Below are 54,843 nucleotides of genomic sequence, written 5' to 3'. Positions count from 1 at the left end.
TCCTGCAGGTGCTGATGTTCTCGGTGATCTTCGGCTTCGCCCTGCATCGCCTGGGTTCCTACGGCAAGCCGCTGCTGGAAATGATCGACCGCTTCGCCCATGTCATGTTCAACATCATCAACATGATCATGAAGCTGGCCCCGATCGGTGCGTTCGGTGCCATGGCCTTCACCATCGGCCAGTACGGCGTGGGTTCGCTGGTGCAGCTGGGCTACCTGATGGCCTGCTTCTACATCACCTGCGTGCTGTTCATCCTGGTCATCCTCGGCGGTATCGCGCGTGCCCACGGCTTCAGCGTGCTCAAGCTGATCCGCTACATCCGTGAAGAGCTGATGATCGTGCTGGGTACTTCCTCCTCGGAATCCGCCCTGCCACGCATGCTGACCAAGATGGAGCGCCTGGGTGCGAAGAAATCCGTGGTTGGCCTGGTGATCCCGACCGGCTACTCGTTCAACCTCGACGGTACCTCGATCTACCTGACCATGGCCGCGGTGTTCATCGCCCAGGCCACCGACACCACCATGGACATCACCCACCAGATCACCCTGCTGCTGGTGCTGCTGGTTGCCTCCAAAGGTGCTGCGGGCGTTACCGGTTCGGGCTTCATCGTCCTGGCGGCAACCCTGTCGGCCGTAGGTCACCTGCCGGTTGCCGGCCTGGCCCTGATCCTCGGTATCGACCGCTTCATGTCCGAAGCCCGTGCCCTGACCAACCTGATCGGCAACGCCGTAGCGACCGTGGTCGTGGCCAAGTGGGTCAAGGAACTGGACGAAGACAAGCTGCACAAGGAACTGGATTCCGGTGGTTCGCCGCTGGTTGAAAGCCGTCCGGTCGACGACCTGGGCGTAGCTGAAGGTCCTGCCGTTCGCTAAGCGAATCGTGTGATGCAAAAAAGCCCATCTTCGGATGGGCTTTTTCATGTCTGCCTGAAGGAACACCGCGGACCCTGTGGGAGCGGGTTCACCCGCGATTGCGGTAGTGGGTTCACCGCCGTAATCGCGGGTGAACCCGCTCCCACAGGGGATCTCATTCCACCCTCACTTCCCCGGTGAACACGAGCGTCTGCCGGCACCGCCGACACAGATACCGCCGTCCCTTGCGCACCAACCCATGGCGCTGCGCCGAAAACGGGAAATCACTCCCGGCACACGGACACCGGTAGATATACCGGGTCACCGTGCGCCGCTGCACTTCATAGTTGTGGCAACGATTCGGCGGCAGTTCATACACGCCGCGCATGATCAACTGCCATTCTTCGCCATGGGGCTGGATACGGTCACCGAACAATTGATGGGCAACCAGGTGCGCGACCTCGTGGGCCACGGTCTGGCGCAAAAAGTCCTCGGCATTCTCGCGGTACAGCTGCAGGTTGAAGCGCAGCAGGTTCTCGTGCAGGTGGGCGACACCGGCTTTCTGCCCGCGCAGCTTGAAGCTGACCTCGGGGCGCTGGAAGGGACGTTTGAAAAAGGCTTCTGCTTGCTTGTAGCAGTCTTCGACGCGGGTTTTGAGCAGCTCTGGCATGCGTGACGGTACTCCTGAGGCGGCCGATTATGCCGCAACCGCCGAAGCGCTGCCGAGACCGCCCGTCTGCACATGAAATCGGGCCGCCCGAAGGCGGCCCGTGGTGTTGCCCCTATGCTGGCATCTTTCTAATTGGTGTAGACCGGTCCCACGCCCAGTCCCCAGGTGATCACGGTAAAGGCCATGATGGCGACCAGCACCACCAGCCCCACCGCCAGCACCGAACTGGAGAACAGGAAGCCTTCGTCCGACGGAATGTTCATGAAGGTCGGCAACCCGACATACAGCAGGTACACCGTGTAGCAGATGGCCGCCGTGCCGACGATCATCCCCAGCCACAGGTGCGGATAGAGCGCCGCCAGGCCGCCGATGAACAGCGGGGTCGCGGTGTAGGTGGCGAACGCGATGCATTGCGCCAGGCTCGGGTTGGCATCGTAGGTGCGTGCCATCCAGTGGATGAACGCGCCCATGACCGCGACGCCGGCAAGCATGGCGACGTACGACATCAGGGTCATCCACAGGGCGCTGTCCATGGTCAGCATGACCGGTGCGCGCTCGCCGATGACCCAGCCGACCTGGGTGGTGCCGATGAACGCCGATACCGCAGGGATGGCTGCCAGTATCAGGGTGTGGGTGAGGTACATGTGGCTGATGGTTTCTTCTTCGCCACGGATTTCCCGCCATTCCTGGTCAGGATGGGTGAACAGCCCAACAACGTGATGGATCATGCCAATCACTCCTACGCCGTTTCCAATCGCCCCCCAGTGGAGCGCTTGCTAGCCCGCAAGGCACGGGCCGGACAGGACAGGCCGCTATCGTTGCGGTCTTATGTCGCAGTATAGGAAGGCGTTCGTCGCACAAATCCGCTTTTTTAGAGCAAATCGCGCTCTAAGCGCCGTGCTTGATTTCCTTGCAGTCTTTATCGGATGGGTCTGTGTCGCGCGGCGGTTTGTGCGTAAAATACGCGCCTTTTGTCACACCTCGCGGATTCAAGCGCCATGGGCACCCTTTCGGTCAATCAGAACAAGCTGCAGAAACGCCTGCGCCGTCTCGCCGGCGAAGCCATCACCGACTACAACATGATCGAGGATGGCGACAAGGTCATGGTCTGCCTGTCCGGCGGCAAGGACAGCTACACCATGCTCGACGTTCTGCTGCACCTGCAGAAAGTGGCGCCGATCAAGTTCGAGATCGTGGCGGTGAACATGGACCAGAAGCAGCCAGGCTTCCCCGAGGAAGTACTGCCGGCCTACCTGAAGACCCTGGGCATCGAGTACCACATCGTCGAAAAGGACACCTACTCGGTGGTAAAGGAGCTGGTCCCGGAAGGCAAGACCACCTGCTCGCTGTGCTCGCGCCTGCGCCGCGGCACGCTGTACACCTTCGCCGACGAGATCGGCGCGACCAAGATGGCCCTCGGTCACCACCGCGACGATATCGTCGAAACCTTTTTCCTCAACATGTTCTTCAACGGCACCATGAAGGCCATGCCGCCCAAGCTGCGGGCCGACGACGGCCGCAACGTGGTGATCCGCCCGCTGGCCTACTGCTCGGAGAAGGACATCCAGGCCTACTCGGACATGAAGGAATTCCCGATCATCCCGTGCAACCTCTGCGGCTCCCAGGAAAACCTGCAGCGCCAGGTGGTCAAGGAGATGCTGGTGGAGTGGGAGCGCAAGTCACCCGGGCGGACCGACAGCATCTTCCGCAGCCTGCAGAACGTGGTGCCGTCGCAACTGGCCGACCGCAACCTGTTCGACTTCACCAGCCTGCGCATCGACGAGACCGCGGCCCCGCGTTTCCTCGACGTGCTGAATATCTGACCCATGCGCGACTACCAATGGCTGCATGAGTATTGCCTGAACCGCTTCGGCTCCGCCGCCGCGCTGGAAGCGTACCTGCCGCAACCGAAGACTTCGGCGCAACTGCGCGCGATCAGTGACGACCGCTACCTCTCGACCCTGGCCCTGCGCGTATTCCGCGCCGGGCTCAAGCACAGCCTGGTGGACGCCAAATGGCCGGCGTTCGAGCAGGTGTTCTTCGGCTTCGACCCGGAGAAAGTGGTGCTGATGGGCGCCGAGCACCTGGAGCGGATGATGCAGGACACCCGCCTGATCCGCCATCTGGGCAAGCTCAAGAGCGTGCCGCGCAATGCGCAGATGGTGCTGGATGTGCAGAAGGAGAAGGGCAGCTTCGCGGCGCTGATCGCCGACTGGCCAGTGACCGATATCACCGGGTTGTGGAAGTACCTGGCCCGGCATGGCAACCAGTTGGGCGGGCTGTCGGCACCGCGGTTCCTGCGGATGATGGGCAAGGATACGTTTATCCCGACCGACGACATGTCGGCGGCGTTGATTGCCCAGGAGGTGATCGACAAGAAGCCGACCAGCTTGAAGGACCTGGCGCAGGTGCAGGCCGCTTTCAATCAGTGGCATGCCGAAAGTGGCAGGCCGCTGTGCCAGTTGTCGGTGATGCTGGCGCATACCGTCAACCATTGAGGGCCTCATCGCTGGCAAGCCAGCTCCCACAGGTACTGTGTTCACCGGACCTGTGGGAGCTGGCTTGCCAGCGATAGGGCCCTCAAATCAGACCGATCCTTCCCCTGCCATCCTGCGATCCAGCTGAAACCGCCAGCGGATATACAGCAGCGCACTGACGAACAACGTCAGGCTGATCACCACTTCCAGCCAGCCGAACAGCGCCCGCGCCGGGTCGAAGGCCGCTTCCACCCCGGTGATGAAGTACAGGTTGAGCACGAAGCACATCCACGCATGGGCCCGCGCGCTGCCGCCGATCATTCCCGGCGCCACCAGCGCCAACGGCAGCAGTTGCACGCCCAGGATCACCCAGCTGCGTGCACCGTGCAGGTCGGTGAAGAACAGCGTATTGACCACCAGCAACAGCACCAGGCTGGCGAAGGCCGCCAGGCTCAGGGCGCGGGTCAGGCGTACCCGCGGCTCCAGCCATTGCAGCGGCGGCAGGACCTTCGGCTTTTTAGCCACGCCCGTTCTCCAGCCGTTTCGCGGTGCTCGCCAGGCGCTGGCCGAGTGCACGGCACAGGGCGATTTCGTCGGCATCCAGGTCGCGCTTGCCATCGGCGCCGGCATGGTGACTGGCACCATAGGGCGTGCCGCCGCCTCGGGTCTCGATCAGCGCCGACTCGCTGTAGGGCAGGCCCATGATCAGCATGCCGTGGTGCATCAGCGGCAGCAGCATCGACAGCAGGGTCGATTCCTGGCCACCGTGCAGGCTGGCAGTGGAGGTGAACACCGCTGCCGGCTTGCCCACCAGGCCGCCGCTCAGCCACAGGCTGCTGGTGCCGTCGATGAAGTACTTGAGCGGCGCGGCCATGTTGCCGAAGCGGGTCGGGCTGCCCAGGGCCAGGCCAGCGCAATTGCGCAGATCGTCGAGGGTGGCGTAGAGCGCGCCGGTCTCCGGGATCGACGGCGCTACCGCTTCGCATTCGGTGGAGATCGCCGGCACCGTGCGCAACCGGGCCTCCAGGCCGGCCAGTTCCACACCGCGGGCGATCTGCCGGGCCATTTCGCTGGTGGAGCCGTGGCGGCTGTAATAGAGGATCAGGATGTAGGGCTGGCTCACGACAGGATCTCCAGCACTTTTTCCGGCGGACGACCGATCACCGCCTTGTCGCCAGCCACCAGGATCGGCCGTTCGATCAGCTTGGGATGCTCGACCATGGCGGCGATCAGTTGTGCATCGGTCAGGGCCGGGTTGGCCAGGCCGAGGCTGCTGTACTCGTCTTCACCGCTGCGCAGCAGCTGGCGCGCGCCGATGCCCAGCTTGCCGAGCAGGGCCTTGAGGGTTGCCGCATCCGGCGGGGTTTCCAGGTAGCGCACGACGGTGGGCGCGAGGCCCCGTGCTTCGAGCAGTTCCAGGGCACCGCGGGACTTGGAGCAGCGCGGGTTGTGGTAAAGCGTCAGGTCGGTCATGTCAGGGTCGCATCCGGCTGTGAGTGGCGGGTATTCTAACCGCAGCAAACCGGCATTTTGCCTGAATCTTGAAGAAGGATTGACCCATGACAAGGCGTTTGGCAGCAGCCCTGGCCATCAGCATGAGCCTGATGCTCGGTGGTTGCGGTGCGGACTACGGCCTGGACCAGAACGGCAACACGGTGAAAGCCGAGCAACTCGACGGGCGCTGGGTGGTGCTCAACTACTGGGCCGAATGGTGCGGCCCGTGCCGGGTGGAGATTCCCGAACTGAACCAGTTCGCCCAGGAATGGCAGGGCCAGGGTGTGACCGTGGTCGGGGTGAACTTCGACGGGTTGCAGGGCGAGGAACTGAAGAAATCCGTGGACACCATGGGCATCGGTTTCACCGTACTGGCCCAGGACCCGGCCGAGCGCTACGACCTGCCGCGCAGCGAAGGATTGCCGGTGACCTACATCATCGACGACAAGGGCAAGGTGCGTGAGCAGTTGATGGGCGAGCAGACGAAGGCGGGGCTGGTAGAGAAGATCAAGGCGCTCAAGGGCGCCTGAAGTCGGATTGTTCTCCCGGGCCTCATCGCCGGCAACGCCGGCTCCCACAATGTCCGCGTACATCGCAGACCTTGTGGGAGCCGGCGTTGCCGGCGATGAGGCCCGGGAGAACCCCCTCAGCCTTCTTCCGGCCAGAACCGCAGCGGCTTGCCGTCGGCCGGCCAGAACCTGACCTGCTCGATCGGCGAGATATCCCAGCGCTCCACCTTGGCCAGCGCTTCCAGGAAGCGCTTTTCCTGCTCCATCAGCGCCGGTACACAGAGCTTGCGGGTGCTGCCGATGGTGCCGAAGCTGAGATGGTGGCCCTGCAGGCTGTACTGGGCGAACCAGTGGTTGCAGCCGGCATTGCCATAGGCCCGGCCATCATCGGCGAGGGTCAGGGTCAGGTGGCTGTAGTCCATCAGCGGACGTTCGCCGATCCACTCCAGCACGTAGCTGCGTTCCTTTTGCAGCTTCACCGGCTCGGCCGCGCAGCCCGCCAGGGCCGCCAGCAACGCGCCGCTCATCAGCAGCTTGTTCACTGCGCCTGCTCCCGGCATTTCGGGCACAGGTGCTTGTCACCCTTGGTCGCCCAGCCCAGTTCGGCAATCCGCGCCACGGCCGCCGGTTGCTGGGCTTTCTTGCCCAGCTTGGCGTCTACCGCGAACTCGAATTCGAGCTCGGCATCGCAGCTATTGCACTCTACTTTCCATTGGTGAATGGCCAGCTCGCCGAAGGCCGGGCCATTGGCCGTGGCGACCCATTGGCCGCGTGGGTTGATCAGGTGGCGGACGTTGTCCACGGCCAGGCGCATCGACAGGTCCTTGCTGCCCTTGAGGGTGACCAGCAGGACGTCGCCTTTCTGGATCGAGCCGCCGTTGCCGGTAACCTGGTAACGGCCCGGCGCCAGCGCGCGGCATTCGATCAGGGTGTGTTGCGGGTTGAAGAGGGTGTAGCGGAAATCGTGTTCGACCATGGGGCCTCCAAATTTGCCGCGTATCCTACCCTATCCCTCCACCAGATTCTGCGGCGTACCGACCATCCATCGGGCGATGTTGTCCAGGGTGGTCGCGGCGATGGCGGCCAGCGCCTCGTGGGTCAGGAAGGCCTGGTGCGCGGTGACGATCACGTTGGGGAAGGTCAGAAGCCGCGCCAGCACGTCATCCTGCAGCGGCTGGTCGGAGCGGTCCTCGAAGAAGATCTGCGCTTCCTCCTCGTAGACGTCCAGGCCCAGGTAGCCCAGGTGGCCGCTTTTCAGCGCCTCGATCAGCGCCGGGGTGTCCACCAGGGCGCCGCGCCCGGTGTTGATCAGCATGGCGCCGGGCTGAAGTCCGGACAGGCTCTCGATATTGATCAGGTGCCGGGTCTGCGGGGTCAGCGGGCAATGCAGGCTGATGATATTGGACTGGCGCAGCAGCTGGTCCAGCGGCAGGTAGCGCGCGCCCAGGGCCTCGACCTGCGGGTTCGGATACGGATCATGGGCCAGCAACTGGCAGCCGAAACCGGCCATGATCCGCGCGAAGGCCAGGCCGATCTGCCCGGTGCCGACCACGCCCACGGTCTTGCCGTGCAGGTCGAAGCCGGTCAGCCCGTGCAGGCTGAAATCCCCTTCGCGGGTGCGGTTGTAGGCGCGGTGCAGGCGCCGGTTCAGGGCGAGGATCAGCGCCACCGCATGTTCGGCAATGGCATGCGGGGAATAGGCCGGGACCCGGGTCACGCTCAGGCCCAGGCGTCGCGCCGCCGCCAGGTCGACATGGTTGTAGCCGGCCGAGCGCAGGGCGATCAGGCGCGTGCCGGCCGCGGCCAGGCGTTCCAGCACTGGCGCCGAGAGGTCATCGTTGATGAAGGCGCAGATCACTTCATGACCGGCGGCGAGGGCGGCGGTGTCCTCGTTCAGGCGGGCGGGCTGGAAGTGCAGCTCCAGCCCGTCCACCGCCCGGGCGGCGGTGAAGCTGTTCTGGTCGTAGGACTGGCTGCTGAAAAACAGGACGCGCATCGTTCATGCTCCCTAACGGTCGAACCGCCAGTGTAGCCAAGTGGCGTCCTGGCGCCTTGCCCTGGGTCAGGCGCTCTGGCGTGCGACGTGCGTCAGCCGGTCGATGGCCCGCTCCAGGTCGTCGAGGGCCTGCTGGGCCTGCGGGTCGTCCTGCTTCAACAGCGTTTCGCTGCGCTGGCAGGCCGCACGCAATTGCGGCACGCCACAGTAGCGGGTGGCACCGTTGAGCCGGTGCACGCGCTCGATGGTCGCCGCGCGGTCGCCGGTATCGCGGGCGGCGCGGATGGCGTGGCGGTCCGACTCCAGCGAGGCCAGCAGCATCGCCAGCATGTCCGCCGCCAGGTCCGGCTTGCCGGCGGCCAGGCGCAGGCCTTCCTCCGGGTCCAGTACCTTCAGTTCGCTGCCGCCGTAAGCACTGGTGCTGCTGCGCTCGTCACGGGTCACGTGGACGGTCAGCCCGGTCCATTTCTGCACCACCTGGGCCAGTTGCCGGTCGCTGATCGGCTTGGTCAGGTAGTCGTCCATGCCGCTGTGCAGCAGGGCGCGCTTTTCATTGGCCATGGCGTGGGCGGTAAGGGCGACGATGGGCAGCGCCTGGCCGCCGTGACCGGCTTCCCAGCGGCGGATCTGCTCGGTGCATTCGCGACCGTCCATGCCCGGCATCTGCACGTCCATCAGCACCAGGTCGAAACTGTCCTGCTGCACCGCCTGGAGCGCCGCCTTGCCGCTGTCTACCGCCAGTACCTCGGCGCCCAGGTCTTCCAGCAGCGTCTGCACCAGCAGCAGGTTGGCCGGGTTGTCATCGACACACAGCACCTTTGGCAGGCGCTGGCCCGGTATTGCCTTGAGCTCGCCCTGGCTGCGCCGCGGCTGGACCAGTTCGAGCAGGGCGCGGCGCAGTTTGCGCGTGCACGCCGGCTTGGCGTGCAACTGGCCATGGGCATTGGGCAGGAACGGGTGATACAGGGTCTGTTCGGTGGTCGGGCAGAGCACCAGGGCCTGGCAGGCGAACCGCTCCAGGCGCTGGATCAACTGGCCGAGGCTTTCCGGAGCCATGTCGTGCAGGTTGACGCCAAGCACCGCCAGTTCGAACGGCTGCCCGGCCAGATGGGCGGCCTCGACCGCGCCAAGCAGTTGCTCGGGAGTGCCGAAGGTGCTGACCGCCAGGCCGCAATCTTCCAGTTGGTGCTCCAGCGCCTGGCGCGCCAGTTCGTGGTTGTCGGTGATCGCCGTGCGCCGTTGGTGCAGGGCTGGCAGTGGCTGGTCCTCGGTGGTGTCGCGGGCCCGTGGCAGGCTCAGGCTGATCCAGAACTGCGAGCCTTCTCCCGGCGTGCTGTCGACACCGATCTCGCCACCCATCTGCTCGATCAGGCGCTTGGAGATCACCAGGCCCAGCCCGGTACCGCCGGCCTGGCGCGACAGCGAGTTGTCGGCCTGGCTGAACGCCTGGAACAGGGCTCGCACATCCTGGGCCGAGAGGCCGATCCCGGTGTCCTGGATGCAGATGCGCAACTGCACCGAGTCTTCGCGCTCGTCCTCGAGCATGGCGCGGGCGACGATGGTGCCCTCGCGGGTGAACTTGATCGCGTTGCTGACCAGGTTGGTAAGGATCTGCTTCAGGCGCAGCGGGTCGCCGATCAGCGACAGCGGCGTGTCCCGATAGACCAGGCTGACCAGCTCCAGCTGCTTGGCATGCGCCTGGGGCGCCAGGATGGTCAGCGTGTCCTGGATCAGGTCGCGCAGGTTGAACGGAATGCTCTCCAGCACCAGCTTGCCGGCCTCGATCTTGGAAAAGTCGAGGATCTCGTTGATGATCCCCAGCAGGCTGTCGGCGGACTTCTCGATGGTGCCGAGGTAGTCGTGCTGGCGCGGGGTCAGCTCGCTTTTCTGCAGTAGATGGGTAAAGCCCAGGATACCGTTGAGCGGCGTGCGGATCTCGTGGCTCATGTTGGCGAGGAACTCGGATTTGATCCGGCTCGCCTCGATCGCTTCCTTGCGCGCCATGTCGAGTTCGATGTTCTGGATCTCGATGGTTTCCAGGTTCTGCCGTACGTCCTCGGTGGCCTGGTCGATGCTGTGCTGCAACTCTTCGTGGGCGCTGTGCAGGGTCTCGGCCATGCGGTTGATGCCGGCGGCCAGCTCGTCCAGTTCATAGCTGCCCATGCTCGGCAGGCGCTCTTCAAGGTTGCCGTCCTTGAGCTGGCTGACCGCGTGCTTGATTTGCCCGATCGGGCCATTGATCGCCCGGCTCATGCGCAGGGCGATCAGGGTGGTCGCCATCAGCCCGAGCAGGATCAGCAGCAGGCTGGCGAACAGCGCCCGGTAACCGCGCAGCAACGTGCTGCCATGGGATATCTCGATCTCGACCCAGCCCAGCAGGCGATCGGTTTCATGGGGCACGGGATCGTCGGCCAGGTCCCGATGATGGCCGAACACCGGCAGCAGGTAGCGGGTGGCATCGCTGCCGGAGCGCTGGAGCATCTGCGTACCGCCACCGGCCGGCGGCATGTTGAGCATGCTCGGCCCGGCGTGGGCGAGGCTGCCGCGGTCGGGGCTGAGGAAGGACACGGCGCGGACATCGGCCTGTTCCAGGGTCTGCGCGGCGATGCGTTCCAGTTGCGCGCGATCCTTGCGTGCCAGGGCCGGGCCCGCAAGGGGCGCCAGGCTCTCGGTAATCATCTGTCCGCGCTGGAGCAACTGGGTCTGCAGTTCGTTCTGCTGCAGCCAGGTGAAATAGCCGCCAAGCACGAGGGCCATGGTCCCGGCGGGCACCACGGCGAGCAGCAGCACGCGGGTCCTGATTCCAAATCGATTCAGCACGCCCGGTCTCCTGTGTCTGCGCGGCGCTGTATGGACAGAAAGCTACCGCGTGTATCGAGGTATTGCACTGGTTAATCGCTCCGTGATGAACCCTCCCTTGTACCCGGATCGGGTTGCCTGGGGAAAGCAATTGCTAAATAATCGCGCGATTGAGAATTGCTAGCAGCCGCCAATGAATCCCGACGTCATCCGCAATCCCAACATTCTCGCGATCGAGGACGATCCGGTGCTTGGTGCCTATCTTCACGAGCAACTCCAGCGTAGTGGTTTTCTCGTGACCTGGTGCCGCAACGGCCGTGACGGCCTGGACCAGGCGCGCCAGCAGCATTTCGACGTCGTGCTGATGGATATCCTGCTGCCGGGCATGACCGGCCTCGACGCCCTGGTGCAGTTGCGCGAGCGCAGCAGCACGCCGGTGATCATGATGTCGGCGCTCGGGGCAGAGGCGGACCGCATCACCGGCTTCCAGCGCGGCGCCGACGACTACCTGCCCAAGCCATTCAGCATGGCCGAGCTGCGGGTGCGCATCGAAGCGATCCTGCGCCGGGTCGATCTGGAACGTCGACAGTGGCCGGCAACCAGGGCGCCGGGCGGCGAACTGCAATTCGACGAGAAGGCCAGCGATGTGTGCCACGATGGCCGATGGGCCGGCCTGACGCCCAGCGAGTACCGGGTGCTCGAAACCCTGCAGCGCAGCCCCGATGAGGTGCTGAGCAAGCCCTTCCTTTACCAGCATGTGCTGCAGCGCGGCTACTCGCGCCACGACCGCAGCCTGGACATGCATGTCAGCCAGATCCGGCGCAAGCTCAAGGCCATCGGCTACCAGGGGCGCCAGCTTCGCACCGTATGGGGCCAGGGCTACATGCTTGGCGCCGGCGAGGACGCGTGAGTTGCCCAATCGTCATTCGCTGTTCTGGAAACTGGCGATCCTCATGGTGGGCTTCTGCCTGCTGCTGATTGGCCTGAGCCTGTCCTGGGGCCGGCAGATGGAAGTGCGCAATGCCTACCTGGCCCCGCATGCGCGGGAACTGCTCGAAGGGTATGCCGCCGAGGCCGAGCGTGCCCTGTTGAGCGGCGGCACGGCGGGTATCGATCTGTGGCTGGGCGGCATGCGCGAGCGTGAACAGGGTTTTATCGCCGTGATCGGGCCAGACCTGCAACCGCTGGGCAGCCTTCCGCTGAGCGATGCCCAGGTCGAGCGCTTGACCAACCTGCGTGGCGTGGATCGTCCGGTCAGCCGCCATTCCAGCACCGCGCCGTGGATGCGCGTACCGTTTCCCGGCGACTCGTCCCTCGGCAGCCTGGTCATCGAGTTGCCCCAGCGGCTGGTCCCCGACCGCTGGAACCTGCTGTTCTGGCGCATGGTCACCAACGGCCTGATCCCCGGGCTGCTGACCCTGCTGTTCTGCTTCGGCCTGTACCGGATGTTGATCCGCCCGCTGCATCAACTGCGCGACCAGGCCAATGCCTGGCGCGCCGAGCAACTGACGGCACGGGTGGCCAGCGCCACCACCAGCCGCCATGACGAGTTCGGTGAACTGGGCCGGGCCTTCGACGATATGGCCGAGCGCCTGCAGGGCACCGTGGCCTTGCAGCAGCAACTGTTGCGCGACCTGTCCCATGAGTTGCGTACGCCACTGAGCCGGCTGCAGGTGGCCAGCGATAGCGAGCAGGATGGGCAACGGCTGCGCGAGCGTTTGCGGCGCGAGGTGCGAGGCATGCAGCGCCTGGTCGAGGATGCCCTGCAACTGGCCTGGCTGGATGCCGAGCGTGCGCCGCTGCCCAGCGAGCCGATCGGCATCGCCGCTCTGTGGGAAATGCTCTGCGAGGATGCCTGCTTCGAAAGTGGCTGGCCGCGAACACAACTGCTGTGCGAAGTGGGTGACGACTGCTGGGTGCAGGGCCATCTCGACAGCCTCGCCCAGGCCCTGGAAAACATACTGCGCAATGCCATCCGTCACTCACCGGCGGGCGGCCTGGTCCGCCTCGGCGGCCAACGCCAGGGCGAGCACTGGCTGCTCTGGCTGGAAGACGAGGGCGGTGGCGTGGACGAGACGGAGCTGGAGCGGATATTCGCTGCTTTCACCCGCCTGGACGGCTCGCGCCCCGGCGATGGTGGCTTCGGCCTGGGCCTGAGCATCGCCCGCAATGCCGTGCAGCGCCAGGGTGGCCGACTTTGGGCGCAGAACGGGACACGGGGCCTGCGCCTGAATATTCGCCTGCTGGCGGCGCAAGCGACAGGCTGTCGCCGAGGCTTATAGCGATCCGCTATAAACCTCGCAGATTGCGTGATATGGAGTGCGACGGTTTGCCGGTATGATAGGCGGCCCCGTGAGTCTGGATTGCGAAAACGCCATGACCTTGCAGTACCCCACCATCGCCGATTGCGTCGGCAATACCCCCCTGGTCCGCCTGCAACGCATGGCCGGCGACACCAGCAATACTCTCCTGGTGAAACTCGAAGGCAACAACCCGGCGGGTTCGGTCAAGGACCGTCCGGCGCTGTCGATGATCACCCGTGCCGAGCTGCGCGGTCAGATCAAGCCGGGCGATACCCTGATCGAGGCGACCTCCGGCAACACCGGTATCGCCCTGGCCATGGCGGCGGCGATCAAGGGCTACAAGATGATCCTGATCATGCCCGACAACTCCAGCGCCGAACGCAAGGCGGCGATGACCGCCTATGGTGCCGAGCTGATCCTGGTCAGCAAGGAAGAGGGCATGGAAGGTGCCCGTGACCTGGCCGAGCGCCTGCGTGACCAAGGTCGCGGCCTGGTCCTCGACCAGTTCGGCAACGGTGACAACCCCGAGGCCCACTACGTCAGCACCGGCCCGGAAATCTGGCGCCAGACCGGCGGCAACATCACCCACTTCATCAGTTCCATGGGCACCACCGGCACCATCATGGGCTGCTCGCGCTACCTCAAGGAGCAGAACCCGCAGGTGCAGATCGTCGGCCTGCAGCCGATGGAGGGCTCGGCCATCCCGGGCATCCGTCGCTGGCCCGAGGAATACCTGCCGTCGATCTTCCAGGCCGAGCGCGTCGATCGCGTGGTCGACATGGCCCAGAGCGAAGCCGAGGAAACCACCCGTCGCCTGGCCCGGGAAGAGGGCATTTTCTGCGGCGTGTCGTCCGGTGGTGCAGTGGCAGCCATGCTGCGCCTGTCCCGCGAAGTGGAGAACGCGACCATGGTGGCAATCATCTGCGACCGTGGCGACCGCTATCTGTCGACCGGCATTTTCGACGCGGATCGCTGATGTCCAAAGGTAAACGTAACGGCGGCCTGCGCTTCCAGCCGGCCGGCGGCAGCCGTGCGCCCCAGGTGCCGACGGGCAAGAAGCAGCGCCTGACCATCGAGCGCCTGGCTGGCGATGGCCGCGGCATCGCCTTCCTCGACGGCCGCACCTGGTTCGTCAGCGGTGCGCTGGCGGGCGAAGAGGTCGAGGCGCGAGTGCTCAATGCCCATGGCAAGGTGGTCGAGGCCCGCCTGGAGCGGGTCTTCGGCGCCAGTGCCCAGCGCCGCGCGGCACCCTGCCGGCACTTCGAGCGTTGTGGCGGCTGCAACCTGCAGCACCTGTCCCATGACGATCAGCTTCAGCTCAAGCAGCGCCTGCTTGCCGAACAGTTGCAGCGGGTGGCGGGTGTCGTGCCCGAGCAATGGGCCGCGCCCTTGAGCGGGCCGGAATTCGGCTATCGCCGCCGGGCCCGGATTGCGGTGCGCTGGGATCACAAGACGAAGAAACTCGACGTCGGTTTCCGCGCCGAAGCCAGCCAGGACATCATCGCCATCGACGACTGTCCGGTGCTGGTACAGCCCTTGCAGTCGGTGCTGCGCCATCTGCCGCTGCTGTTGCAGAGCCTGGGCAAGCCCCAGGTGGTAGGGCACGTCGAGTTGTTCAGCGGTACCGCCCTGGCCATGCTGGTGCGCCACACCGCACCGCTGGGCGAGGTGGACCTCGGCAAGCTGAAAGCCTTCTGCGCCGAAGCTGGCGTGCAGCTCTGGCTGCAAGGCGAAGGCGAGCCCTGGTCGGTGGAACCGGAGCAGTCCCTCGGGTTCGAACTGCAGCCCTGGAACCTGACCCTGGCCTATCGCCCGGGCGATTTCGTCCAGGTCAACGCCGGCGTCAATACGGCGATGATCGAACAGGCCCTCGACTGGCTCGCCCCGCAGAATGACGAGCGCGTGCTGGACCTGTTCTGCGGCCTGGGCAACTTCGCCCTGCCGCTTGCGCAGAAGGCCGCCGAGGTGGTGGCCGTGGAAGGGGTGCAGGCAATGGTCGAACGGGCCGCTGCCAATGCCCGTAGCAATAATTTGAATAATGTTCGCTGTTTTCAGGCGGATTTATCCCAACCGCTGGCAGCGTCCGGGTGGGCGACGGAAGGCTTTTCTGCGGTACTCTTGGACCCACCCCGAGACGGTGCCTACGAAGTCGTCAGAAATATCGCAGCACTGGGTGGAAAGCGCTTGGTCTATGTGTCGTGCAATCCGGCGACCCTGGCCCGCGATACGCTTGAGTTGATCAAGCAGGGTTACCGGTTAAAAAGGGCCGGGATCCTCGACATGTTCCCGCAGACAGCACATGTCGAGGCCATGGCGTTATTCGAGGCGGGTCAGCCAGGCTGACCGCCCGGTGTCGTGCCTTTATCGATCTGTGGCACGGCACCCGAGTTTTCAGGCGCATCGCGCATGCGCTGCAGGAAAAGGTAAACAAAGATGGTACAGGTGAGAGTGCACCAGCCGGTCAACACCGACGGCAGTATCAATCTCGAAGCATGGCTGGATCACGTGTGCAGCGTCGACGCGGCGCTGGATCGCGAAGCGCTGAAGGTTGCCTGCGAATTCGCCCAGGAAATCGAGAAGCAGGGCAACCAGGCCAAACACTCCTGGGCCGATGGCACCTCGAGTTTCCAGGCCGGTCTTGAAATCGCCGAAATCCTCGCGGACCTCAAGCTCGACCAGGACTCGCTGGTCGCCGCGATCATTTATCGCGCCGTGCGCGAGGGCAAGGCAACCCTGGCCGAAGTCGCCCAGCGCTTCGGTCCGGTGGTGTCCAAGCTCATCGACGGCGTGCTGCGCATGGCCGCCATCAGCGCCAGTCTCAATCCGCGCCAGTCCCTGGTGCTGGGTTCCCAGGCCCAGGTGGAAAACCTGCGCAAGATGCTCGTGGCCATGGTCGATGATGTGCGCGTGGCCCTGATCAAGCTGGCCGAACGCACCTGCGCCATTCGCGCGGTGAAGGGCGCCGACGACGAGAAGCGCCACCGTGTCGCCCGCGAGGTCTTCGATATCTACGCGCCGCTGGCGCATCGCCTGGGTATCGGCCATATCAAGTGGGAGCTGGAGGACCTGTCCTTCCGCTACCTGGAGCCGGACCAGTACAAGCAGATCGCCAAGCTCCTGCACGAGCGCCGGCTCGATCGCGAACGCTTCATCAACGACGTCATGGCCCAGTTGCAGAACGAACTGCTGGCCACCGGGGTCAAGGCCGATATCAGCGGTCGAGCGAAACATATCTATTCCATCTGGCGCAAGATGCAGCGCAAGGGCCTGGAGTTCAGCCAGATCTACGACGTGCGCGCGGTGCGGGTACTGGTTCCGGAAATGCGCGACTGCTACACCGCGCTCGGCATCGTCCACACCCTGTGGCGGCACATTCCCAAGGAGTTCGACGACTACATCGCCAACCCCAAGGAAAACGGCTATCGCTCCCTGCACACCGCGGTGATCGGGCCCGAGGGCAAGGTCCTCGAGGTGCAGATCCGCACCCACGCCATGCACGAGGAAGCCGAGCTGGGCGTGTGTGCCCACTGGCGCTACAAGGGCACCGACGTCAAGTCCGGCTCCAACCACTACGAAGAGAAGATCTCGTGGCTGCGCCAGGTCCTGGAGTGGCACGAGGAGCTGGGCGATATCGGCGGCCTGGCCGAGCAGTTGCGGGTGGATATCGAGCCCGACCGGGTCTACGTGTTCACCCCTGACGGTCACGCCATCGACCTGCCCAAGGGCGCGACGCCGCTGGACTTCGCCTACCGGGTGCACACCGAGATCGGCCACAACTGCCGGGGCGCCAAGATCAACGGGCGCATCGTGCCGCTCAACTACAGCCTGCAGACCGGCGAGCAGGTGGAGATCATCACCAGCAAGCACGGCAACCCGAGCCGCGACTGGCTGAACTCCAACCTCGGCTATGTCACCACCTCGCGGGCGCGGGCGAAGATCGTCCACTGGTTCAAGCTGCAGGCCCGTGACCAGAACGTTGCGGCCGGCAAGACCCTGCTGGAGCGCGAGCTGAACCGCCTCGGCCTGCCCCAGGTGGACTTCGAGCGCCTGGCGGAAAAAGCCAACCTGCGTACCGCCGAGGACATGTTCGCTTCCCTCGGTGCCGGCGACCTGCGCCTGGCCCACCTGGTCAACGCCGCCCAGCAATTGGTGGAACCGGAGCGGATCGAGGAAATCGATCTCATCACCCGCAAGGCCACCGGCTTCAAGCCGGGCAAGCGCGGCGACATCCAGATCCAGGGCGTGGGCAACCTGCTGACCCAGATGGCCGGCTGCTGCCAGCCGCTGCCGGGGGATGCCATCGTCGGCTACATCACCCAGGGCCGCGGCGTGACCATCCACCGCCAGGACTGCGCTTCGGTATTGCAACTGGGCGGGCGCGAGCCGGAACGGATCATCCAGGTCAGCTGGGGGCCGGTGCCGGTGCAGACCTATCCGGTGGACATCATGGTGCGTGCCTACGACCGTCCGGGGTTGCTGCGTGACGTCTCCCAGGTCCTGCTCAACGAGCGGATCAACGTGCTGGCGGTCAACACCCGCTCGAACAAGGAAGACAACACCGCGCTGATGTCGCTGACCATCGAGATTCCCGGCCTGGATGCCCTCGGCCGCCTGCTCGGGCGTATCTCGCAGTTGCCGAACATCATCGAGACCCGGCGCAACCGCACCCCTTGACCGAGACAGGCCCGCCCTCGCGGCGGGCCTGTGCTGTTACGAGAAGCCACGATGTACACCCTGGACGACCTGCTGCACCTCATGGCCCGCCTGCGCGATCCGCAATACGGCTGCCCGTGGGACCTGAAACAGACCTACGCGAGCATCGTTCCCCATACCCTGGAGGAAGCCTACGAGGTGGCCGATGCCATCGAACGTGGCGATTTCGAGCACCTCCAGGGCGAACTGGGCGACCTGCTGTTCCAGGTGGTCTACTACAGCCAGCTGGCCATGGAGGAAGGCCGCTTCGAGTTCGCCGGGGTGATCGACAGCATCACCCGCAAGCTGATCCGCCGCCATCCCCATGTATTCCCCACCGGCGAGCTGTATGCGCCGCTGGATACCCCGCGCCTGGATGAACACCAGGTCAAGCAGCGCTGGGAAGAGATCAAGGCCCAGGAGCGGGCCGAGAAGGGCGTTCCCGAACAACTGTCCCTGCTCGATGACGTTCCGGCGGCGCTGCCGGCGCTGTCCCGCGCGGCCAAGTTGCAGAAACGCACGGCCCAGGTCGGTTTCGACTGGCCGGGCCCGCTGCCGGTGCTGGACAAGGTCCGCGAGGAACTGGACGAAGTGCTGGAAGCCATGGCCGACAACGATGCCGTGGCCCTGGCCGATGAAGTGGGCGACCTGCTGTTCGCCACGGTCAACCTGGCCCGGCACCTGAAGATCGACCCGGAAAATGCCCTGCGTGGCGCCAACGCCAAGTTCGAGCGACGCTTCCGTTTTATCGAGCAGGCATTGCGCGACAGCGGGCGTCCGATCGAAGATTGCACCCTCGAAGACTTGGATGCGCTCTGGGGCGAAGCCAAGCGTCAGGAAAAGAACCTGCCCAGCTGCGGCTGAGCGCGATGCATTAAGTGAGTGAACACGATGAGCCTTTCCCTTCGCGACCAATTGCTCAAAGCCGGCCTGGTCAACCAGAAGCAGGTCAAGCAGGTCAACAAAGAGCAAAAGAAGCAGAAACGCCTGGAGCATAAAGGCCAGGTCGAAGTCGACGACAGCCAGCAGCGCCTGGCCAAGGAGGCGATGGCCGAGAAGGTTGCGCGTGACCAGGAACTGAACCGCCAGCAGCAGGAAAAGGCCGAGCAGAAGGCCCGTGCCGCGCAGGTCAAGCAACTGATCGAAGCCTCGCGCCTGCCGAAGCTGACCACCGAGGACTACTACAACTTCGTCGACGACAAGAAGGTCAAGCGCATCTCGGTCAACGCCCTGATGCGCAGCAAGCTGAGCAGTGGCTCGCTGGCCATCGTCGCCCACGCTGGCGGCTACGAGATCATTCCGCGTGAAGCGGCGCTGAAGATCCAGGAGCGCGATCCCAAGCGCATCCTGCTGCTCAATACCCAGGTGGAAGAGCCGGATGCCGACGATCCGTACGCGGCCTACGTGATCCCGGACGACCTGATGTGGTGATCTGATTCGGTAGAAACGACAAACCCCGCCATGGCGGGGTTTGTTTTATGTGGAAAAGGCTGGTTTCAGGACTGGGTCCGGCGGGTTTCCCAGACTTCCAGTTCCATGCGGTAGCGGTGGGCTTCGTGTTCAGTGTGGAACATGCCGACCAATTGGCCCTGCTGGTGCACATCCCAGATGCGTACGCCAGCGGCGACGCCTTCGTGGGACAGTTTCGATTCGTCGCGCTCAGTTACTTTGACAGTCATGTGCAAACTCCAAATCCGGTTAACTGCGGCACTCTGTCGCAGGCCTCATTTATAGGATTTGTTAGCTCGCTAAGTAAATTAAAAGCGCCATGAAAGATCTTTCATGCTTGCTCTTGAGGGCCTCATCGCCGGCAACGCCGGCTCCCACAGGGACCTGAGTACATCGCCGATCCTTGTGGGAGCCGGCGTTGCCGGCGATGAGGCCGTCCCAGGCAAAAGAAAACCCCGCACTTGGCGGGGTTCCCGAATACAACGAACAACCAGCCGGTCAGTTACCCTTGACCGCCTTGCCATCCACCGTGCCGTCCTGCAGCACGATCACGTATTCCTTGCCATCGGTCTCGACCTGGCGCAGTTGCACCAGCAGGTAGTCCCAGTCCTTGGCGAACCACAGCTCGGTGATGCGCTTGCTCTGGCTTGGATCGCGGACGCGCTCGACCTTGATCGCATCGACCTGGCCGGTCCGGGTGGTGACCTTCTCGGTGCCCAGTACGCGGAAGTCGTAGGTGTCGATCTCGTCGCCATCGACTACCTGGTAGCTCACGCTTTTCTTGCCGGCAGCCACGTCATGCTGCAGCGCCAGCTGGTAGGTGGACTTGTCCAGTACGCCACGGTTGAGCGGCAGCTTCACCGCGTCGCCACGGTCGGTGCCGGTGATGACCTTCTGCGACCAGTCGAAGTCCAGGTCGACTTTCTTGGCCTTGCCCAGGCCGCCACGTTCGAAGTGATAGCTCTGCGGCAGCAGGGTGTCCTTGTCCAGCGACAGGGTGCTTTGCTCGGTCAGGCTGGCGATCATCATCGACGCCTTGAAGTTGAGGCTCCAGGTGCCGTTGGCGTTCTTTTCCAGGCTGCGTTCGGCAGTGCCGCTCATGGGCAGTTGCTTCCAGTCGGCGGTATAGCTGGCCGAGAAGGGTTTCAGCTCGGCTGCCTGAAGCGGCAGTGCGAGCACGGCGAGGGCGAGAAGCAGGGCGCGACGCATAAAATCTCCTAGGGTCGAATCAAGTGGCCGCTGGCCGCCAGGGGCTGGCCATCCAGTAGAGCACCGCTTTCACCGAGGCGCAAACGGCCTGCGGCGAACCAGCTCACTGCCAGCGGGTAGATCTGGTGTTCCTGGCTGTGAACCCTCTGCGCCAGGGTCTCTGGCGTGTCATCCGGGGCCACCGGGATGATTGCCTGTACGACCAGCGGCCCGCCATCGAGTTCCTCGGTGACGAAGTGCACGCTGCAGCCATGCTCGGCATCACCCGCCTCCAGCGCGCGCTGGTGGGTGTGCAGGCCCTTGTACTTGGGCAGCAGGGAAGGGTGGATATTCAGCAGGCGCCCGGCGTAGTGGCGGACGAAGTCGGCGCTGAGGATGCGCATGAAGCCGGCGAGCACTACCAGTTGCGGCGAGAAGGCATCGATCCGCTCGATCAGGGCCTGGTCGAAGGCTTCGCGGCCGTCGAACGCCTTGTGATCGAGCACGGCGGTGTCGATGCCGGCGTCACGGGCGCGCTGCAGGCCGTAGGCATCGGCGCGGTTGGAAATCACGGCGCGGATCCGGACCGGGGAATCCCCGGCACGGGCGCTGTCGATCAAGGCTTGCAGGTTGCTGCCGGAACCCGACAGCAACACCACCACATCGCACTTCCTGGTGGGCATCAGTGTGCCTTGACGTTCTTCAGCTCGACCTGGGCGGCGCCTTCGGCGGCCACGCCGATCTGGCCGATCACCCAAGGCTGCTCACCGGCCTGGCGCAGGCTGTTCAGGGCGGTTTCGACCTGGTCCTGGGCCACGCAGATGACCATGCCGACGCCGCAGTTCAGCACGCGGTGCATTTCGTGCTCGTCGACATTGCCTTGCTCTTGCAGCCAGTTGAAGACCGCAGGGCGCTCCCAGCTCGCCACGTCGACGATCGCCTGGGCGCCTTTTGGCAGGACGCGCGGGATGTTGTCCAGCAGGCCGCCGCCGGTGATGTGGGCCATGGCCTTGACCGCGCCGGTCTCCTTGATCAGCTTGAGCAGCGGCTTGACGTAGATGCGGGTCGGCGCCATCAGCAGTTCGGTCAGCGGCTTGCCGTCCAGTTGCACCTGCTCGATGTCGGCACCGGAGACTTCGATGATCTTGCGGATCAGCGAGTAGCCGTTGGAGTGCGGGCCGGAGGATGGCAGGGCGATCAGGGCGTCACCGGTGGCGACCTTCGAACCGTCGATGATCTCGGCCTTTTCCACCACACCCACGCAGAAGCCGGCCAGGTCGTAGTCTTCGCCTTCGTACATGCCCGGCATCTCGGCGGTTTCACCGCCGACCAGCGAGCAGCCGGCCAGTTCGCAGCCGGCGCCGATGCCGGTGACCACGGTGGCGGCCACATCGACGTTGAGCTTGCCGGTGGCGTAGTAGTCGAGGAAGAACAGCGGCTCGGCGCCACAGACCACCAGGTCGTTGACGCACATGGCGACCAGGTCCTGGCCGATCGAGTCGTGCTTGTTCAGGTTCAGCGCCAGGCGCAGCTTGGTGCCGACGCCGTCGGTGCCGGAGACCAGGACGGGTTGCTTGTAGCCGGCCGGGATTTCACAGAGGGCGCCAAAGCCGCCCAGGCCGCCCATGACTTCCGGGCGCGCGGTGCGCTTGGCCACGCCTTTGATGCGTTCGACCAAGGCTTCGCCGGCGTCGATGTCTACACCGGCGTCCTTGTAGCTAAGGGAGGGTTGCTTGCTCATGTGATCCAGGCCTTTAGGAGGGAGGGATTCGGGGAAATCGACCCTGACCTGCCAGGCTGCGGGGAAAACTGGATCCGCCTGCCCGACCGTCAGTGGTCTGCGAAGGCGCGCGATTTTATCAGGGTTGCCCGGCAGCGGCCATCCTCAGGCCGACGGGCAGGGCCTGAATATAAGGAAAAAACATGAATCACCGCGGGCGGGTGGTTGCCTTGTCACGGCCTGTATAAGGTATAGGAGGTGAAACAGCGCCTACCCAGTGAATTTTGCGCTGTGGCGAGGGTCTTGGCTTCACGCTGGACTTCGCTTCTTTCTATATCTGGACAGGAATCCTTCATGCCTTTGCGTTCATATCTGTTCGGTTGCTGCGTTGCCCTGTTCGCCGTGGCGGCCCAGGCCGAAAGCGTCTCCGGGCTGTACCAGGTGCGCGAGCCGCTGGCCGGGCAGGGTGCCGATGCCCGCGCCCAGGCTACCCAGGCGGCGCTGGACACCCTGGTCCTGCGCCTGACCGGCGATCCCAAGGCGCCGCAGAATCCCGGGCTTGCCGAATTGCGCAAGGACCCGCAACAGATCATCAGCCAGTTCGGCACCGAGGCCGGTCCGCCGGAAACCCTGCTGGTGGACTTCGACCCCGGCAGCACCGAGCGTGCCCTGCGCAAGGCCGGGCTGGCCCTGTGGGGCAGCAACCGTCCGGCGATCCTCGGCTGGTGGTTGAACGACAGCACCGAGGGCTCCAGCCTGGTCGGCGATGGCCAGAGCAATGCCGAAGTGCTGCGCCGTGCCGCCCAGCACCGTGGCCTGCCGCTGCGCCTGCCACTGGGCGACCTGGAAGAACAATTGGTCGCCACGCCGAAGAATCTCGAAGGTACTGACCCTTCGCCGCTGCAGGCCGCCTCCGGGCGCTACGCTGCCGACGCGCTGCTGGCGGTGCATGCCAGCGAAGCCGATGGCAAGTGGAATGGCACCTGGCGCCTGTGGCTGGGCGAGCAGCGTGAACAGGGCAAGGTCGAGGGCGCAGACCAGGCGGCCGTGGCCGATGCCGTGATGCTCGCGGTGAGCCAGCGCCTGGCGCCGCGTTTCGTGGCCAGGCCGGGGGCCAGCAGCGAGCAGCAGGTCCAGGTCCAGGGCATGAACCTGGAGCGCTATGCCGAGCTGGGCCGGGTGCTCGAACCGTTCGGTGGTCGGGTCATCGAGGTGCAGGGCGATGTCATGACCTGGAAGGCCACCGGCAGCAGCGACCAATTGCGGGCCCAGCTGGGCCTGGCGAAACTGCAGGAAGTGCCAGCCGATGCTGCCCAGGTGGCTGCACCGGCAGCTGCGACGCCCGCCGGGCCAGGTGCGCAACCGGCACCCGCGCCGGCCCCGTTCACCGGCCTGCGTTTTCGCTGGTAAGGAGCCGTCGCGATGATCGACCTGCGCCGCTGGATGTGGCCTATCGCGCTGCTGGCGCTAGGCATTCTTCTCTATCTTCTGCACGGCATCCTTTCGCCGTTCCTGGTCGGGATACTCCTGGCCTACCTGGGCGATCCGCTGGTGGATCGCCTGGAACGCATGGGCTTGTCGCGTACCGCCGGGGTGGCGGTGGTCTTCGCCTTGTTCAGCCTGGTCCTGCTGGCGATGCTGCTGGTGCTGATTCCGATGCTGGCCAAGCAACTGGTGCGCCTGTACGAAGTCGCGCCGCAGATGCTCGACTGGCTGCAGCACGTGGCGCTGCCCTGGGTCCAGGTCAAGCTGGGCCTGGCCGACGGTTTCTGGAAATTCGACAAGGTCAAGGCCGCCATCAGCGCCCATATGGGCCAGACCACCGATATCGTCGGCGTGGTGCTGTCCCAGGTCACCGCCTCCGGCCTGGCGCTGGTCGGCTGGCTGGCCAACCTGGTGCTGATCCCGGTGGTGGGCTTCTACCTGTTGCGCGACTGGGACCTGATGATGGCCAGGCTGCGCAGCCTGCTGCCGCGCCAGCGCGAGCCGCAGGTGGTGGAGCTGGCGGGGGAATGCCACGAGGTGCTCGGCGCCTTCGTTCGCGGCCAGTTGCTGGTGATGCTGGCCCTGGGCGTGATCTACGCCTCGGGGTTGATGCTGGTGGGGCTGGAGCTGGGCCTGCTGATCGGCCTGCTGGCCGGGCTGGCGGCGATCGTGCCCTACATGGGCTTCATCATCGGGATCGGCGCGGCGATGGTCGCCGGGCTGTTCCAGTTCGGTGTCGATCCCTATCCGCTGCTGGGTATCGTGGCCGTGTTCATGGTCGGCCAGGCGCTGGAGGGTATGGTCCTGACTCCACTGCTGGTTGGCGATCGCATCGGCCTGCATCCGGTGGCGGTGATCTTCGCCATTCTTGCCGGTGGCGAGCTGTTCGGCTTTACCGGGGTGCTGCTGGCCCTGCCGGCAGCGGCGGTGATCATGGTGCTGCTGCGTCATATGCATGACTTCTACAAGAAGTCGGACATGTATGGCGAGGAGATCGATCCGCATCTCTAGGCTGCTCTGCAAGCCTTTGATTTTCTTCGCTCATTGTGCGACCGACGGCGCAGGTATAGACTTTGCAAACTTTTACCAAGGGCCCTTTGCGGTTCCTCGCGACCGCCCAGCCAGCATGAAACCGATCCAGTTGCCCCTGGGTGTGCGTCTGCGCGATGACGCCACCTTCATCAACTACTATCCGGGTGCCAACGCCGCAGCATTGGGCTACGTCGAGCGACTCTGCGAAGCCGACGCCGGCTGGACCGAAAGCCTGATCTACCTGTGGGGCAAGCAGGGGGTCGGGCGTACTCATCTGTTGCAGGCCGCCTGCCTGCGTTTCGAGCAACTGGGCGAGCCCGCCGTCTACCTGCCGCTGGCGCAACTGCTCGACCGGGGTGTCGAACTGCTGGACCATCTGGAGCAGTACGAGCTGGTGTGCCTCGACGACCTGCATGTGATCGCCGGCAAGCCGGAGTGGGAAGAGGCCATGTTCCATCTCTTCAATCGCCTGCGCGACAGCGGCCGGCGCCTGTTGCTGGCGGCGTCCGCCTCGCCGCGGGAGTTGCCGATCAAGCTACCCGACCTCAAGTCGCGCCTGACCATGGCCCTGATCTTCCAGATGCGCGCCCTGTCCGACGAAGACAAACTGCGCGCCCTGCAACTGCGCGCGTCTCGCCGTGGCCTGCACATGACCGATGAAGTCGGGCATTTCATCCTTACCCGCGGTACTCGCAGCATGAGTGCGCTGTTCGACCTGCTGGAGCGCCTGGACCAGGCTTCCCTGCAGGAAAAACGCAAGCTCACCATCCCCTTCCTGAAGGAAACGTTGGGCTGGTAAACCGCGTCCTTGACCTGTCGCACATAAAAGTCACATTTTTTTCGATTGAATTTGCAAATCGAATCGATAGAAGGCATAGTCGCGACTTCATCAAATTCAAGACACGGTCGTGCCCATGCTGAATCGCTTCGCACCCCTCGTGCCCCTCGCACTCGTGACGCTGCTGTTTGGCTGCGCGGCTCATAGCCCGGCCCCGCAACAGCAGGATCACTTCTCCGTTTCCGCCAAGTCCGCTACCAAGTCCTCCGTCGAGGCTTCCGTCTTCGAGGAAGAGCTGGCTACCGAGCAGGATCTGGAACAATTCTCCAGCAGCAAGTCCTACCAGCTGCCCGCCCTGGCCGACAGCATCCTCGAGCGCGGCATGTCGCTGATCGGTACCCGCTACCGCTTCGGTGGCACCTCCGAGCAGTCGGGCTTCGATTGCAGCGGCTTCATCGGTTACCTGTTCCGCGAGGAAGCCGGCATGACCCTGCCGCGTTCGACCCGCGAGATGATCAACGTCGATGCGCCGCTGGTTTCGCGCAACAACCTCAAGCCCGGTGACCTGCTGTTCTTCAGCACCAACGGTCGCGGGCGCGTCAGCCATGCCGGCATCTACCTGGGCGACAACCAGTTCATCCATTCCAGCAGCCGCCGCAGCGGTGGTGTGCGGATCGACAGCCTGGGTGATCGCTACTGGAGCAAGACCTTCATCGAGGCCAAGCGCGCCCTGGCCTTGGCGCCGCCGGCAGCGACCACGACACTTTCGCGCAACTAAGCGATTCGCAGCGGTGTCAGACACACGGCGACTATGCTGAAAAGCTAGTCGCCGTGCGTGTTTACAGAAAACGTCTAATCTGATTTCTCACCACTTATTCCGGCCCCGCGCCGGGCTCCTTCAGACAGGATGTTCTGATGAAGACGATGATGGCGCGTTCAGCGGTATTGTCCCTGGCAGCACTGCTCGGTGCCTGCTCCAGCCAGGCTCCGACCCCGGCCCCGGTGGTCCAGCCGGCCTATGTTCCTGCCCAGATCAGCTACTCGCCAGCCGCTGAGGACGTGCTTTTCCGCGCCCTTGGCCTGGTCGGCACGCCCTATCGCTGGGGCGGCAATACGCCGGATTCCGGCTTCGATTGCAGTGGCCTGATCGGTTATGTCTACCGCGATGCGGCAGGTATTTCCCTGCCACGTTCGACCCGCGAGATGATCGTCATGCGTGCCCCGGACGTTCAGCGTGATGCGCTGCAATCGGGGGATGTGGTGTTCTTTGCGACGAACGGTGCGAGCCAGGTGAACCACGCTGGCATCTACGTCGGGGAAGGGCGCTTCGTGCATGCTCCATCCACCGGTGGGACGGTGCGGCTGGATTATCTGTCGAACAACTACTGGCAGAAGTCTTACCTGAATGCGAAGCGGGTGTTGATGGCGCCTGCACATCTGGCACATAACCCGTAGGAAGGGCGTACGCGGACCTTGTGGGAGCGGGTTCACCCGCGATGCGGTGGTGAATTCACCGACGTCATCGCGGGTGAACCCGCTCCCACAAGGTCCGCGTACGCCCGTTAGTTCGTCCTGCTCACCCGCCACACCACATTCCCCACATCGTCCGCCACCAGTACTCCGCCCCTCTGGTCAGTGACCACGCCCACGGGCCTGCCCATGGCCTTGCCCTCTTCGTTCAAGAAGCCCGTCAGCAGGTCCACCGGTTTACCCGCAGGTTTGCCTTCGCTATTGAACGGCACGAAAAGAACCTTGTAGCCACTGTGCGGCTTGCGGTTCCACGAGCCATGCTGGCCGATGAACGCACCCTGGTCGAACGGCGGCGGCAGTGCCCCGGCCTCGGCGAAGGCCAGGCCCAGCGAGGCGGTATGGGGGCCGACCGCATAGTCGGGGGCGATGGCCTTGGCCACCAGGTTGGGATCCTGCGGGTCTACCCGCACATCCACGTGCTGGCCGTAATAGCTGTAGGGCCAGCCATAGAAGGCTCCGTCCTGCACCGAGGTGATGTAGTCCGGTACCAGGTCGCTGCCGATCTCGTCGCGTTCGTTCACGGCGGTCCATAGCTGTCCGCTGTGCGGCTCCCAGGCCAGGCCGTTGGGGTTGCGCAGGCCGGAAGCGAAGATCCGGTGCTGGCCGGTGGCCGGGTCCACTTCCCAGATCGCCGCACGTCCTTCTTCCTTGTCCATGCCGTTCTCGGCCACGTTGCTGTTGGAGCCGACGGTGACGTAGAGCTTGCTGCCGTCCTTGCTGGCGATCACGTTCTTGGTCCAGTGGTGGTTCAGCGGCCCGCCCGGCAACTCGGTGACCGGCTCGCCGGTGCCATTCAGCGAGGTGGCGCCCTCCTGGTACTTGAAGCGCAGCAGGCGGTCGGTATCGGCAACGTACAGGTCATTGCCGACCAGGGCCATGCCGAAGGGTGAATTGAGATCCTTGAGGAATACCGTGCGGGTTTCCGCCACGCCATCCTTGTCAGCATCGCGCAGCAGGGTGATGCGGTTGGCGCTGGGCACCCCGGCGCCGGCCTTGGCCATGACCTTCTTCATCACCCAGCCGCGGATGCCCTTGCTGTCCTCGGGCTTCTCCGGCGCGTTGGTTTCCGCCACCAGTACGTCGCCGTTGGGCAGGACATACAGCCAGCGCGGATGGTCCAGGCCATCGGCGAACGCGGCCACCCGCGTGCCCTGGGCCGCCTTGGGCGTGCTGCCGTCGGGCCAGCCCACCGCCGGGGCGATGTTCACCGTGGGGATCAGGGTCTTGTTCGGCTCCGGCAATTGCGGCGAAGGGCCGCTGCCATCCGTGACCTGGAGGCGGGCGGATTCGCCGCAGGCGGTCAGGCCGGTGGTGATGGCCAGCAGGATGGCGAGGCGCAGGGTGGGCATGGTCTGACTCCTTGGGAAGATCCTAAGAAGTCAGAGATTGAATCATGCAGGGAGGTTCAATTACCGGGGACCGCTCCAAGGCAGCCCAAAGTATTTCAGGCCTGCTTCAGGAGCAACGCCACTCCCGGATAGTACTGCCCCACCTCGTCATGCAACTTGCGATACCCATACGGAAAGCACCAGGCAATCGCACAGGCGGTGTGCTTTTGCAGATCGTCCACCAGGTCCTGCAACTCCTCCGGGCTGGCATGCTGCCCCAGTTTGCTCGGGCTGACGAACAGTGCCGCGATCTTCAACTGGCTCGGATAGGCGATGGCCTTGGCCTGCGTGGCCGTCTCCTGCAGCGCCCCGTCCAGGTCCAGGCGTCCGACCCTGGGCCAGCGCTGCTGGGCGTGCAGGTAGGCGGATTCATCCTTGCTGGCGATCAGCAGGTCGCAGTGCGCGCCGCGGTCGCCTTCATCCCGCTGTTTCTTGCTCTGGTAACCCTGCAAGCTCACCAGCTCGGCCTGCCAGAGCGCCGCCGAGAACAGTCCCAGGTTGCCTTGCATCCCTTGCCAGTGCGGACCTTCGTTGTCGCCCAGGGTCTGGTTGAAACGTTCGATGCATTCGCCCCAGCGTTCAAGTGCCGGACGCAGGAACTCCAGGCGGGGGTTATTGATGATCAGGCCTTGCATGCTGCTCTCCTTGGTCATTGTTGTACGAGCTACAGCTACAGCGAAAAATCATGGCAATGTGATATCACTGGCTTGGAGTGTGGCACAACGTGAAAGTTGCGCCGTTGGTCGCAATGTGATGGGTGTCTCCAATTGACGCTCCGGGCCCAACCCTCTAACCTTCGCGACGTGTTTCAGGTGCCCCGTGACTGCAAGGTCGACCGGGTGAAACAGGGAAGCCGGTGCGACTCCGGCGCTGCCCCCGCAACGGTAAATCGAGTCAAGACCGCGCATGGCCACTGGGTGTTCGAACCCGGGAAGGCGCCCGGTCAGGATCGCCCGGCGATCCGCTCGTGAGCCCGGAGACCGGCCTGCAAACAGTCAACGGCACCACGGCGGGTGGTGCGCGGTTCTCCGGGCCCTTGCGCCCGGTGCCAGCGCGTCCCTCCGTGCCCCCATCCCCTCAGCTGTCGCCGCTTGGCGTCAGTGGCCCGCGGAGACCCCCGATGAGCGAATCCCCCGAACGTGACCAACGCCACCTGGCGCGCATGCAGCGCAAGAAGGCGGTGATCGACGAGCGCATCGCCAATGCCCCCAACGAATGCGGCCTGCTGCTGGTGCTCAGTGGCAACGGCAAGGGCAAGAGCAGCTCGGCCTTCGGCATGCTCGCCCGGGCCATGGGCCACGGTATGCAATGCGGCGTGGTGCAGTTCATCAAGGGGCGCAATGCCACCGGCGAGGAACTGTTCTTCCGGCGCTTTCCCGAGCAGGTGCGCTATCACGTCATGGGTGAGGGTTTCACCTGGGAAACCCAGGACCGCCAGCGCGATATCGCCGCTGCCGAGGCTGCCTGGGAAGTGTCCCGACAACTGTTGCGCGACCCGCAGATCGGTTTCGTCGTGCTCGATGAACTGAATATCGCCCTCAAGCACGGCTACCTCGACCTCGACAGCGTGCTCGCCGACCTCCAGGCCCGCCCGCCGATGCAGCATGTGATCGTTACCGGTCGCGGCGCCAAGGACGAAATGATCGAGCTGGCCGATACGGTCACCGAGATGGGCATGGTCAAGCACGCGTTCCAGGCCGGCATCCGCGCGCAGAAGGGCGTCGAACTATGAGCGACACCCGGCATTGCCCGGCGGTGCTGATCGCCGCGCCGGCTTCCGGCCAGGGCAAGACCACCGTCACTGCCGCCCTGGCCCGCTTGCATCGCAACCAGGGGCGCAAGGTCCGCGTGTTCAAGTGCGGCCCGGACTTTCTCGACCCGATGATCCTCGAACGGGCCAGCGGTGCCCCGGTGTACCAGCTCGACCTGTGGATGGTCGGTGTCGAGGAAAGCCGGCGCCTGCTCTGGGAAGCGGCGGGCGAGGCCGACCTGATCCTGATCGAAGGGGTGATGGGGTTGTTCGACGGCACGCCGTCCAGCGCCGACCTCGCCCGTCACTTCGGCGTGCCGGTACTGGCGGTGATCGACGGTACCGCCATGGCCCAGACCTTCGGCGCCCTGGCACTGGGCCTGGCCCGTTATCAGCCCGACCTGCCCTTTGCCGGCGTGCTCGCCAACCGGGTTGGCTCGCTGCGCCATGCACAACTGCTCGAAGGCAGCCTGACCGAAGGCTTGCGCTGGTACGGCGGCCTGTCCCGGGAAACCGGGATCGAGTTGCCGAGTCGCCACCTCGGCCTGGTCCAGGCCAGCGAACTGACCGACCTCGACCTGCGCCTCGACGCTGCCGCCAAGGCCCTGGGTGATAGCTGCCAGTCCTCCTTGCCGCCGCCCGTGGCCTTCGAGCAGCCCGCTCCCCGGCCTATCGAGCCCATGCTGGAAGGCGTGCGCATCGCCGTGGCTCGTGACGAAGCCTTTGCCTTCACCTATGGCGCCAGCCTCGACCTGCTGCGGGAGATGGGCGCCGAGCTGCGCTTCTTCTCGCCGATCCATGATGGTGAACTGCCGGACGCCGAGAGCCTGTACCTGCCAGGCGGTTACCCGGAACTGCATCACCATGCCCTGGCCGCCAACGCACCGATGCTGGCGGCGATCCGTGCCCATCACCAGGCCGGCAAGCCACTGCTGGCCGAATGCGGTGGCATGCTTTACCTGCTCGAAGCCCTGACCGACGTCGCCGGCGAACGGGCTGAACTGGCCGGCCTCCTGCCGGGCGAGGCGAACATGCAGAAGCGCCTTGCCGCCCTGGCATTGCAGAGCGTGGAATTGCCGGAAGGCACGCTGCGCGGCCATACCTATCACCATTCCCTGACCAGCACCGCACTGGAGCCCATCGCCCGGGGCCAGAGCCCCAATGGCGGGCGCGGCGCGGAAGCGGTGTACCGCATCGGCCGGCTGACGGCCTCCTACGTGCACTTCTACTTTCCGTCCAACCCCGCTGCGCTGGCGGCGCTGCTGGCGCCATGAACGAGCACACCTACAGCGAGGCCGAGCGTGCGGCCATCTACCGGGCCATTGGCGAACGTCGCGATATGCGTCATTTCAGTGGTGGCGAGGTGGCGCCGGCGCTGCTTGCGCGCCTGCTCGAGGCGGCGCACCAAGCACCCAGCGTCGGCCTGATGCAGCCCTGGCGTTTTATCCGCATCACCCAGCGCGTGTTGCGCCAGCGTATCCAGGCCCTGGTCGAGGACGAGCGCCTGCGCACCGCCGAGGCCCTCGGCCAGCGCTCCGACGAGTTCATGCAACTCAAGGTGGAAGGCATCAACGATTGCGCCGAACTGCTGGTGGCGGCGCTGATGGACAAGCGCGAGGCACATATCTTTGGCCGCCGCACCCTGCCGGAGATGGACCTGGCCTCGCTGTCCTGCGCGATCCAGAATCTCTGGCTGGCCGCCCGCGCCGAAGGCCTGGGCATGGGCTGGGTGTCGCTGTTCGATCCGCAGGCCCTGGCCGACCTGCTGCACATGCCCGCCGGGGCCAAGCCCCTGGCGATACTCTGCCTCGGCCCGGTCCATGAGTTCTATCCGGCGCCTATGCTCGCGCTGGAAGGCTGGACCACGCCCCGGCCGCTGGCCGACATGCTGTTTGAAAACCAATGGGGAGAAGCCGAATGAGTGTGGCCTTGCTGACCGTGGCCGGGGTGGCGCTGGATGCGCTGCTGGGCGAGCCGCGGCGCTGGCATCCGCTGGTGGCCTTCGGCCGTTTCGCCGGGCGCCTGGAACAACGCTTCAATTCCGGCGGGCGCGGCTGGCGCAGTCATGGCGTCACGGCCTGGTTCCTTGCGGTGATTCCGTTGACCCTGCTGGCGACCGCGTTGTCCTGGTTGCCTTATATCGGCTGGCTGGTGGAGATTCTCGCGCTGTACTGCGCCCTTGGCCTGCGCAGCCTTGGCGAGCATGTGCAGCCGGTGGCCGATGCCCTGCGCGGCGGCGACCTGGACGAGGCGCGCAAGCGGGTCGGCTACCTGGTCAGCCGGGAAACCGCCGAACTCGATGAGACCGCCGTGGCCCGCGCTGCCACCGAATCGGTGCTGGAGAATGGCAGCGATGCGGTATTCGCCGGGCTGTTCTGGTTCGTCATCGCCGGCGCGCCGGGCGTGGTGCTCTATCGCCTGAGCAACACCCTGGACGCCATGTGGGGTTACCGCAACGAGCGTTTCGAACGCTTCGGCTGGGCGGCGGCGCGGATCGACGATGTCCTCAACTATGTGCCGGCGCGGCTGGTGGCGCTGACCTACGCGCTGCTCGGCAAAACCCGTCTGGCGCTGAAGTGCTGGCGCCAGCAGGGCCCGAAGTGGGACAGCCCGAATGCGGGGCCGGTGATGGCTTCCGGCGCCGGTGCGCTGGGTGTCGAACTGGGTGGTTCGGCTGTCTATCACGGCGAGCTGCACGAACGCCCGCAACTAGGCGAAGGCCCGCCAGCGGACGCCGGCGCCATCGAACGCGGCTGGCAACTGGTCTGCAAGGGCGTGTGGCTGTGGTTGCTGCTGCTGTGCCTGGGAGCGGAATTCTATGCTTGAACACGGTGGCCGCCTGCTGCGGGCGATCGAACACTACGGTATCCCCCGTAAGGACTGGCTGGACCTGTCCAGCGGCATCGCGCCTTGGGCCTTCCCGGTTCCCGAAATTCCCTTGCGCGCCTGGGCACGCCTGCCGGAGACCGATGATGGTCTGGAGCAGGCCGCCGCGGCCTACTACGGCGTCAGCGCACTGCTGCCGGTGGCCGGTTCCCAGGCAGCGATCCAGGCCCTGCCGCGCTTGCGGGCGCGAGGCAACGTCGGTGTGGTTTCGCCGTGCTATGCCGAGCATGCCGCTGCCTGGCGCCGGGCCGGGCATCATCTGTCGGAACTGGGCGAAGATCAGGTCGAGGCGCGGCTGGATGATCTCGACGTGCTGGTGCTGGTCAATCCGAACAACCCCACCGGACGTCTGTTCGGCCCGGAAACCCTGCTTGGCTGGCATGAGCGCCTGGCCCGGCGGGGTGGCTGGCTGCTGGTGGACGAAGCCTTCATGGACAACACCCCGGCCCACAGTATTGCGGCGTTCAGCCAGCGGCCGGGGCTGATCGTGCTGCGTTCGTTCGGCAAGTTCTTCGGCCTGGCCGGGGTGCGCCTCGGTTTCGTGCTGGCCGAAACGGCGCTGTTGCGCGCCCTGGCGGAAGAGCTGGGGCCTTGGTCGATCAGCGGGCCGACCCGGGTCCTCGGGCAGGCGAGCTTCGCCGACAGTGAAAGCCAGCGCGTGCAGACCGAACGCTGCGCCACCGCCAGCGCCCGTCTCGCCGCCTTGCTGGCGTCCGCCGGCCTGGCGCCCGCCGGTGGCTGTGACCTGTTCCAGTACCTGCGCCACGACCAGGCGGCGCTGTTCCACGATTTCATGGCCCGGCGCGGCATTCTCCTGCGCCTGTTCGACCACCCTCCGGGCCTGCGCTTCGGCCTGCCTGCCGACGAAGCCGACTGGCAACGCCTGGCCGCTGCGCTGGCCGCCTACCGCAAGGAACAGCCATGACCACCCTGATGGTGCAGGGCACCACCTCCGATGCCGGCAAAAGTACCCTGGTCACTGCGCTGTGCCGCTGGCTGAAACGCCAGGGCGTCGGCGTGGTGCCGTTCAAGCCGCAGAACATGGCGCTCAACAGCGCGGTCACCGCCGACGGCGGCGAGATCGGTCGGGCCCAGGCGGTGCAGGCCCAGGCCTGCGGGCTGGAGCCGCATACCGACATGAACCCGGTGCTGCTCAAGCCCAACAGCGACACCGGGGCGCAGGTCATCGTCCATGGCCGCGCGGTCACCAGCATGAATGCGGTGGCCTATCACGACTACAAGGCCATCGCCATGCAGGCGGTGCTCGCTTCGCACCGGCGCCTGAGCGCCGCGTATCCCGTGGTGATGGTGGAAGGTGCCGGCTCGCCGGCCGAGATCAACCTGCGTGCCGGCGATATTGCCAACATGGGCTTTGCCGAGGCGGTGGATTGCCCGGTGATCCTGGTTGCCGATATCAATCGCGGCGGGGTGTTCGCCCATCTGGTCGGTACCCTGGAACTGCTGTCGCCGAGCGAGCAGGCGCGGGTCAAGGGGTTCGTCATCAACCGCTTCCGCGGTGACATCGCCTTGCTCCAGCCCGGCCTCGACTGGCTGGAAGAGCGCACCGGCAAGCCGGTACTGGGCGTGCTGCCCTACGTGATGGACCTGCACCTGGAGGCCGAGGATGGTCTCGACCGCCGCCAGGGCGCCAAGGCGGCGCAGGTACTCAAGGTTATCGTTCCGGTGCTGCCGCGGATCAGCAACCACACCGACTTCGACCCGCTGCGCCTGCATCCCCAGGTGGACCTGCAATTCATCGGCCCGGGCGAGGCGATTCCGCCGGCCGACCTGATCATCCTGCCCGGCTCGAAAAGCGTGCGCGGCGATCTGGCGCAATTGCGCGAGCGCGGCTGGGAACAGGCGATTGCCCGCCACCTGCGCTATGGTGGCAAGCTGGTGGGAATCTGTGGCGGCCTGCAGATGCTCGGCCATGAGGTGCATGATCCGCTGGGGCTGGAAGGGCCCGCAGGGAGCAGCCCGGGGTTGGCGCTGCTGGACTACTCGACGGTGCTGGAGGCGCACAAGCAGCTGCGCAATGTCAGTGGCAGGCTGACTCTGGAACAGGCCGCGATCAGCGGCTACGAGATCCATGCCGGCGTCACCGAGGGGCGGGCCCTGGAGCGTCCGGCGGTGAAACTGGCCGACGGTCGCGACGACGGCGCCATCAGCGCCGACGGCCAGATCCTCGCCACTTATCTCCATGGCCTGTTCGAATCCCCCGACTCCTGTGCCGCGCTGTTGCGCTGGGCCGGGCTCGAACAGGTCGAGCGCATCGACTACCACGCCCTGCGCGAGCGGGATATCGAGCGCCTTGCCGACCTGGTCGACAAGCACCTGGACCCGGCGCACCTTCGTCAACTCTGCGGGCTCGACTGACATGCTCAACCTGATTCTCGGTGGCGCCCGTTCGGGCAAAAGCCGCCTGGCCGAACAACGTGCCCAGGCCAGCGGCCTGGCGGTGACCTATATCGCCACCAGCGAACCCCTCGACGGTGAAATGAATGCCCGGGTGCAACTGCACCGCGAGCGGCGCCCGGCCGAATGGGCGCTGATCGAAGAGCCACTGGCGCTGGCTTCGGTATTGCGCGCCCATGCCGCCGCCGACCGCTGCCTGCTGGTGGACTGCCTGACCCTGTGGCTGACCAACCTGCTGATGCTCGAAGACCCCGCGCGCCTGGCGGCCGAGCGCGATGCGCTGCTCGAATGCCTGGACCAGCTGCCGGGGGAAATCATCCTGGTCAGCAACGAAACCGGCCTGGGCGTGGTGCCCCTGGGTGAACTGACCCGGCGCTATGTCGATGAGGCCGGCTGGTTGCACCAGTCTGTCGCCGAACGTTGCCAGCGGGTGATCCTCACCGTCGCCGGCCTGCCGCTCTATCTCAAAGGAACCCAATCATGACCCACGCCTGGTGGCTCGATCCATGCCGCGCGCCGGACGAACAGATACGCGCCGAGGCCCTCGCGCGCCAGCAGCAGCTGACCAAGCCGGCCGGCTCTCTGGGGCGGCTGGAACAGGTGGCGGTTGAGCTGGCAGCGTTGCAGGGGCAGCTCAAGCCAACGCTGGACCAAGTGTGGATCAGCATCTTTGCCGGTGACCATGGCGTGGTTGCCGAGGGTATCTCCGCCTATCCGCAGGAAGTCACCGGGCAGATGCTGCTGAACTTCGTCAGTGGCGGCGCGGCGATCAGCGTGCTCGCTCGCCAGCTGGATGCGCGGCTGGAAGTGGTGGACCTGGGGACGGTGAATCTCGGCCTCGATCTGCCGGGCGTGCTTCACCTGCGCATCGCGCCGGGTACCGCCAACTTTGCCCAAGCGCCGGCCATGACGGTGGAGCAGGGCGAGCGCGCCTTGCAGGGCGGTCGTGACAGCGCCTTGCGTGCGGTGCAGGCCGGGGCGCGCTTGTTTATCGGTGGCGAGATGGGCATCGGCAACACCACGGCAGCCAGCGCGCTGGCGTGCGCCTTGCTGGGCTGTGCGGCGGTCGAGCTCAGCGGCCCCGGGACCGGGCTGGATGCGGCCGGTGTGCGCCATAAGGCCGAAGTGATCGAGGCGGCCCTGCGCAAGCATGACGGGATCGCCGGCGACCCGTGGCAGGCATTGCTGCATGTCGGCGGGCTGGAAATCGCTGCACTCGCGGGCGCCTATCTGGCCTGTGCCCAGGAAGGTGTCGCGGTGCTGGTGGACGGCTTTATCTGCACCGTGGCGGCATTGCTGGCGGTGCGCTTGAATCCGTCGTGCCGGGCCTGGTTGTTCTTTGGTCACCGTGGTGCCGAGCCGGGTCATCGTCGGGTGCTGGCCGAGCTGGACGGCGAGCCGTTGCTGGAGCTGGGCCTGCGTCTGGGTGAAGGCAGCGGTGCGGCGCTGGCGGTGCCGCTGCTGCGTCTGGCCTGTGACCTGCACGGACAGATGGCGACCTTCGCCGAAGCGGCGGTGGCGGATCGGCCGGCATGATCCTCGACCTCTTGCGTCACGGCGAGACCGAACTGGGTAGCGGCTTTCGCGGCAGCCTCGACGATGCCTTGACCGAACAGGGCTGGGCGCAGATGCAGGCGGCGGTGGCAGGTGGCGGGCCGTGGGATCGGCTGGTCAGTTCGCCGTTGCAGCGCTGTGCGCGGTTCGCCGAGCACCTGGCCGGGGAGCTTGCCTTACCGCTGATGCTGGAACCGGGGATGCGGGAATTGCATTTCGGCGAATGGGAAGGGCGTACGGCGCTGCAACTGATGGAAGATCATGAGGCGGCGCTCGGCAAATTCTGGGCGGATCCTTACGCCTTCACGCCACCGGGTGGCGAGCCGGTGACTGACTTCTCCGAGCGCGTGCTGGCCAGCCTGGCGCGTTTGCAAACCACCTATGCTGGCGAACGGGTGTTGCTGGTGACCCATGGCGGCGTGATGCGCCTGTTGCTGGCACGGGCCCGACGGTTGCCGAGGGAGCAGTTGTTGCAGGTGCAGGTGGGGCATGGGGCATTGCATCGGTTGCGTGTCGAGGCCGATAACCTGCAGGAAATCTGCTGAACGACACCGAACCTTGTGGGAGCGGGTTCACCCGCGATTGCGGCGGCGGATTCACTACCGTAATCGCGGGTGAACCCGCTCCCACAGGGGTACGTGTCGTGCTTTTGATTTTGTTCTTTCATGAGGGACTGGCCATGCTGCCATTCTGGATCGCCCTGCAATTTCTCAGCAGCCTGCCCGTCACGCTGCCGGGTATGCCGACCCCCGAGCAGAACGGCCGCTCGTTGCTGTTCTATCCGCTGGTCGGCCTGCTGTTCGGCGTCCTGCTCTGGGCCCTGGACGCCTTGCTGCAAGGTACCCAGCCACTGCTCCATGCGGCACTGCTGCTGAGCGCCTGGGTCATCCTCAGCGGCGGCCTGCACCTGGACGGCCTGGCCGACAGCGCCGATGCCTGGCTCGGCGGCTTCGGCGATCGCGAGCGCACCCTGGCCATCATGAAGGACCCGCGCAGCGGGCCGATTGCCGTGGTTACCCTGGTGCTGGTGCTGCTGCTGAAATTCTGTGCCTTGCTGGCGCTGGTCGAGGGCGGGCAGGGTGCGTTGCTGATCCTGGCGCCGGTGATCGGCCGGGCAGCGATGCTGGCGTTGTTCCTGAGTACGCCCTATGTGCGTCGGGGTGGGTTGGGGCAGGCCCTGAAGGATCATCTGCCGCGCAAAACCGCCTTGTGGGTCCTCGGCGTCAGTGCCGTGGGCTGTCTGCTGCTGGGGGGCTGGCTGCCGCTGCTGGTGGCGGCCGTGGCCTTCTTCGCCCTGCGTCGCTCCATGCTGCGGCGTCTTGGCGGCACCACCGGCGATACCGCTGGCGCCTTGCTGGAACTGCTTGAACTGGCCGTGGTTGTGACCCTGGCCTGCAATGTTTCGTAACTTTTCCTTGCGTCGCCGCTGATGCGGGTATATACACGCATTCATGTTGACCAGTACCTGCATCTGCACCCATCTGCGTCGCGCTGCCCGTGGGGTGAGCCGGCATTACGACGAGGCCCTCGAAGGCTTCGGCATCAATGTCGCCCAGTTTTCCCTGCTGCGGCACCTGCAACGCCTGGACAAGCCGAGTATCTCGACCCTGGCCGAAGCCATGGGGCTGGACCGCAGCACCCTGGGCCGCAACCTCAAGGTGCTGGAAGGCGAAGGCCTGGTGGCCCTGGCCGAAGGCAGCGACCTGCGCAATCGCGTGGTGCTGTTGACCGCCGAGGGTGCCGAGCGTTTGCGCAGTGCCGAACCGGCCTGGGAGAAAGCCCAGGAGGGCCTGGTACACACATTGGGAACGGACCAGCGCGATGAACTGATCCGCCTGCTGAAACAATTGGCCTGAGCTTTTTCACGACCTGACGCGGGTATATACCCGCAACCTTGCGCAAACAGGAGAGAAGAACAATGACATCCGTATGGCGTACCAGCGGCTGGGTATTACTGGGGGCGGCCCTGATCCTGGCGCTGTCGCTGGGCGTGCGGCACGGCTTCGGCCTGTTCCTGGCGCCGATGAGCGCCGAGTTCGGCTGGGGCCGCGGCGTGTTCGCCTTCGCCATCGCCCTGCAGAACCTGGTGTGGGGGCTGGCCCAGCCGTTTGCCGGGGCCCTGGCCGATCGCCTGGGTGCCGCGAAGGTGGTGATCATCGGCGGCATTCTCTACGCAGCCGGCCTGGTGCTGATGGGCTTGTCGAATTCGCCGGTGTCGCTGTCCCTGAGCGCTGGCCTGCTGATCGGGATCGGCCTGTCCGGCACCTCGTTCTCGGTGATTCTCGGCGTGGTCGGGCGCGCGGTGCCGGCGGAGAAACGCAGCCTGGCCATGGGCATCGCCAGCGCCGCCGGTTCCTTCGGCCAGTTCGCCATGCTTCCCGGTACCCTCGGCCTGATCAACTGGCTGGGCTGGTCCGTGGCCTTGCTGGTGCTGGGCCTGATGGTGGCCTTTATCGTGCCGCTGGTGGGCATGCTCAAGGACCGTCCAGTGGCGGCCCAAGGGCAGGAGCAGACCCTCGGCGAAGCGCTGCGCGAAGCCTGCTCGCACAGTGGTTTCTGGCTGCTGGCGCTGGGCTTCTTCGTGTGCGGTTTCCAGGTGGTCTTCATCGGCGTGCACCTGCCGGCCTACCTGGTCGACCAGCATTTGCCGGCAACCACCGGCACCACGGTGCTGGCCCTGGTCGGGCTGTTCAATATCGTTGGCACCTATACCGCCGGCTGGCTTGGCGGACGTATGTCCAAGCCGCGCCTGCTGACCGCGCTGTACCTGTTGCGGGCGGTGGTGATCGTGCTGTTCCTGTGGGCGCCGGTGACCCAGTTCAGTGCCTATCTGTTCGGTATCGCCATGGGGCTGTTGTGGTTGTCCACCGTGCCGCTGACCAACGGCACCGTGGCCACCCTGTTCGGTGTGCGCAACCTGTCGATGCTGGGCGGGATCGTCTTCCTCTTCCATCAGTTGGGCGCGTTCCTCGGCGGCTGGCTGGGCGGCGTGGTGTACGACCAGACCGGCAACTACGAGCTGGTCTGGCACATCTCCATCCTGCTCAGCCTGCTGGCCGGCGCCCTCAACTGGCCGGTACGCGAGCGCCCGGTAGCGCGCTTGCAGGCTGCATCGGCGTGAGCCTGCTGCGTGTCTGGCTGATCGGGCTGGGCCTGGCAATCCTGTTGCTGGGCCTGGCCTGGTGGGGCTGGCAGCGCGGCGGGCTGGCGCTGATGCAATTGGGCATGGGCGTTTGTTAGGCGTACTCTGAGTGTTCGTACAGCGAATGGAGAATCGTCATGCAAGCACGCCTGTTGATTGCCGCCCTGGCCTTGGGCGTTAGTGGCTTCGCCCTGGCCGACGGTTGCCCGGCCCTGCTCCAGGGCGACCTGCCCAAGCTGCGGGCCAAGGAAACCATCGATCTGTGCCAGCAGTTCGGCGGCAAGCCGCTGGTGGTGGTGAATACCGCCAGCTATTGCGGTTTCGCTCCCCAGTTCGAAGGGCTGGAAGCGGTGTACAAGGCGTATCACGGCCAGGGCCTGGAAATGCTGGGTGTGCCGTCCAACGACTTCAAGCAGGAAGACGCCGACAGCGAGAAGACCGCCAAGGTCTGCTATGCCAACTACGGCGTGACTTTCACCATGACCGAGGCGCAAAAGGTGCGCGGCGACGGCGCCATCCCGTTGTTCCGCGAGCTGGCCAACCAGAGCGCCGCGCCCAAGTGGAATTTCTACAAATACGTGATCGACCGCCAGGGCCGGGTGGTCGACAGTTTCTCCAGCCTGACCAAGCCGGACGATCCGAAATTCAGGGCTGCCATCGAACAGGCCATCGCCTCCAAGCCGTGAGCAGCTAGTTGCCCGAGTGCACGGTCAGCGCCACCAGCCTGACCACGATCGGGCGCACTACCAGTACGCAAGCGAAGGCTACCGGCATGGCGAGTTGGTAGGCCCTGAGCACGTTGCCCAGGTAATGCTGGTCAATGCCGCTGTTGGCTGCGGTGATGACGAAGCACATGAGCATCGCCATGATCGACGACATATACAGGGCGAACACATAGGGCGTGGTGCGGGCGCCAAGCTTGCGAGGGCGAATGCGGCTGGTGGTCCTTGATTGCATGCTGTTTCCTGCGGGCCTGTGTTGGGATCGACGCAGGTTAGCAAGGTGCCTGGCAGGCAAGTAGACGGGCAGGCGTTTGGTCTTTATAAAGGAAAACTTACGAATCCTGCGGAGATCGCCGTGAACCTGCTGGGCCTGATCAAGAGCTTCATCAAGGTGGTCGAGGCTGGCAGCATCGCTGGCGGTGCACGCAGCCTCGGCCTGAGTGCGGCGGCGGTGAGCCAGAATATCGCCCGCCTGGAGGCTCATCTGCAGGTACGCCTGCTGTCGCGTACTACCCGCAGCATGGTGCTGACCCCCAGCGGTAGCCTCTACTACGACAAGGTGCGGCTGATCGAGCGTGACCTGGAAGACGCGCAACTGGCGGTCACGGCAACCGACAGCGAGCCACGCGGACGTTTGTGCATCGCCACCAGCTCGGCCTTCGGGCGTCATGTGCTGGCGCGGCTGATCCCGCAGTTCAGTGCGCTGTATCCCCATCTTTCAATCGAAATGCTTACGAGTGATGCCAAGGTCGATCATGCCCGGCAAGGGGTGGACGTCAGCCTGCGCATCACCCCGCAACTGGAAGATGGCTTGCTGGCCCGGCATATCGCCCAGGTGCCGTTCATTTGCTGTGCGTCGCCTGGCTACCTGGCACGTGAGGGCTGGCCGCAAAGTCCCGAGGAACTCAAGCAGCGCCGTTGCCTGGTGTTTCGCTATCCGGTGGATGGACGCTTCCTGCGTTGGGGCTTCGTGCGTGACGGCCTGCGCTTCGAGGCCGAGTTCGGCGATGTCTTGATCAGCGACGATATCGACGTACTGGCACAGATGGCGGTCCACGACGGCGGCATCACCCGGCTAGCCGAGTTCGTCGCCCGTCCCTGGTTGCAGCGTGGTGAGCTGGTACCGCTGTTCGAGGAGGAGGGTGGCGGGCGTGCCTATGCCCAGACCGAACCGATGGATATCTACCTGTGTGTCACCGATCGGTTTGCCATGACTCCGAAGGTCCGTGCCTTCATGGCGTTTCTCAAGGAGAACCTGGGCGACGAATGGAAGGTCAGGGCCTCCAGCTGAAATGAAAAAACCGCCAGCGAGGGCGGTTTTTTCATACAGCCGGCAGTGAAATCAGAAGCGGTAGGTCAGGGACGCGCCCAGGCCGTGTGCACTGTTTTCGTACTTGGCGCTGTAGGCCCCTTTGCTAGGGTCACGCAGATTGACCTTGGTGTCTTCTTCCCACAGGTAGGAGTAGGCCACGTCGATGGTCATGTCGTCGGTCGGAGACCAGCCAGCACCAACGCTGAAGATCTTGCGATCGCCAGTGGGGATGCGTGGCGAGCGGTTGACGTTGTTGGTCGGCGACTGGTCGACGGTGAAGCCGGTGCGCAGGGTCCATTCCTTGTTCAGCTTGTAGGACGCGCCGATGGCGTGGGCCCAGGTGTCGTGCCAGTTCTGCTCTTCGCTGATGGTGCCCAGGTTCGCGCGCAGAGGGGCCGGTACGCCGTCGTTCTTGACGGTGATGGCCTCCAGGCGGCTCCAGCGGGTCCAGGTGCTGCCCGCGTAGAGGGTCCATTGGTCATCCAGCTCGTGGGTGACGGACAGGTCTACGGATTCCGGGGTCTTGATGTTCAGCGAAGCGTCGAACTTGGCGCCGTTGAACGGGCCGAAGCCGGTGCCCTGGATCTTGGTGTCGCCCTTGAGCTTGTAGTCGACCATCGAGTGGTAGGTCAGGCCGACGCGGGTGCTGTCGGTGGCCTGGACCAGCAGGCCGATGTTGTAGCCGACGGCGGTGTCGTCGCCGGAGATCTTCACCTTGCCGTCGTTGCGGCCCAGGCTTGCGGTGTTCAGCGTGGCCGACTCGAGGGCGCCGTCGATGCGGTTGATGGTCGGGCCGAAACCGATCGAGACCTTGTCGTTGAAGGCGTAGCTGACGGTCGGCTGGAAGGTGACCACCTGGACTTCCGACTTGCTGCCGAAGTAGCGGCCGGCGAAGCCGTGTTCGTAGTCGGTGATCAGGCCGAACGGCACGTAGACGCCGAAGCCGACGCTCCAGTGATCGTCGATCGGCTTGACGTAGTAGCCCATCGGGACGCCAACCACGGGAACCATGTCGCCGTCGTTGCTGCCGCCGAAGGTGCCACGGCCATCCTTGATGTCGGTCTTGGCGATCACGGCAGCGCCGCCGACGGTGATTTGTTCGCGTTTCAGGCGGGACATGCCGGCAGGGTTGCCGTACACGGTGCTGGCATCATCGGCAGTAGAAGAACGACCGGCGAAACCGGTGCCCATGCCGCTGACACTTTGTTCGTTGAGTGCGAAACCGCTGGCGAGCAGGTGGGAGGAAGCCAGGGTTACCGCAATGGCGAGGGTGCTTTTGATGAGTGTGACTTTTTTCATTATTAGAAACTCCAGGGGATCACCGGGGCGCAAATTACCAACATTTTCCGGAGCGCGCTATAGCCCCTATCGCGGGAGATAGGCGCATTTTGTAGGACAATCCGACCAAAATTGGCATTTATTCCGTTTGGTGTTGTAGGTGTTTTCCTAACATGCCTGACGTTCCACGGGTGCGATGCAGGCCTGCCAGGCCTGGGTGAAGTCGCGCAGCCGGCCTTGCGGCTGGAAAATCTGACGCCAGACCTTCGCCAGTCCGAGCAGGTCGTCGGGTTCCGGCAGATGCGGCGCCTGCTCTTCGATCAGCATCCATGCGATGGCGGTGGCATAACGCAGGTTCACCGTCAGTTCCAGGTGCGGGCCGTTGAGAAAAGCATGCTGACTAGCCAGACCGCGGACGAGGCTGGCCAGTTCCGGATCGCGTGCGAGAAAGTGATCCCAGACCGATTGGTGACGCATTTCCGCGATGCGGTACAAGCCGTGACCACGGCGATCGTGAAGTGCGGCGCCCAGGGCCGACTGGCTGGCGGCGATCCCCAGCAACAGGGCTTCGGCGCAGGGGCTATGGCGGTCCAGGTAGATCAGCGTCGGCCGGATCACGTATTGGCTCAACTCGCTCGCGGCGATTCCCATGATGCCCTCGAACAGAAAAGTGGCCGGCGGGACGCTGGTGCTTGGCAGCAGGGTGGGTCGGAGTCAGGCCCGCCGGAAGCGGACAGGGCCGCTTGAGTTGAAGTGTAGTGTCATATTCCGGCTGTAAAGGGCTGTTTTTAAATCGTTTCCGGCATCTGTTCATAAGCCATATGCCGAACGGTACTTAAAAATGCCGGGATATTTGCGCAATGCAGGAGGGTGTGGCGGATAGCGAAAGCCCCTCGGATGAGGGGCTTTGGAGAGAGTGGTCCATCAGGCGATCAACGCCTGACGGGTCCGGTCGATCACCGCCTGCAGCGGCTCGGCACGGGTGTATTGCTCGGGGTAGAGGCGTTCGCTGTGCTGGGCGATGCCGTGTTCATCGACCAGGGTAAAGCTGAAGCTGTTCTTGCGCGAAGCAAGGATGATGCAGTTCAGCGGCGCGAAGGCCTGGGACAGGGTGCGGATGGCCGCTTGGGTATGAGCGTTGTGAGTCATCATTGTTTTGGACGTTCCTGCATGAGATACGGCTAGTTTGAGCCGTATATGTTTCAAACGTTCCAGTGACGCGTGCCTTTGGCGGGCAGGATGCGGCAGAACCCCTGGAACAGGGCAGCCAGTGAACGAGCGCAATATAAAAGGTGGCGCCTTGGGCTGACTGGTAGGTACTTCGGAAGACGGGCAACACGCCAGGGCAATAGGTTCTGTGCCCCTGGGTGAGGATCCTGTTCAGTCTGCTGGAGGGCTCGGCAGGGCGGTATGGATATGCCTGGGGAGCTTTTCGGTTGGCGGGTCCTGGTTTCAGCAGGATGGCCCATTCCTTTGAGATGGAGGGGCGATGCTGCAAGGACCGCTTTGGCCAGAATTGACTTTCAGCTTGGTACTAACGGCGGCGAAGATACCGGCTTCCGCTCTCGCTGGCAAGTGGTTTTCATCTTTCGTCCGGCGAGCCGGGCATTATCTCGATTTTATACAGCGCTGGGAAGCCCCGTGTAAGACTGCGAATGCCCGTGATGGTGCGCTGGATCGCTTCGCTTTGGGGCGCTTGTACACACTTGGGGCGCCCCTTGTCACCACCGGGTCATGCCCCTGCATGGGTGCCCCATTGACCGGTCGGATCCGACAAGTCAATGAAAAAAAACACTTTTTTTAGCTGGTGAAAAAATCGTCAGTTTGAGCGCAGGCCCCATTCTATCGGGGTTTGCGGGGTGTATGAGGCGGTTGTCCACTGAGTTATCCACAGCTTCTGTGGATTGTCCCGGGCGCTTGCTCTAGGACGGGCGTGCCAGCAAGGCGAGGCGTGTCGGACAATTCACTAGTGAGGTCTTATTGAGTGAAAAATCGCCTCGGAAAGGTCAATAAAAAAACTCAGAAATTTCTTAAGTAACTTCAAAAATGGCATGAGCGATTGTCGGAATAATCGGGTAGAGTGCGCGCCCCAAGAAATGTCCTGCCTGTTTTTATGAAGTTTCGCGGTCGATCCACTGAATCCAATCCCTCCGCTTCTCCCCTTGCCGAACCCCGACGCCTGTCGCTGAAGGTTGCCTTGTGGCTGCTCGACAGCCCTCGCCTCGGCGCCAAGCCGCAGGTCAAGCATTTCGCCGGGCGCTTGCTCAAGCAGCCGGCGCGCGCAGGGGTGGTCGAGGCGCAGAGCCGTTTGGGTCGCATGCTGTGTCGCGAATGCGGCAACGCCCGCGATCGTCGCATCGGCCACGAGCTGTTGCGTCAGGCTGCTCGTGCCGGCGATCACAGTGCCCAGCTGGAACTTCGCCGATTGCCGCGCGACTGAAGAGCCGGACCGACCTGATGACTGTTAAGCTCAGCGGGATTTTTTCCGAGGGGTGAACATGCTGTCGATGGTTGCACTGGATCTGACCAGCCTGATGCTGGGTATGTTGCTGGCGGCGGTTCCCGCAGCCGTGGTGCTGGTGCGCTGGCAGCGTCGGCACAGTGAGCGCCAGGCGCAGATGAGCTTGCAGGAAGAGCGCCTGGGCGGCGCCTTGCTGGCCCAGGAGGGCTTGCAGGCGCAACTGGACGCCTGCCGCGACGAGATCAGCGACCTCAGCCAGGCCAACAGCGCCAAGCAGGCCAGCCTGGCGGCCCAGGCCCGCGAAATCGATCTGTTGCAGATCGAGCGCGACAACGCCCGCGATGCCGCCCACGCCTGGAACCTGGAGCGCAGCGCGCGTGAAGCCGAACTGCGCCGCCTCGACGCCCGTTGCGCCGGCCTCGAAGCGGAATTGCGCGAGCAGCAGGACAGCCATCAGCAGCGCCTCGCCGACCTGCAGGCTTCGCGCGATGAACTGCGTGCCCAGTTCGCCGAGATGGCGACGAAGATCTTCGATGAGCGCGAGCAGCGCTTCGCCCAGACCAGCCAGCAGCATCTCGGCCAGTTGCTCGATCCGCTCAAGGAGCGCATCCAGGCTTTCGAAAAACGCGTGGAGGAAAGCTACCAGCAGGAAGCCCGCGAGCGTTTCTCCCTGGGCAAGGAACTGGAGCGCCTGCAGCAACTCAACCTGCGCCTGAGCGACGAAGCGACCAACCTGACCCAGGCCCTCAAGGGCCAGAAGACCCAGGGCAACTGGGGCGAACTGATCCTGGAAAAGGTCCTTGAACATGCCGGCCTGGAGAAGGGCCGCGAGTACCAGACCCAGGTCAGCCTCAAGAGTGCCGACGGCGAGCGCTACCAGCCCGACGTGCTGATCATGCTGCCGGGCGACAAGCAGGTGGTGGTGGACTCCAAGGTCAGCCTGACCGCCTACCAGCAGTTCATCGGTGCCAGTGAGGACGACGTGGCCCAGGCCGCCCTCAAGCAGCATGTGCATTCGCTGCGCAGCCATGTGAAAGGCCTGTCGAGCAAGGACTACAACCGCCTCGACGGTCTGACCAGCCTGGACTTCGTTCTGCTCTTCGTCCCCATCGAAGCGGCGTTTTCGGCTGCCCTGCAGGCCGAGCCGGGCCTGTTCCAGGAGGCGTTCGACCGGCAGATCGTCATCGTCAGCCCGACCACCCTGCTGGCCACCCTGCGGGTCATCGACAGCCTGTGGAAGCAGGAACGGCAGAGCCAGAACGCCCGGGAAATCGCCGAGCGGGCGGGCTGGCTGTACGACAAGTTCGTGCTGTTCATCCAGGACCTGGACGAACTGGGCAGCCGCCTGCAGCAGGTGGACAAGGCCTATGCGGCCGCGCGCAACAAGCTCTGCGAGGGGCGCGGCAACCTGGTCAGCCGCAGCGAGCAGCTCAAGCTGCTCGGTGCCCGGGCCAGCAAGAGCCTGCCCGGCGAGTTGCTGGAGCGGGCCATGGCCGGGGAGGCCGACCCGGCCAACGATGCGCTTATTGCACCAGGCTCAGATGGCGATTGAGCAGCGCGCGCAGGGCCGCTGGCTTCACCGGCTTGCTGAGGAAGTCGAGGCCGGCCGCGTGCACCTTGGCCATGGTCTCGCCATGCCCGTCGGCGCTGATCACCACCCCCGGCACTGGCTCGCCGAGGCGGGTGCGTAGCCAGGCCATCAGCTCGGTACCGATTTCGCCATCGTCGAGGTGGTAGTCCACCAGCGCCAGGTGCGGGCGCAGGCCTTTGTCCAGCAGCGCCGCGCACTCCTCGCGATTGCGCGCGGTGGACACCTGGCAACCCCAGCGACTGAGCAGGCTGTTCATGCCGATCAGGATGCTGTCTTCATTGTCCACGCACAGCACTTGCAGGCCCGCCAGCGGTTGTCCGGCCTGTTCCGGCGATTTCGCCTGTTCCGGCGCCCGGGCCGTGGCCAGCGGCACACTGACCCGGAAAACGCTGCCCTTGCCGGTCCATGAGCGTACTTCCAGCGGGTGGCCGAGCACCTTGCACAGGCCGTCGGCGATCGCCAGGCCCAGGCCCAGGCCTTTCTCGGCACGGGTCTGGTGACTGTCCAGGCGCTTGAACTCCTCGAAGATCACTTGCAGCTTGTCGTCGGCGATGCCCGGGCCACGGTCCCAGACTTCCAGCCACAGATGCCCCTGGCTGCGACGCACGCCCAGCAGGATCGGGCTTTTGCCGTAGCGGAAGGCATTGGTCAGGAAGTTCTGCAGGATGCGTCGCAGCAGCTTCATGTCGCTGTGCACCCGCAGCTTGCTGCCACGCACGCGGAAGTCCAGGCCCTGTTCCCGCGCCAGTACCTTGAACTCGGCGCCGAGCGTGTCGAACAGCTCATTGAGGGCGAAGGGCTTGGCGTCCGGGGTGATCTTGCCGTTCTCCAGGCGCGAGATATCCAGCAGGTCGCTGATCAGCTCTTCCGCCGAGCGCAGCGAGCTGTCCATATGCCGGACCAGTTGCTGGGCTTCTTCCGACAGGCCTTCGGCCTGGTGGGAGAGGGCGGCGGAGAACAGTCGCGCAGCGTTGAGCGGCTGCATCAGGTCATGGCTGACGGCCGCCAGGAAGCGCGTCTTGGATTTGTTCGCCGCCTCGGCATGGCTTTTCGCCTCGGTCAGCGCCAGGTTCAGTTGCGACAGCTCGCGCGTACGTTCGGCGACCCGCTGTTCGAGGCTTTCGTTGGAGTCCTTGAGCAGTTGCTCGGCTTCGCGGAACGGGGTGATGTCGGTGAAGCTCATGACGAAGCCGCCGCCGGGCATCGGGTTGCCGATCAGTTCGATGACCCGCCCGTTGGGGAACAGGCGTTCCGAGGTATGCGCACGCCCCTGGCGCATCCAGTGCAGGCGCCGAGCCACATGCACCTGGGCCTCGCCCGGCCCGCACAGGCCGCGTTCGGCGTTGTAGCGAATGATATCGGCGATCGGCCGGCCGACACTGATCAGGCCGTCTGGGTAGTTGAACAGTTCCAGGTAACGGCGGTTCCACGCCACCAGGCGCAGCGACTGGTCGACTACGCTGATGCCCTGGCTGATGTTCTCGATGGCGCCTTGCAGCAGGGCGCGGTTGAATTGCAGCACCTCCGAGGCTTCATCGGCGATGCGCACCACGTCTTCGAGCTGCATGTCGCGGCCTTCGATGGCCGCCTTGACCACCGCGCGGGTCGATGACGTCCCCAGTACCCCGGCGAGCAGGCGCTCGGTGTGTTCGATCCATTCGCCGTCGGCGTTCTGGTTGGGGTTGAAGCCCTTGCCCTGGCGATAGGCGAAGCGGATGAAGCTCTGCCGTGCCCGTTCTTCGCCAACGAAACGCGCGGCCAGGTGCAGCAGGTCGTCGATCTGCACCGCCAGCAGCGAGCGGTTGCTCGGCCGCGAGCTGCTCTGCTGGCCGATGAAGCGCCCGGCCTGCCAGTGCTCGGTGACCCGGGTGCGCGAGAAGATCGAGACCCAGGCAAAGATAATGAAGTTGCCCGCCAGGGACAGCACCACGCCCTGGGTCAGCGGGGTGATCGGCAGGCCCAGCGGGTTGCCGTGCAGCCAGGCCAGGCCCGGGAACACTTCCAGCGGCCAGCCCAGGCTGTGGGCCGCGATCGGCAGGACCAGGGTGTAGAACCAGAGGAAGGTGCCGGTCGCCAGGCCGGCGAATACGCCGCGGCGGTTGGCCTGTTTCCAGTACAGGGCACCGAGCATCGCCGGGGTCAGTTGGGTCACCGCAGCGAAGGCGATCTGGCCGATGGTCGCCAGGCTCGCCGTGGAGCCGAGCAGGCGATAGCTGACATAGGCCAGCAGGAGAATGACCACGATGGTCACCCGGCGCACCGTCAACATCCAGCTGCGGAACGCCTCGAACGGCCGCTCGGCGTTGTTGCGCCGCAGTAGCCAGGGCAGCAGCATGTCGTTGGAAACCATGGTCGACAGCGCCACCGCTTCGACGATGACCATGCCGGTAGCCGCCGAAGCGCCGCCGATGAAAGCCAGCAGGGCCAGGCTCGGATGGGCCTCGGCCAGGGGCAGGCTGATGACGAAGGAATCGGAAATCACCGTGCCCGGCAGCAGCATCTGCCCGGCCAGGGCGATGGGCACTACGAACAGCGCCGCCAGGACCAGGTACAGGGGAAAGACCCAGCGCGCCAGGCGCATGTCCTGTGGCTCGATGTTCTCCACCACCGTGACCTGGAACTGCCGGGGCAGGCAGATGATCGCCATCATCGCCACGCCGGTCTGGACGATCATCGACGGCCAGTTGATGGTTTCCTGCCAATAGTTGTCCAGGGCCGGGGCGGCGCGGGCCTGGCTGAACAGGTCGTCGAAGCCGTCGTACAGGTTGAACACCACGAAGGCACCGACGGCGAGGAAGGCCAGCAGCTTGACGATGGCCTCGAAGGCGATCGCCAGGACCATGCCGCGATGGTGCTCGGTCACGTCCAGGCTGCGGGTGCCGAAGACGATGGAAAACAGGGCCAGGACCAGGGAGACCACCAGCGCCGTGTCCTGCACCCGGCTACCGGTGGCGTCGGCATTGGCGCCGATCAGCAGGTTGACGCCAAGGACGATACCCTTCAGTTGCAGGGCGATATAAGGCAGGACGCCAACCAGGCAGATCAGCGCCACCACCACGGCCAGGGTCTGGGACTTGCCATAGCGCGCGGCGATGAAGTCGGCGATGGAGGTGATGTTCTCCTGTTTGCTGATCAGCACCATCTTCTGCAGCACCCAAGGCGCAAAGATCAGCAGCAGCACCGGGCCGAGATAGATTGGGAGAAACGCCCAGAGCTGTTCCGCAGCCTGGCCGACCGCGCCGAAAAACGTCCAGCTGGTGCAATACACTGCCAGCGACAGGCTATAGACCCAGGCACGCAGGCGCGGTGGCAGCGGCGTGCCGCGACGGTCGCCGTAGAAGGCAATGGCGAACATGATGGCCATATAGGCCAGGGCGACCACCGCGATCAGCCCGCTGGACAACGACATGGAGACTCCGAACCAAAAACCACCTCGATCAATCAGTCTGGCATGCCGCCTGCGCTTCGTCAGCGCCGACGAAAGTCGCGGTGGCAGGTCGTCGCAGGGAAAGGCCATTTCAGGCGGTTCGCGGCAGCATCGGGCTGTTTTTTATCTGTTAAATCGATAACAGATAGAGAAAATAACCGTTATATGGATATATCTTTTACTTGTAAGGTGTTTTCACCTCTTCAGAGGACAGGAGACCCGACATCATGCCTTGCCAGACCGCCGCCCATCCCTTGCGCCCCTTCAATCGACTGACCCATCCCCGGGAAGTGATTCGTCAATTCACCCCCAACTGGTTCGCCGTGGTCATGGGTACCGGCGTGCTGGCGCTGGCCTTGCCCCAGGCGTTTCCTCGGCTGCACGCGGTGGCCGAGGCGCTGTGGTGGCTGGCGCTGGGCTTGTTCGCACTGTTCAGCGTTCTATACAGCGCGCGCTGGCTGATGTTCTTCCATGAGGCGCGACGGATCTTCAGCCATTCCACGGTCTCGATGTTCTTCGGCACCATACCCATGGGGTTGGCGACCGTGCTCAACGGCGCGCTGGTATTCGGCCTGGCGCGGTTTGGCCAGGGCATCCTGCCGTGGGTAGAGGCGCTGTGGTGGGTGGACGTGGGCATGGCACTGCTCTGTGGCGTGGCGATACCCTTCCTGATGTTCACCCGCCAGGAGCACAGCATCGACCAGATGACCGCCGTCTGGCTGCTGCCGGTGGTGGCCGCGGAAGTGGCGGCGGCCAGCGGCGGCTTGCTCGCTCCGCACCTTGCGGACAGTGCGCGGCAGTTGCAGGTGCTGGTCACCAGCTACGTGTTGTGGGCGGTGTCGTTGCCGGTAGCGTTCAGCATCCTGACCATCCTGATCCTGCGCATGGTCCTGCATAAGCTGCCGCCGGCGCATATGGCCGCGTCGAGCTGGCTGGCACTGGGGCCGATCGGCACCGGAGCGCTGGGCATGTTGCTGCTGGGGGGCGAGGCGCCAGCGATCTTCGCCGCCAACGGGCTGGCCAGCTTCGGCGAGACCGCGCGCGGGCTGGGGCTGATCGCCGGGATGGTGCTGTGGGGGTGCGGGTTCTGGTGGTTGCTCACGGCGGTGCTGATCACCCTCAAGCATGTGCATCAGGGCATGCCGTTCAACTTGGGCTGGTGGGGCTTTACCTTTCCGCTGGGGGTGTATGCGCTGGCGACCCTGAGGCTCGGGGCGTGGCTGGAATTGGGGTTCTTCAAGGGCATGGGCGCGCTGCTGGTGGTGGCGCTGGTGGGGTTGTGGTCGCTGGTGGGTTGGCGAACCTTGTGCGGGGCCTGGCGGGGGGAGCTGTTTGTTTCTCCCTGCATCCAACAAATCTGAAAGCAGGACGCGGACCCTGTGGGAGCGGGTTCACCCGCGATCGCGATAGTGAATCCACCACCGCAATCGCGGGTGAACCCGCTCCCACAGGGTCCGCGCTTGGCTTCGGAAGGGCTGGCCGCAGGGAAGGCTTATCCGGCAAAGTGTGGCTTTTCCCGCTTTCGGCGCCTCAAATAACCAACGCCCCGAACAGGTACATGGACGATGAGCCACACCTCGCAGTTCGCCTTGCTGAAGAAGCGCCGCTTCTTGCCTTTCTTCGTTACCCAGTCGCTGGGTGCCTTCAATGACAACCTGTACAAGCAGTCGCTGATCCTGGCGATCCTCTACAAGTTGAGCCTGGGCGGCGATGGCTCGATGCTGGTCAACCTCTGCGCCTTGCTGTTCATCCTGCCGTTCTTCCTGTTCTCGGCCCTGGCCGGACAGTTCGGCGAGAAGTTCGCCAAGGACGCGCTGATCCGCACCATCAAGCTGGCCGAGGTGGTGATCATGGCCATCGGCGCCGTGGGCTTTATCTTCAACCAGCTGTGGCTGCTGCTCCTGGCGCTGTTCGCCATGGGCACCCACTCGGCGCTGTTCGGCCCGGTCAAGTATTCGATCCTGCCCCAGGCCCTGCGCGAAGAAGAGCTGGTCGGCGGCAACGGCCTGGTGGAGATGGGCACCTTCCTGGCGATCCTCGCCGGTACCATCGCCGCCGGGGTGATGATGTCCACCTCGGAATATGCCCCGGTGGTGGCCTGCGGCATCGTTCTTACCGCCGCGCTCGGCTATCTCGCCAGCCGCTTCATTCCACGCGCCGCCGCTGCGTCGCCGCAACTCAAGCTGCAATGGAACATCTTCTCCCAGACTGCCGCGACCCTGCGCCTGGGCCTGGGCCAGACCCCTGCGGTGTCGCGCTCGATCGTCGGCAACTCGTGGTTCTGGTTCGTCGGGGCGATCTACCTGACCCAGATCCCGGAGTACGCCAAGCTGTGGATGCATGGCGACGAAACCGTGGTCACCCTGATCCTGACCCTGTTCTCGGTGGGCATCGCCCTCGGCTCGCTGCTTTGCGAACGCTTGAGCGGACGCAAGGTGGAAATCGGCCTGGTGCCGTTCGGCTCCTTCGGCCTGACCCTGTTCGGTCTGCTCTGGTGGTGGCACTCCGGGGATATCCCGGCAGCCGCCGCGCCGTATGACTGGCTGGCGCTGCTGGAGATGAGCAAGGCCTGGTGGATCCTGCTGTCGATCGTCGGTCTCGGGGTATTCGGCGGCTTCTATATCGTGCCGCTGTATGCCCTGATCCAGGCGCGCACCGCCGAGGACCAGCGCGCCCGGGTGATCGCTGCGAACAACATCCTCAATGCGCTGTTCATGGTGGTTTCGGCCATCTTCACCATGCTCTTGCTGGGCGTCGCCGGGCTGGAGATTCCCCAGCTGTTCCTGGTGGTGTCGTTGCTGAACATCGCGGTCAACGCCTACATCTTCAAGATCGTCCCCGAATTCAGCATGCGCTTCATGATCTGGCTGTTGAGCCATTCCATGTACCGGGTCAAGCACCGCGACCTGGAGCGCATCCCCGACGAGGGCGCGGCGCTGCTGGTGTGCAACCACGTGTCCTTCGTCGATGCGCTGCTGATCGCCGGGGCCGTGCGCCGGCCGATGCGTTTCGTCATGTACTACAAGATCTACAACCTGCCGGTGCTCAACTTCATCTTCCGCACCGCCGGGGCCATCCCGATTGCCGGGCGCAACGAGGACCGCGCCACCTTCGACAAGGCCTTCGAGCGGATTGCCGCGTATCTGGAGGAAGGCGAACTGGTGTGCATCTTCCCCGAAGGCAAGCTGACCGGGGATGGCGAGATCGACGAATTCAAGGGCGGGGTACGGCTGATCCTCGAACGCACCCCGGTGCCGGTGATTCCACTGGCGTTGCAGGGCTTGTGGGGCAGTTTCTTCAGTCGCGATCCGGCCAAGGGCTTTTTCCGCCGCTTCTGGTCGCGGGTGACCCTGGTGGCCGGCGATGCGATTCCCGGTGAGGAGGCGCAGCCGGCGCTGTTGCGTGAACGGGTCGGGGCGCTGCGCGGAGAGGTTCGCTAGCTGGCGCTGACCTTGAGGCCGATCAGGCCGGCGATGATCAGCGCCACGCTGGCCAGACGCACCAGGGCCATGGATTCGCCGAACAGGATGACCCCGGCGATCACCGTGCCGACGGCACCGACGCCGGTCCAGATGGCATAGGCGGTGCCCAGCGGCAATTCCTTCATGGCCAGGCCGAGCAGGCCCAGGCTGATGGCCATGGCGGCGATGGTCAGGACGGTGGGGAGGGGGCGGGTAAAGCCGTCGGTGTATTTCAGGCCGACGGCCCAGCCGACTTCGAAAAGGCCGGCGCAAAACAGGATGATCCAGGACATGTTCGATACTCCATCAGTGTGATGGGGCCGTCCCCGGGCGTTCACGCGTTGCGTCGCGAGGCCGTCCTCGCTGTGCGCGCTATGGTGCACCGTTCTGGTGCCTGGAGCAAATCCTGGGGCCGCCTTGCGGCCCAGGGGGGGGGGCGCCCCCCCCCCCCCCCCGGGGGCCCCCCCCCCCCCCCCCCCCCCC

The 54,843-nt window shown here is 64.8% G+C and carries 55 protein-coding genes, 1 pseudogene and 1 riboswitch (1 of these 57 only partly in view); of the genes and pseudogenes, 35 read left to right on the top strand and 21 right to left on the bottom strand.

Going from position 1 to position 54,843, the window contains the following annotated elements:
* On the top strand, positions 1-872 hold the 3' portion of the coding sequence (locus ACKLLE_RS24230) for a dicarboxylate/amino acid:cation symporter (RefSeq protein WP_009397990.1). Its footprint begins 457 nt before the window's first position; 872 of the gene's 1,329 nt are visible here — the last part of the coding sequence; the start codon falls outside the window, past its left edge; its stop codon occupies positions 870-872.
* 154 nt (positions 873-1,026) lie between these two features.
* Here ACKLLE_RS24230 and ACKLLE_RS24225 read toward each other — a convergent pair whose 3' ends face one another.
* Positions 1,027-1,521, bottom strand: a complete 495-nt coding sequence (locus tag ACKLLE_RS24225) for a SprT family zinc-dependent metalloprotease (RefSeq protein WP_009397989.1) — start codon at positions 1,519-1,521, stop codon at positions 1,027-1,029.
* A 128-nt stretch (positions 1,522-1,649) separates the two neighbouring features.
* Positions 1,650-2,249, bottom strand: coding sequence for a Yip1 family protein (locus ACKLLE_RS24220; protein WP_064305027.1), 600 nt, complete (start codon positions 2,247-2,249; stop codon positions 1,650-1,652).
* A 270-nt stretch (positions 2,250-2,519) separates the two neighbouring features.
* On the opposite strand from ACKLLE_RS24220, the gene ttcA reads away from it, so the two are divergent.
* Both ttcA and ACKLLE_RS24210 read left to right on the top strand, forming a co-directional pair.
* Entirely contained in the window at positions 2,520-3,344 is an 825-nt protein-coding gene (gene ttcA, locus ACKLLE_RS24215) for a tRNA 2-thiocytidine(32) synthetase TtcA (RefSeq protein WP_009397987.1), read from the top strand.
* 3 nt (positions 3,345-3,347) lie between these two features.
* Positions 3,348-4,019: a DNA-3-methyladenine glycosylase I gene (locus ACKLLE_RS24210; RefSeq protein WP_064305026.1), complete on the top strand. Its 672-nt coding sequence runs from the start codon at positions 3,348-3,350 to the stop codon at positions 4,017-4,019.
* An 87-nt stretch (positions 4,020-4,106) separates the two neighbouring features.
* Here ACKLLE_RS24210 and ACKLLE_RS24205 read toward each other — a convergent pair whose 3' ends face one another.
* Genes ACKLLE_RS24205 through arsC form a run of 3 tightly spaced genes read right to left on the bottom strand, consistent with a single transcriptional unit; the run spans position 4,107 to position 5,471 of the window.
* Positions 4,107-4,523 carry a DUF2069 domain-containing protein gene (locus ACKLLE_RS24205; RefSeq protein WP_420059287.1) on the bottom strand — a complete coding sequence of 139 codons (417 nt, stop codon included), beginning with the start codon at positions 4,521-4,523 and terminating at the stop codon, positions 4,107-4,109.
* Entirely contained in the window at positions 4,516-5,121 is a 606-nt protein-coding gene (gene wrbA, locus ACKLLE_RS24200; RefSeq protein ID WP_064305024.1) for an NAD(P)H:quinone oxidoreductase, read from the bottom strand. Before wrbA ends, ACKLLE_RS24205 begins: the two co-directional genes overlap by 8 nt.
* Positions 5,118-5,471 carry an arsenate reductase (glutaredoxin) gene (gene arsC / locus ACKLLE_RS24195; protein ID WP_420059286.1) on the bottom strand — a complete coding sequence of 118 codons (354 nt, stop codon included), beginning with the start codon at positions 5,469-5,471 and terminating at the stop codon, positions 5,118-5,120. The genes wrbA and arsC overlap by 4 nt, the downstream gene beginning before the upstream one ends.
* Positions 5,472-5,557: 86 nt before the next feature.
* On the opposite strand from arsC, the gene ACKLLE_RS24190 reads away from it, so the two are divergent.
* Positions 5,558-6,022: a TlpA disulfide reductase family protein gene (locus ACKLLE_RS24190; RefSeq protein WP_009397982.1), complete on the top strand. Its 465-nt coding sequence runs from the start codon at positions 5,558-5,560 to the stop codon at positions 6,020-6,022.
* Positions 6,023-6,138: 116 nt separating this feature from the next.
* Here ACKLLE_RS24190 and ACKLLE_RS24185 read toward each other — a convergent pair whose 3' ends face one another.
* From ACKLLE_RS24185 to ACKLLE_RS24170, 4 genes are all read right to left on the bottom strand, one after another.
* A complete protein-coding gene (locus ACKLLE_RS24185; protein ID WP_420059285.1) occupies positions 6,139-6,561 on the bottom strand; it encodes an META domain-containing protein in 423 nt (140 codons plus the stop codon).
* The gene (locus ACKLLE_RS24180; protein WP_064305021.1) at positions 6,540-6,977 is read right to left on the bottom strand and encodes a hypothetical protein; all 438 of its coding nucleotides are present in this window, start codon (positions 6,975-6,977) and stop codon (positions 6,540-6,542) included. The genes ACKLLE_RS24185 and ACKLLE_RS24180 overlap by 22 nt, the downstream gene beginning before the upstream one ends.
* A 30-nt stretch (positions 6,978-7,007) precedes the next feature.
* Entirely contained in the window at positions 7,008-7,997 is a 990-nt protein-coding gene (locus tag ACKLLE_RS24175; protein WP_420059284.1) for a 2-hydroxyacid dehydrogenase, read from the bottom strand.
* A gap of 66 nt (positions 7,998-8,063) precedes the next feature.
* On the bottom strand, positions 8,064-10,817 hold the full coding sequence (locus tag ACKLLE_RS24170; protein WP_420059283.1) for a response regulator: 2,754 nt from the start codon (positions 10,815-10,817) through the stop codon (positions 8,064-8,066).
* Between the two features lie 172 nt (positions 10,818-10,989).
* On the opposite strand from ACKLLE_RS24170, the gene ACKLLE_RS24165 reads away from it, so the two are divergent.
* From ACKLLE_RS24165 to ACKLLE_RS24135, 7 genes are all read left to right on the top strand, one after another.
* Positions 10,990-11,706: a response regulator transcription factor gene (locus ACKLLE_RS24165; RefSeq protein ID WP_064305018.1), complete on the top strand. Its 717-nt coding sequence runs from the start codon at positions 10,990-10,992 to the stop codon at positions 11,704-11,706.
* A 43-nt stretch (positions 11,707-11,749) separates the two neighbouring features.
* The gene (locus ACKLLE_RS24160) at positions 11,750-13,078 is read left to right on the top strand and encodes a HAMP domain-containing sensor histidine kinase (protein WP_420059297.1); all 1,329 of its coding nucleotides are present in this window, start codon (positions 11,750-11,752) and stop codon (positions 13,076-13,078) included.
* Between the two features lie 94 nt (positions 13,079-13,172).
* Positions 13,173-14,075: a cysteine synthase CysM gene (gene cysM / locus ACKLLE_RS24155; protein WP_037059881.1), complete on the top strand. Its 903-nt coding sequence runs from the start codon at positions 13,173-13,175 to the stop codon at positions 14,073-14,075.
* Positions 14,075-15,442, top strand: a complete 1,368-nt coding sequence (rlmD, locus tag ACKLLE_RS24150) for a 23S rRNA (uracil(1939)-C(5))-methyltransferase RlmD (protein WP_420059282.1) — start codon at positions 14,075-14,077, stop codon at positions 15,440-15,442. The genes cysM and rlmD overlap by 1 nt, the downstream gene beginning before the upstream one ends.
* A 90-nt stretch (positions 15,443-15,532) precedes the next feature.
* Positions 15,533-17,773, top strand: a complete 2,241-nt coding sequence (gene relA / locus ACKLLE_RS24145) for a GTP diphosphokinase (RefSeq protein ID WP_009397967.1) — start codon at positions 15,533-15,535, stop codon at positions 17,771-17,773.
* Between the two features lie 51 nt (positions 17,774-17,824).
* Positions 17,825-18,655 carry a nucleoside triphosphate pyrophosphohydrolase gene (gene mazG / locus ACKLLE_RS24140; protein WP_009397966.1) on the top strand — a complete coding sequence of 277 codons (831 nt, stop codon included), beginning with the start codon at positions 17,825-17,827 and terminating at the stop codon, positions 18,653-18,655.
* A gap of 27 nt (positions 18,656-18,682) precedes the next feature.
* A complete protein-coding gene (locus ACKLLE_RS24135; RefSeq protein ID WP_009397965.1) occupies positions 18,683-19,222 on the top strand; it encodes a DUF2058 domain-containing protein in 540 nt (179 codons plus the stop codon).
* Between the two features lie 65 nt (positions 19,223-19,287).
* On the opposite strand, the gene ACKLLE_RS24130 is transcribed toward ACKLLE_RS24135, so the two are convergent.
* The 4 genes from ACKLLE_RS24130 to purM all read right to left on the bottom strand — a co-directional run bounded on the left by ACKLLE_RS24130 (position 19,288) and on the right by purM (position 22,169).
* Complete coding sequence (locus tag ACKLLE_RS24130) at positions 19,288-19,470, bottom strand: hypothetical protein (RefSeq protein ID WP_009397964.1); 183 nt, start codon at positions 19,468-19,470, stop codon at positions 19,288-19,290.
* A 268-nt stretch (positions 19,471-19,738) separates the two neighbouring features.
* On the bottom strand, positions 19,739-20,449 hold the full coding sequence (locus ACKLLE_RS24125) for a DUF3108 domain-containing protein (RefSeq protein WP_009407376.1): 711 nt from the start codon (positions 20,447-20,449) through the stop codon (positions 19,739-19,741).
* Positions 20,450-20,457: 8 nt separating this feature from the next.
* Positions 20,458-21,111: a phosphoribosylglycinamide formyltransferase gene (gene purN, locus ACKLLE_RS24120; protein WP_420059281.1), complete on the bottom strand. Its 654-nt coding sequence runs from the start codon at positions 21,109-21,111 to the stop codon at positions 20,458-20,460.
* Positions 21,111-22,169, bottom strand: coding sequence for a phosphoribosylformylglycinamidine cyclo-ligase (purM, locus tag ACKLLE_RS24115; protein ID WP_009407380.1), 1,059 nt, complete (start codon positions 22,167-22,169; stop codon positions 21,111-21,113). The genes purN and purM overlap by 1 nt, the downstream gene beginning before the upstream one ends.
* Before the next feature lie 333 nt (positions 22,170-22,502).
* Between purM and ACKLLE_RS24110 the strand changes: the two genes are divergently transcribed.
* From ACKLLE_RS24110 to ACKLLE_RS24090, 5 genes are all read left to right on the top strand, one after another.
* Positions 22,503-23,558, top strand: coding sequence for a DUF2066 domain-containing protein (locus ACKLLE_RS24110; RefSeq protein WP_064305016.1), 1,056 nt, complete (start codon positions 22,503-22,505; stop codon positions 23,556-23,558).
* Positions 23,559-23,570: 12 nt separating this feature from the next.
* Positions 23,571-24,644 carry an AI-2E family transporter gene (locus tag ACKLLE_RS24105; RefSeq protein ID WP_064305015.1) on the top strand — a complete coding sequence of 358 codons (1,074 nt, stop codon included), beginning with the start codon at positions 23,571-23,573 and terminating at the stop codon, positions 24,642-24,644.
* Between the two features lie 115 nt (positions 24,645-24,759).
* Positions 24,760-25,464 carry a DnaA regulatory inactivator Hda gene (hda, locus tag ACKLLE_RS24100; RefSeq protein WP_009407385.1) on the top strand — a complete coding sequence of 235 codons (705 nt, stop codon included), beginning with the start codon at positions 24,760-24,762 and terminating at the stop codon, positions 25,462-25,464.
* A gap of 115 nt (positions 25,465-25,579) precedes the next feature.
* On the top strand, positions 25,580-26,221 hold the full coding sequence (locus tag ACKLLE_RS24095) for a C40 family peptidase (RefSeq protein ID WP_009407387.1): 642 nt from the start codon (positions 25,580-25,582) through the stop codon (positions 26,219-26,221).
* Between the two features lie 137 nt (positions 26,222-26,358).
* Positions 26,359-26,898 carry an NlpC/P60 family protein gene (locus ACKLLE_RS24090; protein ID WP_081263301.1) on the top strand — a complete coding sequence of 180 codons (540 nt, stop codon included), beginning with the start codon at positions 26,359-26,361 and terminating at the stop codon, positions 26,896-26,898.
* A 107-nt stretch (positions 26,899-27,005) separates the two neighbouring features.
* Here ACKLLE_RS24090 and ACKLLE_RS24085 read toward each other — a convergent pair whose 3' ends face one another.
* Both ACKLLE_RS24085 and ACKLLE_RS24080 read right to left on the bottom strand, forming a co-directional pair.
* Positions 27,006-28,322: a PQQ-dependent sugar dehydrogenase gene (locus ACKLLE_RS24085; RefSeq protein ID WP_420059280.1), complete on the bottom strand. Its 1,317-nt coding sequence runs from the start codon at positions 28,320-28,322 to the stop codon at positions 27,006-27,008.
* Positions 28,323-28,417: 95 nt separating this feature from the next.
* A complete protein-coding gene (locus ACKLLE_RS24080; RefSeq protein WP_420059279.1) occupies positions 28,418-28,996 on the bottom strand; it encodes a hypothetical protein in 579 nt (192 codons plus the stop codon).
* 158 nt (positions 28,997-29,154) lie between these two features.
* A riboswitch (cobalamin riboswitch) is annotated at positions 29,155-29,364 on the top strand.
* A 117-nt stretch (positions 29,365-29,481) separates the two neighbouring features.
* Between ACKLLE_RS24080 and cobO the strand changes: the two genes are divergently transcribed.
* From cobO to ACKLLE_RS24010, 14 genes are all read left to right on the top strand, one after another.
* Complete coding sequence (gene cobO, locus ACKLLE_RS24075) at positions 29,482-30,093, top strand: cob(I)yrinic acid a,c-diamide adenosyltransferase (protein ID WP_420059278.1); 612 nt, start codon at positions 29,482-29,484, stop codon at positions 30,091-30,093.
* Positions 30,090-31,385, top strand: a complete 1,296-nt coding sequence (locus ACKLLE_RS24070; protein WP_420059277.1) for a cobyrinic acid a,c-diamide synthase CobB — start codon at positions 30,090-30,092, stop codon at positions 31,383-31,385. Before cobO ends, ACKLLE_RS24070 begins: the two co-directional genes overlap by 4 nt.
* Positions 31,382-32,032: a 5,6-dimethylbenzimidazole synthase gene (gene bluB / locus ACKLLE_RS24065; RefSeq protein WP_420059276.1), complete on the top strand. Its 651-nt coding sequence runs from the start codon at positions 31,382-31,384 to the stop codon at positions 32,030-32,032. Before ACKLLE_RS24070 ends, bluB begins: the two co-directional genes overlap by 4 nt.
* Complete coding sequence (cbiB, locus tag ACKLLE_RS24060) at positions 32,029-32,937, top strand: adenosylcobinamide-phosphate synthase CbiB (RefSeq protein ID WP_420059275.1); 909 nt, start codon at positions 32,029-32,031, stop codon at positions 32,935-32,937. The genes bluB and cbiB overlap by 4 nt, the downstream gene beginning before the upstream one ends.
* A complete protein-coding gene (gene cobD / locus ACKLLE_RS24055) occupies positions 32,930-33,922 on the top strand; it encodes a threonine-phosphate decarboxylase CobD (protein ID WP_420059274.1) in 993 nt (330 codons plus the stop codon). The genes cbiB and cobD overlap by 8 nt, the downstream gene beginning before the upstream one ends.
* A complete protein-coding gene (locus tag ACKLLE_RS24050) occupies positions 33,919-35,373 on the top strand; it encodes a cobyric acid synthase (protein ID WP_420059273.1) in 1,455 nt (484 codons plus the stop codon). Before cobD ends, ACKLLE_RS24050 begins: the two co-directional genes overlap by 4 nt.
* Position 35,374: 1 nt before the next feature.
* The gene (gene cobU, locus ACKLLE_RS24045; protein ID WP_009407407.1) at positions 35,375-35,896 is read left to right on the top strand and encodes a bifunctional adenosylcobinamide kinase/adenosylcobinamide-phosphate guanylyltransferase; all 522 of its coding nucleotides are present in this window, start codon (positions 35,375-35,377) and stop codon (positions 35,894-35,896) included.
* Complete coding sequence (gene cobT / locus ACKLLE_RS24040) at positions 35,893-36,948, top strand: nicotinate-nucleotide--dimethylbenzimidazole phosphoribosyltransferase (RefSeq protein WP_064305006.1); 1,056 nt, start codon at positions 35,893-35,895, stop codon at positions 36,946-36,948. Before cobU ends, cobT begins: the two co-directional genes overlap by 4 nt.
* Entirely contained in the window at positions 36,945-37,511 is a 567-nt protein-coding gene (locus ACKLLE_RS24035; RefSeq protein WP_420059272.1) for a histidine phosphatase family protein, read from the top strand. Before cobT ends, ACKLLE_RS24035 begins: the two co-directional genes overlap by 4 nt.
* 134 nt (positions 37,512-37,645) lie before the next feature.
* Positions 37,646-38,374 carry an adenosylcobinamide-GDP ribazoletransferase gene (locus ACKLLE_RS24030; RefSeq protein WP_064305004.1) on the top strand — a complete coding sequence of 243 codons (729 nt, stop codon included), beginning with the start codon at positions 37,646-37,648 and terminating at the stop codon, positions 38,372-38,374.
* 43 nt (positions 38,375-38,417) lie between these two features.
* Positions 38,418-38,822, top strand: coding sequence for a MarR family winged helix-turn-helix transcriptional regulator (locus tag ACKLLE_RS24025; RefSeq protein ID WP_064305003.1), 405 nt, complete (start codon positions 38,418-38,420; stop codon positions 38,820-38,822).
* A gap of 62 nt (positions 38,823-38,884) precedes the next feature.
* Complete coding sequence (locus ACKLLE_RS24020; protein ID WP_420059271.1) at positions 38,885-40,087, top strand: MFS transporter; 1,203 nt, start codon at positions 38,885-38,887, stop codon at positions 40,085-40,087.
* On the top strand, positions 40,084-40,206 hold the full coding sequence (locus ACKLLE_RS24015) for a hypothetical protein (RefSeq protein ID WP_009407416.1): 123 nt from the start codon (positions 40,084-40,086) through the stop codon (positions 40,204-40,206). The genes ACKLLE_RS24020 and ACKLLE_RS24015 overlap by 4 nt, the downstream gene beginning before the upstream one ends.
* 39 nt (positions 40,207-40,245) lie before the next feature.
* Positions 40,246-40,794, top strand: a complete 549-nt coding sequence (locus ACKLLE_RS24010) for a glutathione peroxidase (protein ID WP_420059270.1) — start codon at positions 40,246-40,248, stop codon at positions 40,792-40,794.
* A gap of 4 nt (positions 40,795-40,798) precedes the next feature.
* On the opposite strand, the gene ACKLLE_RS24005 is transcribed toward ACKLLE_RS24010, so the two are convergent.
* Positions 40,799-41,065 carry a DUF2798 domain-containing protein gene (locus tag ACKLLE_RS24005; RefSeq protein WP_420059269.1) on the bottom strand — a complete coding sequence of 89 codons (267 nt, stop codon included), beginning with the start codon at positions 41,063-41,065 and terminating at the stop codon, positions 40,799-40,801.
* A 120-nt stretch (positions 41,066-41,185) separates the two neighbouring features.
* On the opposite strand from ACKLLE_RS24005, the gene ACKLLE_RS24000 reads away from it, so the two are divergent.
* Positions 41,186-42,121, top strand: a complete 936-nt coding sequence (locus ACKLLE_RS24000; RefSeq protein WP_064304999.1) for a LysR family transcriptional regulator — start codon at positions 41,186-41,188, stop codon at positions 42,119-42,121.
* Positions 42,122-42,172: 51 nt separating this feature from the next.
* On the opposite strand, the gene ACKLLE_RS23995 is transcribed toward ACKLLE_RS24000, so the two are convergent.
* The 3 genes from ACKLLE_RS23995 to ACKLLE_RS23985 all read right to left on the bottom strand — a co-directional run bounded on the left by ACKLLE_RS23995 (position 42,173) and on the right by ACKLLE_RS23985 (position 44,569).
* Positions 42,173-43,441 carry an OmpP1/FadL family transporter gene (locus tag ACKLLE_RS23995; protein WP_064304998.1) on the bottom strand — a complete coding sequence of 423 codons (1,269 nt, stop codon included), beginning with the start codon at positions 43,439-43,441 and terminating at the stop codon, positions 42,173-42,175.
* A 147-nt stretch (positions 43,442-43,588) separates the two neighbouring features.
* On the bottom strand, positions 43,589-44,071 hold the full coding sequence (locus tag ACKLLE_RS23990) for a hypothetical protein (protein ID WP_064304997.1): 483 nt from the start codon (positions 44,069-44,071) through the stop codon (positions 43,589-43,591).
* A gap of 273 nt (positions 44,072-44,344) precedes the next feature.
* The gene (locus ACKLLE_RS23985; protein ID WP_037062346.1) at positions 44,345-44,569 is read right to left on the bottom strand and encodes a hypothetical protein; all 225 of its coding nucleotides are present in this window, start codon (positions 44,567-44,569) and stop codon (positions 44,345-44,347) included.
* Between the two features lie 964 nt (positions 44,570-45,533).
* Here ACKLLE_RS23985 and ACKLLE_RS23980 point away from each other — a divergent pair.
* Positions 45,534-45,848 (top strand): annotated as a pseudogene (locus tag ACKLLE_RS23980) (sel1 repeat family protein); the annotation flags it as partial.
* A 190-nt stretch (positions 45,849-46,038) separates the two neighbouring features.
* Positions 46,039-47,433 (top strand): DNA recombination protein RmuC, encoded by a 1,395-nt coding sequence (locus ACKLLE_RS23975; protein WP_376699744.1) that lies wholly within the window; start codon positions 46,039-46,041, stop codon positions 47,431-47,433.
* On the opposite strand, the gene ACKLLE_RS23970 is transcribed toward ACKLLE_RS23975, so the two are convergent.
* Entirely contained in the window at positions 47,405-50,881 is a 3,477-nt protein-coding gene (locus ACKLLE_RS23970) for a PAS domain-containing hybrid sensor histidine kinase/response regulator (protein WP_420059268.1), read from the bottom strand. The two genes, ACKLLE_RS23975 and ACKLLE_RS23970, sit on opposite strands and share 29 nt — an antisense overlap.
* A 245-nt stretch (positions 50,882-51,126) precedes the next feature.
* On the opposite strand from ACKLLE_RS23970, the gene ACKLLE_RS23965 reads away from it, so the two are divergent.
* Complete coding sequence (locus ACKLLE_RS23965) at positions 51,127-52,260, top strand: TDT family transporter (RefSeq protein ID WP_064304994.1); 1,134 nt, start codon at positions 51,127-51,129, stop codon at positions 52,258-52,260.
* Between the two features lie 204 nt (positions 52,261-52,464).
* The gene (locus ACKLLE_RS23960; protein ID WP_420059267.1) at positions 52,465-54,339 is read left to right on the top strand and encodes an MFS transporter; all 1,875 of its coding nucleotides are present in this window, start codon (positions 52,465-52,467) and stop codon (positions 54,337-54,339) included.
* Here ACKLLE_RS23960 and sugE read toward each other — a convergent pair.
* Positions 54,336-54,653, bottom strand: a complete 318-nt coding sequence (sugE, locus tag ACKLLE_RS23955) for a quaternary ammonium compound efflux SMR transporter SugE (RefSeq protein ID WP_009407432.1) — start codon at positions 54,651-54,653, stop codon at positions 54,336-54,338. The genes ACKLLE_RS23960 and sugE overlap by 4 nt on opposite strands.
* Positions 54,654-54,843 lie beyond the last annotated feature (190 nt).

The sequence above is a fragment of the Pseudomonas bharatica genome, assembly GCF_048586865.1.
Taxonomy (GTDB): Bacteria; Pseudomonadota; Gammaproteobacteria; order Pseudomonadales; family Pseudomonadaceae; genus Aquipseudomonas; species Aquipseudomonas bharatica.
Note: the sequence above shows the minus strand (reverse complement) of the source record. Positions and strands in the feature narration are given on the sequence as shown.

Bases quoted from the DNA above. Each gene is read 5' to 3' on its own strand.
- ACKLLE_RS24225 (WP_009397989.1), bottom strand. From the start codon at position 1,521: ATGCCAGAGCTGCTCAAAACCCGCGTCGAAGACTGCTACAAGCAAGCA.
- ACKLLE_RS24220 (WP_064305027.1), bottom strand. From the start codon at position 2,249: ATGATCCATCACGTTGTTGGGCTGTTCACCCATCCTGACCAGGAATGG.
- ttcA (WP_009397987.1), top strand. From the start codon at position 2,520: ATGGGCACCCTTTCGGTCAATCAGAACAAGCTGCAGAAACGCCTGCGC.
- ACKLLE_RS24210 (WP_064305026.1), top strand. From the start codon at position 3,348: ATGCGCGACTACCAATGGCTGCATGAGTATTGCCTGAACCGCTTCGGC.
- arsC (WP_420059286.1), bottom strand. From the start codon at position 5,471: ATGACCGACCTGACGCTTTACCACAACCCGCGCTGCTCCAAGTCCCGC.
- ACKLLE_RS24190 (WP_009397982.1), top strand. From the start codon at position 5,558: ATGACAAGGCGTTTGGCAGCAGCCCTGGCCATCAGCATGAGCCTGATG.
- ACKLLE_RS24185 (WP_420059285.1), bottom strand. From the start codon at position 6,561: ATGCCGGGAGCAGGCGCAGTGAACAAGCTGCTGATGAGCGGCGCGTTG.
- ACKLLE_RS24180 (WP_064305021.1), bottom strand. From the start codon at position 6,977: ATGGTCGAACACGATTTCCGCTACACCCTCTTCAACCCGCAACACACC.
- ACKLLE_RS24175 (WP_420059284.1), bottom strand. From the start codon at position 7,997: ATGCGCGTCCTGTTTTTCAGCAGCCAGTCCTACGACCAGAACAGCTTC.
- ACKLLE_RS24165 (WP_064305018.1), top strand. From the start codon at position 10,990: ATGAATCCCGACGTCATCCGCAATCCCAACATTCTCGCGATCGAGGAC.
- ACKLLE_RS24160 (WP_420059297.1), top strand. From the start codon at position 11,750: ATGGTGGGCTTCTGCCTGCTGCTGATTGGCCTGAGCCTGTCCTGGGGC.
- cysM (WP_037059881.1), top strand. From the start codon at position 13,173: ATGACCTTGCAGTACCCCACCATCGCCGATTGCGTCGGCAATACCCCC.
- rlmD (WP_420059282.1), top strand. From the start codon at position 14,075: ATGTCCAAAGGTAAACGTAACGGCGGCCTGCGCTTCCAGCCGGCCGGC.
- relA (WP_009397967.1), top strand. From the start codon at position 15,533: ATGGTACAGGTGAGAGTGCACCAGCCGGTCAACACCGACGGCAGTATC.
- mazG (WP_009397966.1), top strand. From the start codon at position 17,825: ATGTACACCCTGGACGACCTGCTGCACCTCATGGCCCGCCTGCGCGAT.
- ACKLLE_RS24135 (WP_009397965.1), top strand. From the start codon at position 18,683: ATGAGCCTTTCCCTTCGCGACCAATTGCTCAAAGCCGGCCTGGTCAAC.
- ACKLLE_RS24130 (WP_009397964.1), bottom strand. From the start codon at position 19,470: ATGACTGTCAAAGTAACTGAGCGCGACGAATCGAAACTGTCCCACGAA.
- ACKLLE_RS24125 (WP_009407376.1), bottom strand. From the start codon at position 20,449: ATGCGTCGCGCCCTGCTTCTCGCCCTCGCCGTGCTCGCACTGCCGCTT.
- purN (WP_420059281.1), bottom strand. From the start codon at position 21,111: ATGCCCACCAGGAAGTGCGATGTGGTGGTGTTGCTGTCGGGTTCCGGC.
- purM (WP_009407380.1), bottom strand. From the start codon at position 22,169: ATGAGCAAGCAACCCTCCCTTAGCTACAAGGACGCCGGTGTAGACATC.
- ACKLLE_RS24110 (WP_064305016.1), top strand. From the start codon at position 22,503: ATGCCTTTGCGTTCATATCTGTTCGGTTGCTGCGTTGCCCTGTTCGCC.
- ACKLLE_RS24105 (WP_064305015.1), top strand. From the start codon at position 23,571: ATGATCGACCTGCGCCGCTGGATGTGGCCTATCGCGCTGCTGGCGCTA.
- hda (WP_009407385.1), top strand. From the start codon at position 24,760: ATGAAACCGATCCAGTTGCCCCTGGGTGTGCGTCTGCGCGATGACGCC.
- ACKLLE_RS24095 (WP_009407387.1), top strand. From the start codon at position 25,580: ATGCTGAATCGCTTCGCACCCCTCGTGCCCCTCGCACTCGTGACGCTG.
- ACKLLE_RS24090 (WP_081263301.1), top strand. From the start codon at position 26,359: ATGAAGACGATGATGGCGCGTTCAGCGGTATTGTCCCTGGCAGCACTG.
- ACKLLE_RS24085 (WP_420059280.1), bottom strand. From the start codon at position 28,322: ATGCCCACCCTGCGCCTCGCCATCCTGCTGGCCATCACCACCGGCCTG.
- ACKLLE_RS24080 (WP_420059279.1), bottom strand. From the start codon at position 28,996: ATGCAAGGCCTGATCATCAATAACCCCCGCCTGGAGTTCCTGCGTCCG.
- cobO (WP_420059278.1), top strand. From the start codon at position 29,482: ATGAGCGAATCCCCCGAACGTGACCAACGCCACCTGGCGCGCATGCAG.
- ACKLLE_RS24070 (WP_420059277.1), top strand. From the start codon at position 30,090: ATGAGCGACACCCGGCATTGCCCGGCGGTGCTGATCGCCGCGCCGGCT.
- bluB (WP_420059276.1), top strand. From the start codon at position 31,382: ATGAACGAGCACACCTACAGCGAGGCCGAGCGTGCGGCCATCTACCGG.
- cbiB (WP_420059275.1), top strand. From the start codon at position 32,029: ATGAGTGTGGCCTTGCTGACCGTGGCCGGGGTGGCGCTGGATGCGCTG.
- cobD (WP_420059274.1), top strand. From the start codon at position 32,930: ATGCTTGAACACGGTGGCCGCCTGCTGCGGGCGATCGAACACTACGGT.
- ACKLLE_RS24050 (WP_420059273.1), top strand. From the start codon at position 33,919: ATGACCACCCTGATGGTGCAGGGCACCACCTCCGATGCCGGCAAAAGT.
- cobU (WP_009407407.1), top strand. From the start codon at position 35,375: ATGCTCAACCTGATTCTCGGTGGCGCCCGTTCGGGCAAAAGCCGCCTG.
- cobT (WP_064305006.1), top strand. From the start codon at position 35,893: ATGACCCACGCCTGGTGGCTCGATCCATGCCGCGCGCCGGACGAACAG.
- ACKLLE_RS24035 (WP_420059272.1), top strand. From the start codon at position 36,945: ATGATCCTCGACCTCTTGCGTCACGGCGAGACCGAACTGGGTAGCGGC.
- ACKLLE_RS24030 (WP_064305004.1), top strand. From the start codon at position 37,646: ATGCTGCCATTCTGGATCGCCCTGCAATTTCTCAGCAGCCTGCCCGTC.
- ACKLLE_RS24025 (WP_064305003.1), top strand. From the start codon at position 38,418: ATGTTGACCAGTACCTGCATCTGCACCCATCTGCGTCGCGCTGCCCGT.
- ACKLLE_RS24020 (WP_420059271.1), top strand. From the start codon at position 38,885: ATGACATCCGTATGGCGTACCAGCGGCTGGGTATTACTGGGGGCGGCC.
- ACKLLE_RS24010 (WP_420059270.1), top strand. From the start codon at position 40,246: ATGCAAGCACGCCTGTTGATTGCCGCCCTGGCCTTGGGCGTTAGTGGC.
- ACKLLE_RS24005 (WP_420059269.1), bottom strand. From the start codon at position 41,065: ATGCAATCAAGGACCACCAGCCGCATTCGCCCTCGCAAGCTTGGCGCC.
- ACKLLE_RS23995 (WP_064304998.1), bottom strand. From the start codon at position 43,441: ATGAAAAAAGTCACACTCATCAAAAGCACCCTCGCCATTGCGGTAACC.
- ACKLLE_RS23990 (WP_064304997.1), bottom strand. From the start codon at position 44,071: ATGGGAATCGCCGCGAGCGAGTTGAGCCAATACGTGATCCGGCCGACG.
- ACKLLE_RS23985 (WP_037062346.1), bottom strand. From the start codon at position 44,569: ATGACTCACAACGCTCATACCCAAGCGGCCATCCGCACCCTGTCCCAG.
- ACKLLE_RS23975 (WP_376699744.1), top strand. From the start codon at position 46,039: ATGAGCTTGCAGGAAGAGCGCCTGGGCGGCGCCTTGCTGGCCCAGGAG.
- ACKLLE_RS23970 (WP_420059268.1), bottom strand. From the start codon at position 50,881: ATGTCGTTGTCCAGCGGGCTGATCGCGGTGGTCGCCCTGGCCTATATG.
- ACKLLE_RS23965 (WP_064304994.1), top strand. From the start codon at position 51,127: ATGCCTTGCCAGACCGCCGCCCATCCCTTGCGCCCCTTCAATCGACTG.
- ACKLLE_RS23960 (WP_420059267.1), top strand. From the start codon at position 52,465: ATGAGCCACACCTCGCAGTTCGCCTTGCTGAAGAAGCGCCGCTTCTTG.
- sugE (WP_009407432.1), bottom strand. From the start codon at position 54,653: ATGTCCTGGATCATCCTGTTTTGCGCCGGCCTTTTCGAAGTCGGCTGG.